This is a genomic window from Actinomadura sp. 6K520 (genome assembly GCF_004349245.1).
Taxonomy (GTDB): Bacteria; Actinomycetota; Actinomycetes; order Streptosporangiales; family Streptosporangiaceae; genus Spirillospora.
Genome location: NZ_SMLC01000022.1, coordinates 1 through 53,241, shown reverse-complemented (window position 1 = coordinate 53,241; position 53,241 = coordinate 1). Strand labels below are relative to the sequence as shown.

The window sequence follows — 53,241 nt, the reverse complement described above, 5'->3', positions numbered from 1 at the left end:
CCGCCACCGGCGCCCGCGGGCGGGAGACTGGGCGCATGCGTAAGACCGCGGTAGTGACCGGAGCAAGCAGCGGAATCGGGGCCGCCACGGCGCGGCGCCTGGCGGCGGAGGGGTTCCACGTCGTGCTCGCCGCGCGGCGGCGGGACCGGCTGGAGGCCCTCGCCAAGGAGATCACCGAGGGCGAGCCGGGCGCCGGCCGGGTCGTCCCGGTCACGCTCGACGTGACCTCGCAGGAGTCGGTCGACGCGCTCGCGGCCGCGGTCGGCGGCTGCCACGTGCTGGTCAACAACGCCGGCGGCGCGCTCGGCCTCGACCCCGTGGCGAAGGCCGACCTGGACGAGTGGCAGCGGATGTACAACTCCAACGTCCTCGGGCTGGTGCGCGTGACCAGGGCCCTGCTGCCGAAACTGATCGAGAGCGGCGCCGGGCACGTCGTCAACGTCACGTCGCTGGCGGCGCACTTCCCGTACGAGGGCGGCGCCGGCTACAACGCGGCCAAGCACGCCGCGTACGCGGTGAACGAGGTGATGCGGCTGGAACTGGTCGCCGAGCCCGTCCGCGTCACCGAGATCGCGCCGGGGCTGGTGAAGACGGAGGAGTTCTCGCTGGTCCGGTTCCACGGCGACGCGGAGAAGGCCGCCAAGCCGTACGAGGGCGTCCCCGAGCCGCTGGTCGCCGAGGACGTCGCCGACTGCGTGGCCTGGGCCGTCACCCGTCCCCCGCACGTCAACATCGACCGCATCGACGTCCAGCCGCGCGTCCAGGCCGCCCCCTACAAGCTCCACCGCGAGCCGCGCGGGTAGCGGTTCACCCGGTGCGGGGCGCGACCGCCGTCCAGGGGAGGGTCACCTCGCCGAGGCGCCAGCGGTTCCGGCCGCCGTAGGGCGGACGGGTCAGCACGGGGTGGTCCGCTGACAGCAGCCGCACGGCCTCGACCCAGCGGGCGCGCGGGCCGAACGCCGAGTGCGGCGCGGCGGTCGCCCAGCAGCGGTCGAACGCGGCGAGGAACGCGTGCACGGGCTCGCCCGGGACGTTCCGGTGGATCAGCGTCTTCGGCAGCCGCTCCGCGAGGGCGGACGGGCGGTCGAGCGTCGGCAGGTGCGCCGCGAACGTGATCGTCCGCGGGCCGTCCGGGGTGAGCGTCGCCCAGACCGCGCGGCGCCCGATCTCGTCGCACGTCCCCTCCACGAGGACGCCGGACGGGTCGAGGCGCGCGCGCAGTTCGTCCCAGGCCCGCCAGGCCGCCGGCTCGCCGTACTGGCGCAGGACGTTGAACACCCTGATCAGGACGGGCGGGCGCGGCACCGGAAGCTCGAAGCCGCCGCGCCGGAAGGACAGGCCGTCGCACGAGCCGGGATCTCCTTGCGCGTGGCCGCCTTTCGCGTGGCCGCGTTTCGAGTCGCCTCCGTTGGACGCGTCCAGCGCGGCGAGGAAGGCGAGCCCGGCGGCGACGCGGTCGGGGTCGATCTCGATCCCGACGACCTCCAGGCGCGGGGACACGGCGCGGAGGCGGGTGTAGAGCTCGAACGTCGTGACGGGGGAGGCGCCGTAGCCGAGGTCGACGGCGAGGGGGCCGGGGACGGAGCGCAGCGGGCCGGCCTGGGTGGCGGCGATCCAGCGGTCGACGCGCCGCAGGCGGTTGGGGGCGGTGGTGCCGCGGGTCACCTCGCCCCGCGGCCGCCGTACGGGGGGCACCGGACAATTGTTCCTTCCCGTCCGGCGTGCCTCGGACGACGCGGACGTTCCGCCGGATCGCGGCCCCCACTGAATGTGATTCGGTAAGCGGTCGTTTACGGTACTGCCAAGCGTCCGGAGGAGTGACGCCGTCCCCTGGAGGAGTGCCGAATGCTCGACCTGGCGACCCTGCACGAGGCCATCGCCGCCGCCGTCCCCGACCGCGAGTGCCTGGTCTGGGGCGATCACCGGATGACCTGGCGCGAGATGGCCGAGCGGACCCGGCGGCTGGCGAACGTCCTGCACGGCCACGGCCTGGGCCTGCGGGACGGCGGCGGGCGGGCCGAGCCGTGGGAGTCGCCGCACGAGCACCTCGCCCTCTACCTGCACAACGGCCCGGAGTACCTGGAGGGCCTCGTCGGCGCGCACAAGGCCCGGGTCGCGCCGTTCAACGTCAACTACCGGTACGTGGACGACGAACTGGCCCACCTCTTCGGGGACGCCCGCCCGGCCGCGGTGCTCTACCACGCCCGGTTCGCGCCGGTGATCGGACGGGTCGTGGAGCGGCTCGGCCGGCGGCCGCTGCTCCTCCAGGTGGCCGACGCGTCCGGGGAGGGCCTCCTGCCGGGCGCGCTCGACTACGAGGAGGCCCTCGCGAAGGCGTCCGCCGAACCCCTCCGGGACGTCCGGCCTGAGCCCGGCGACCTGCACATCCTCTACACCGGCGGGACGACCGGGATGCCCAAGGGCGTCCTGTGGCGGATCGTCGACCTGATGACCGGGCCGCTGGGGATGCGCCGCCGCGACGGCACCCCGCTCACCGATCTCGGGGAGGCCGTCGAGAAGGCCGTCCGGAGCGAGCACCGCGTGCTCGTCGGCCCGCCGCTCATGCACGGCGCGGGCACGTGGTCGGCGCTGGGCGGCTGGTGCGGCGGCGCGTGCGTCGTCTTCCCCGACCGGGTGGACGGCCTGGACGCCGCCGACCTGATGGCCACCGCCGAGCGGGAGCGCGTCACCCGGATGCCGCTGGTCGGGGACGCGTTCGCCCGCCCGATCGTCGCGGCGCTCGAAGCCCGCCCGCACGACCTCGGCGCGATGCGGACGTTCGTGAACTCGGCCGCCGCCATCAGCCCGGACGTCAAGCGGCGGCTCCTGGACCTCCTCCCCCACGCCCGCATCGTGGACATCCTCGGGTCGTCGGAGTCCGGCTTCCAGGTCGCGCGCAGCGGGTCGTCGGCGCGGTCGTTCATGCCGACCCCGGGGACGGCCGTCCTCAGCGCCGACCGGTCGCGCCGCCTCGCACCCGGCGAGGACGAGATGGGCTGGCTGGCCAAGGGCGGCGACTCGATCCCGCTCGGCTACCTCGGCGACCCGGAGAAGACCGCGGCCACGTTCCGCACCCTGGACGGCGAGCGCCTGGTCGTCGCGGGCGACCGGGCGCGGCTGCTCGCGGACGGCACCGTCGAGGTCCACGGGCGGGAGGCCACGACGATCAACACCGGCGGGGAGAAGGTGTTCGCGGAGGAGGTCGAGGACGTCCTGCGCGGGCTGCCCGGCGTCGCGGACGCGCTGGTCCTCGGCCGGCCGAGCGAGCGCTGGGGCACCGAGATCGTCGCGGTGGTCCGCCCCGGACCGGACGGTGCCGCGCCCGGCGACGCGGAGCTGCGCGAGGGCTGCGCCGCCCACCTGGCCCGCTACAAGATCCCGAAGGCGTTCGTCCGCACGGACCGCGGTCTGCGGCTGCCCAACGGCAAGGCCGACTACGCCACCGCCCGAACGCTCCTCGACTAAACGAGCCCGGTTCGGTTTGTCGGGTGGGTACATGTACGGGCGTCGCGCTCGCACGAGATTCTGACGGCATGCCGGATCTGCACTCTTTGCTCGCCGACCTCGCCGCCGAGGGCGACTCCGTGGACGCCCTGGTCGCGCCGCTGCCCGCCGCGCGCTGGGCGGACCCGACCCCCGCCGAAGGCTGGACGATCGCGCACCAGATCTCCCACCTCGCCTGGACCGACGACCTGGCCATCCGCGCGGCCACCGACGCCGCGGGGTTCGCGAAGCTCGTCGAACGGGCACTGGCCGAACCCGCAGACTACGTCGACGGCGGGGCCGCGGAGGGCGCGGCCGAGGAGCCCGCCCGCCTCCTCGCCCGGTGGCGCGACGGACGGCGCCGCGTGGTGGACGCCCTGGCCGCCCTCCCGGCGGGGACGCGCCTCCCCTGGTTCGGCCCGCCGATGAGCGCGGCGTCCATGGCGACCGGGCGGCTCATGGAGACGTGGGCGCACGGCGAGGACGTCGCCGACGCTGTGGGCGAGCGCCGCGAGCCCACCCACCGGCTCCGGCACGTGGCCCACATCGGCGTCCGGGCCCGCGACTTCGCGTTCCGCAACCGCGGCCTGGAGCCGCCCGCCGAGGAGTTCCGCATCGTCCTCAAGGGCCCGGCGGGCGAGGAGTGGACGTGGGGTCCGCCGGACGCCGCGCAGTCGGTCACCGGCCCAGCGCTCGACTTCTGCCACGTGGCCACCCAGCGCCGCCACCGCGCCGACCTGGCCCTCACCGCCGTCGGCGCGGACGCCGACCGCTGGCTCGACATCGCCCAGGCATTCGCGGGCCCGTCCGGCCCCGGCCGCGCACCCACGGCCTGAGCACCTGGTGGAAGGTGAGGTCGGCCACTCGGCTTGGGCGTTCAAGCGGGGGGCCGGTTGGAGAGGTGTGCGGTATGACGATTCTCATTGCGTACGACGGGTCCGACGACGCGCAGGCGGCGGTCGTGTATGCGGCGCGGCACGTCAAGGCGGAGCCGGCCGTGGTCATGACGGTGTGGGAGCCGCTGCTGGCGCAGGTCAACTGGGCGTCGCTCGCGGCCGTGACGGCGGTCACCGCCTGGCAGGAGGACGGCGGCTACGAGGAGCAGAAGGAGGCCGAGCGGCTCGCGCGGCACGGGGCAGACCTCGCGCGGGACAACGGGCTGACCGAGGTGACGACGCGGGCCGAGCGCGGGGCCGGGCCGGTGTGGGCCGCGATCGTGGACACCGCGGACGAGCTGAACGCCTCGCTCATCGTCACCGGGTCGCGCGGGCTGGGGGGCGCCCGGTCGATGATCCTCGGCAGCGTCTCCACCCGTGTCCTTCATCACGCGCGGCGCCCGACGCTCGTGGTCCCGCCGCCGAAGGAGGAGGACTGAGGCCCGGCCGGGGCTAGGGCGTGCCGAGGGCGCGCTCGAAGGCGGCGTAGGCGTCCGCACTGAACAGGACGAACCGGGCGTCGGTCACCTTGGTGGGCGTGGCGCGGACGGTGCCGACGGCTATGCGCGCGGCGTCGTCCATGGGCCAGCCGTAAACGCCCGCCGACACGGCCGGAAAGGCGATCGAGCCGACGCCGAGATCGTCGGCGACCCGTAGCGATTCGCGGTAGCAGGACGCGAGCTGGGCGCTGCGGTCCTCGGCCGCGGAGTAGACGGGCCCGACGGTGTGGATCACCCATTCGGCGGGCAGCCGGCCGCCGGTCGTCGCGACCGCCTGACCGGTCGGCAACCCGCCGCCATAGTGCGATGCACGCAGTTTGCGGCATTCATCCAAGATCTCCGGGCCGCCTTTGCGGTGAATCGCGCCGTCCACCCCGCCACCGCCGAGGAGGGACGAGTTCGCCGCGTTCACCACCGCGTCGACCTCCTGCTCGGTGATGTCGCCCCGGATGAGAGTGATCTTCATCTCCGCCGTTCCCCCGCTGTGGCCGAACCCCGTCAGAAGAGAAGAATTCTCTTCGGGACCGGTCGCGAAACGCGTTCGGGCGGTTCCCGGCGGTACGCTCATGGCGGACGAGTCTCCAGGGGAGGTACGGCTCGTCCGACGTCGTCCGGCCGAAGCGGGGGCACCATGCGGAACGCCGGGCGTGACCATTGAAAGAGTGAATGCCTATCCTGCCGTCGAGACGACCACAAAGGCGTGCAAGTCGTGGAGGTACCCCCTTGAAGATTCTCCTCGCCGGAGCGACCGGAGTCGTCGGTCGCCGGCTGATCCCGCTGCTCACCCGGGCGGGCCACGAGGTCGCAGGGACGACGCGCCGCCCCGGTCGTGCCGCGCTGCTCCGCGACCTCGGCGCCGCGCCGGTCGTCGTGGACGCCCTCGACGCCTCCGCGCTGCGCAGGGCCGTGCAGGACGAGCGGCCGGACGCGGTCATCCACCAGCTCACCGATCTCAGCGACGAGGACTTCGCGGCCAACTCGCATCTCCGGATCGAGGGCACCCGCAACCTCGTCGAGGCCGCGCTGGCCGCCGGCGTCCAGACCATGGTCGCGCAGAGCATCGCGTGGCTGTACCTCCCCGGGGACGCGCCGGCCGTCGAGACCGACCCGCTCGACGCGTCGCTGCCGCCGTACGAGGGCGTCGCGGCGCTGGAGGACGCCCTCGCCCAGATGCCCCGCGGGGTCGTGCTGCGGTACGGCGCGCTCTACGGGCCGGGGACGTGGTACGCGCCGGACGGCGCGATCGCCGAGCGGGTGCGGGCGGGCAGCCTGCGCCTCACGCCCTCGTGGACCTCGTTCGTGCACGCCGACGACGCCGCGTCGGCCGCGCTGGCGGCGCTCGACTGGCCCGCGGGCGCGGTCAACATCGTCGACGACGAGCCGGCGACGACGGCCGACTGGCTGCCGGTCTACAGCGCCGCCCTGGGCGCCCCCACGCCGGGCAGCGCGGGCAAGCACGCCGCCACGACGGGCCGCCCGGTGTCGAACGCCAAGGCGCTGGACCTCGGCTGGAAGCCGCAGTTCGCCTCCTGGCGCACCGGGTTCTCCCAGATGGAGGGCTCCGCGGCGATGAACGGCGCCCGGTCGGACTGACCCTCCCCCTGGGGAGCGAGCGGGTCAGCCGAACTGGAAGGACCGCTTCGCCAGGCCGAACCAGTAGCCGTCGATGACCGACCGCCGCGCCGAGGGGTCGTCGGCGTCCGCGCCGAGCGCCATGAACAGCGGTGCGAAGTGCTCCGTCCTCGGGTGGGCGATCCGGGCCGCCGGCGCCTTCCCCCGGAAGTCGAGCAGGGCGTCGACGTCGCCGCCCTCCACGGCCCGCCGCGCCCAGTCGTCGAACTCCTCCGACCAGGCCGGCGGCTCCGCGTCCGGTCCGGGGCGCATCTCCCGCAGGTTGTGCGTCGTGAAACCGCTCCCGACGATGAGCACGCCCTTGTCGCGCAGCGGCGCGAGGCTCCGCCCGATGTCGAAGAGCCGCGTCGGCTCCAGCGTGGGCATGGACATCTGCAGCACGGGCACGTCGGCGTCCGGATACATCTCGACAAGCGGCACGTAGGCGCCGTGGTCAAGGCCCCGCTTCTCGTCCTGCTGGACGCCGGGAATGAGTCTGCGCACGTCATCGGCCAGTTCGGGCGCGCCGGGGGCGTCGTACCGGACGGTGTAGTAGTGCTCGGGGAAACCCCAGAAGTCATAGACGAGCGGCAACCGGCGGGTCGCGCCGATGCTCAGCGGCGCCTCCTCCCAGTGCGCGGACACCATCAGGATCGCCGTCGGCTTCGGCAGCTCAGCCGACCAGCGGGCCAGTTCGTCCGTCCACACGGGGTCGTCGGCGAGCGGCGGGGCGCCGTGACTGAGATAGAGAACGGGCATCCGGGTCATGTCATCCCCCTATTAGTTGATACTTCAACGTACTCAGATTTAGTTGAACTTTCAAGTCTTGAAGGTTCAATCTTCCGGGTAGGCTTGGCGGCATGACGGAACCACGGTGGCTCGACGCCGACGAGCAGGAGACCTGGCGCGCCTTCCTGTGGACGTCGCGCCTGCTCAACGAGGCCCTCGACCGGCAGCTCCAGCGCGACTCGGGGATGCCGCACGCCTACTACATGATCCTTGCGATGCTGTCGGAGTCCCCCGGCCGCGCCCTGACCATGAGCGAGCTCGCGGAGGTCGTCCACTCGTCGCCGAGCCGCCTGTCCCACGCCGTCAACCGGCTCGAGGAGGCCGGCTGGGTCCGCCGGACCAAGCACGCCACCGACCGCCGCGCCACGATCGCCCAGCTGACCGACGCGGGCTTCGCCGCGCTGGCCGAGGCCGCCCCCGGCCATGTCGCCGAGGTCAGGCGCCGGCTGTTCGACCCGCTGACCCGCGAGCGGATGCTGGAGTTCCGCGAGACCCTCCACGCCCTGCTCGAAGGGCTGGACCCCGATCACACGGCCCCCTGTGCCCCGGACCCCGGCTGATCCCGCGCGGGCGGGGTTCGGTTAACCGAACCCCCGATCGACCTGCCCGCACGATCGACCCGGACGGCCCCGGCGAAGGAGCCTGGAGACACCTGCTCGTCCCTGACCAAAGGGTGCCTCCATGACGATCACCGCTCCCCGCGCCACGCTCCGCGCCCAGCTCGGACGGACGCTCTGGCGGCGCTCCGCGTACACGCTCGCCGCCCTACCCGCGGCCCTCGCCTCGCTGGCCGGTGCACCGGTTCAGGCATCGCTCGCCCAGCGTCTCCTGGACGTCGAGCCAAAGCGCCGCGGGCGGTTCCCCACGATCCTTCACGCACTGCTGTCCATACCGCTCAACGTGCTGTCCCTGCTGCTGGTGGGCTACGGGTGGAGCATCGTCGTCCTCAACCTCCTCTACCCGGGACGGTGGCTCATCGGGATAGGCGGCACACTGGACGACGCCTGGGGCGGCCCCACACTCGCCGGCGCCTGGGCCGTCCACGCCTTGGGCGGGCTCGTGATGCTCGCGCTGATGCCGGTCATCCTGAAGGCGCTCACCGCGCTCCACGCACGGCTGCTTCTCCGCGTTCTGGGCGGGACGATGGGTAGATGAGACCCGTGCTGCGCAGAGCTTGGGCGGACACCCTCTACCTCTTGGCGAAGGCCCCACTCGCCCTCGTCGGTTTCGCTTTCGCGCTGCTCTCGGCCGTGCTCGGCGGGGTCCTGTCGGTGACCAGGCTCGGCGGCCCGGCGACGGCGGCGGTGCTGCGCGGTGCCCGCAGGTTCGGAGCGCTGCACCGGCGCCTCGCGGCCGTCCTGCTGGAGGAGCACGTGCCCGCGCCGGAACGGCCCCGGTCGCGGGCGGGGCTGCGCGCCTGGGTGCGCGACGCGCACGACGGCACCGGCTACCGGGCGTTCCTGCACCTGCTGACCGGGCTGCCGCTGGCGCTCCTCGGCCTCGTCGCGGTCCTGGTGACCTGGGTGTACGGGTTCCTCCTGCTGACGTATCCGGTCCAGCGGTCCCTCGGCCTCAACGAGTCGCGCGGCCGGGACTCCAGCGGCGAGCCGAGGTACGGGCTGTCGATCGACGGCTTCTACTTCGACACCTGGCAGCGCAGCCTCCTGGTCGCGCTGGCGGGCGCCGTGCTGCTGCTGCTCGCGCCGCGCGCGGTCCGGCTCGCCGCCGGGCTGGACGTGGCGGTGCTGCGCGCGCTGCTCGGTCCCCGTCCCCGCGACGCCCGCATCCGCGACCTGGAGGAAAGCCGGTCGTACGCGGTGGAGGACGCCGCCGCGACGCTCCGCCGGATCGAGCGCGACCTGCACGACGGCGCCCAGGTGCGGCTCGTCTCGCTGACCATGACGCTCGCCGCGCTGAAGGAGACGCTCCCGCCCGACACACCCGACGGCGCCCGCAGGCTCGTCGACGACGCGCACACCGGTGCCCGCGCGGCGATCTCCGAGCTGCGCGAGCTGGTGCGGGGCATCCACCCGCCCGTCCTGGACAAGGGCCTGGACGCGGCGCTGGCGACGCTGGCCGCCCGCAGCCCCGTCCCGGTGGAGCTGGACACGGACCTGCCGGAACGTCCGTCGGCCGCCATCGAGTCGATCGCGTACTTCTGCGCGTCCGAACTGCTCGCCAACGCCGCCCGGCACGCGGCGGCCGGCCGGGTGACCGTCGCGGCCGCCGAACCGGGCGGCGGCACGCTTCGGCTCACCGTCGCCGACGACGGGAGCGGCGGCGCGTGGGCGCGTCCGGGCGGCGGCCTCGCGGGGCTCGCCGAGCGGGTGCGTACGGTGGACGGCGAGCTGCGCCTGGACAGCCCCCCGGGAGGACCGACCACCGTGACCGTCACGCTCCCCCTCCGCACGCCATGAGCCCGCTGCGGGTGGTGATCGCCGAGGACGCGGTGATCCTGCGGGAGGGGCTGGCGCACCTGCTCGGCCTGCGCGGGCACGAGGTCGTCGCGGGGGTCGGCGACGCGGCGGCCCTGCACGCGGCCGTGGCCGAGCACCGGCCGGACGTCGCGGTGATCGACATCCGGATGCCGCCGACGCACACCGACGAGGGCCTGCACGCGGCGATCGAGCTGCGCCGGGAGCGTCCGGAACTCGGTGTCCTGCTGTTCTCGCAGTACGTGGAGACGCGGTACGCGGCCGAGCTGCTCGCCTCGTCCCCGGCCGGGGTGGGCTACCTGCTGAAGGAGCGGGTGTCCGACCTGGACGACTTCGTGGACGCGCTGACCCGCGTCGCCGCCGGCGGGACCGCCCTCGACCCGGAGGTCGTCGGGCAGCTGCTCGCCGCGTCCCGTCCGGGCCGCGGGCTGACCGCGCTGACGCCCCGGGAGCGGGAGGTGCTGACCCTGATGGCGGAGGGGCGGACGAACGCCGCGATCGCCGCGTCCCTGGTGGTGACCGAGCGGGCCGTCGAGAAGCACGTCGCCAACATCTTCACCAAGCTCGGGCTTACGGCCACGGGGAGCGACCACCGCCGCGTGCTGGCCGTCCTGCGCTACCTGGACGCCTCCTGAGGGGTGCGGAACTCGATGCCGTGCGACGCCGCGTCGGGGTGGGCGGCGGCGAGGAGGCGTTTTCCCTCTTCCTCCAGGGCGGCCCGGTCCGGGTCGGGGATCGGGGCGAACGGGTCGATGCGCAGCGTCGCCGCGCCCCGCTTGCCGCCCTTCTTCTCGATCTTCCACATGCCGTGGACGAAGCCGTCCACGAGGAACGTCGCCCGGATGATCCCGTTGACGGTGAAGACCCGCTTGCGATGCTCCTCCCCGATGATCCGGGCCCGGTCGGCGTGCGACAGCAGCAGGTTGTCGAAGTCGGGCACGAACCGCACGGGAGCCGCCGTGCCGGGATCGGGGCGCGGCGCCTCCGGGACGTCGTACAGCTTCCGCCCCCGCTCGTCCCGGAACTCCAGGAGACCGGGCCGGAGCCGCTCGACCACCTCGCCGAGCCGCCGCAGGCCGGACCAGTGCTGGACGTCCTGCACACTCGCCGGGCCGAACGCCGCGAGGTAGCGCAGGACCACCTCGTCCAGGGACGCCTCGGGCGCCGCGGGCCCGCCCAGCCACGCTTCGAGCGTCGTGTGCCGGGCCATGCCCGAGGCGCCCCAGATGCCGCGCGGCGGGACCTGGACGAGCGGCACGCCGCAGCGGGCGGCCCAGCCGAGGAGCGCCGGGTCCTCGTCCGGCCACCGTCCGGCCAGCAGGTCCCGCAGCTCCTTGTCGGTGCGCGGCTCGTCCTCCAGGTGGGTCCGCGCCGCGGCGAAGACGGCTCCGAGGTCGATGCCGTCGAGGTCGCGGGCCCTGGCCTTCAGGTGGTCGTCCAGGATGACCTGGGTGAGCGGGCGCAGCGCGCGGGCGTCGCGGGCGCTGACCAGGTGCAGCGTCCCGCGCATCAGCACGATCCGGGCCGCCCGGCGGCCGGTCATCAGCTCGCCGACCTCGCCGAAGGAGAAGCCGTCGAGACGGCTCCACAGCCCGATGTACGGCGGGTTCGGCGCCTGGGACTGCATGCCGACCAGATGCTCGATCGCGTCCAGCGCGGGCATCGCGTGCCGCTCCAGGAGCATCTGCCGCGCCAGCAGCGCCCGGTTCAGTGCCCGCCGCCCCAGGACGGGCACGTCCGCGTCAGCCGTCATAGCGTCCCCGCAGTTCCTGCCAGGTCGGAGCCGGGCCCGGGAGCCGGCCCGCGTCCGTGCGGCGCAGCGCGTCCAGGATCAGGGCGAGGTACCGGTGCTGGAGCCGGTTCATGCGTTCGTCGTCGCCGATCCGGATGCCGTGCAGGTGCTCCAGGATCACCGAGACGTCCCCCACCTCGATCTCGGGACGCAGCACCCCCGCCTCCTTGGTGCGCTCCAGCAGCCGCGTGGTCGCGAGGTGGATCTCCCGGCCCTTGCGGCTCATCTCCTCGGTGACCTCGAAGCCGCCCGCGAGCCGCATCGTCAGGGAGCCGGCGCCGATGTCCAGGCAGCGGCGCATGAACCCGGCGAACGCCTCCCAGGCGTCGCCCTCGTCCGCGAGCGCGGCCTCCACCTGGGCGAGGTAGCGGTCCATGCCCTCGTCGGCGAGCTTCTGCAGCAGGTCCTCCTTGCTCTTGTAGCGGCGGTACAGCGCGCTGATGCCCACGCCGGCCTGCTCGGCGACCGCCGAGATCGGCGCGCCCGGGTCGGCGGTGAACACCGCCCGCGCCGCTTCCCGGATGAGCTCGTCGTTGCGCGCCGCCTGCGCCTTGCGCCCGCTCATGGGCGCCCGTGCCGTGGTCTCCATGCCCCCATGTTAGGGGAACGAAGAATTCCGTTCTAGATGGGTGGGGTTGCCGGGTTTCGCGACCGCCACCCCCTTGACGCCGCACGGGCTCCGCCCTCAGTATGAACATACGTTCATGAACAGTCGTTCATAGGAGGGGACATGGGATCCGGTACTCCGGAGATCGTCAACGTGGCGCAGTACGAGGCGTGGAACGGATACGAGGGGCGGCACTGGGCCGACCACCACGACCGGTACGACGCGGGGAACGGGCCGTTCAACAAGTTCCTGCTGGAGGCGGCCGCGATCGGGCCGCGCGACCGCGTCCTCGACATCGGCTGCGGAAGCGGGCAGGTCACCCGGCTGGCCGCGGGCCAGGCCCGGCTCGGGAGCGCGACGGGCGTGGACCTCTCCACGCCGATGCTCGCCCGTGCGCGGTCCCTCGCCGAAGAGGAGGGCGTCACGAACGTGACGTTCGAGCAGGGCGACGCGCAGGTCCACCCGTTCCCCGACGGCGCGTTCGACGTCGCGGTCAGCCGGTTCGGGGTGATGTTCTTCGCCGACCCGATCGCCGCGTTCGGCAACATCCGGCGGGCGCTGCGCGAGGGCGGGCGCCTGGCGTTCCTGTCGATGGCGCCGATCGAGGAGAACGACCTCGGCAAGGTCCTTGCGGCGCTCCCGCCGCTCGACCACGCCCCGGTCGGGCACCACGGGCCGCTGTCCCTGTCGGAACCCGGCCGGGTCCGCGAGGTGCTGGAGGGCGCCGGGTTCCGCGCGGTGGCCTGCCGCAAGGTGGCGGCCGAGCAGATCGAGGGACGGGACGCCCGCGACGCCGGCGAGTTCTTCGCCGGCTGGGGCCCGATCCGCTACAACTACGGCGAGAGCGCGGAGCTGGTCGACATCATCACGGAGGCGATGCGGCCGTTCGAGCGCGACGGGGCCGTCCGGCTGCGGGGCACGGCCTGGCTCGTGACCGCGCGGGCATAGGGGGCGGCATGGAACGCGTCGTGGTGCTCGGCGGGTACGGGGCGGTCGGCCGCGAGGTCGCCGCCGGGCTGCTCGGGCACGTGCCGGAGGTGGTCGTCGCGGGCCGGGACCCCGCGAAGGCCCGAACGGTGGACGGCACGACCCCGATGCGCATCGACCTGCGGCACGACGACCTGGACCTGGACGCCGACGCCGTGGTCATGTGCGCCGAGCGGGAGAACGCGCGCGTCGCGGAGGCGTGCCTGCGGCGGGGCGTCCACTACGTGGACGTGTCCGCCTCGTACGAGGTGCTGTCCCGCATCGAGAAGCTCGACGGGCTCGCGGTCGAGCGGAACGCCACGGCGGTGCTGAGCGTGGGCCTCGCCCCCGGTGTCACGAACCTGCTGGCACGGGAGTTCGGCGGCGCGGACGTCGAGATCGGCGTCCTCGTGGGCTCCGGCGAGCACGGGCCGTCCGCCGTGGAGTGGACGCTCGACTCCCTCGGCGACATCGGCGAGTCGTGGCGGATGCGCTTCCCGGAGCCCTACGGCGTCCGGACCGTCCACCGCTTCCCGTTCTCGGACCAGTACACCCTGCCCGGCCGCGTCCGGACGGGCCTGTGCCTGGACTCACGCGCCCTCACGGCCCTGCTGCCGCGCCTCGCCCGGTTCCGCGACGCCCGCGCGGTCCGGGCCGCGTTCCGCCGGGTGCACGTCGGCGGTGACGGGTTCGCGGTGGCGGTCGCGTCCGGCGGGTCGGTGCGGTCGTTCGCGGGACGCAGGCAGAGCCGGGCGACGGGGCTGGCCGCCGCGCTGGTCGTCCGGCGGCTGGCCGGGACGGCCCCGGGCGTCCGGCACATCGAGGACGCCGTGGGCCCGGACTTCCTGCCGGAACTCGCCGAGCACGGCTTCACGCTCGCTCACTACGATGCGGGGTGATGTCACCTCGAAAAGCGGCCGCCCTGCGCGCCGGCGACCGGTCACTGCGCGAGCACCTGATCGTCACGGCCGAGCGGATGATCTCCGAGCGCGGAACGGCGGGCCTGACCGTGCGGGCGATCGCGCGGGAGGCCGGCGTCGCCGACGGCGTCCTCTACAACCACTTCGCCGACAAGGAGGAGCTGCTCGCCCACGCGCTGTGGGCGCGCGTCGAGGCCGTCGGGCGCACGCTGCCGCCGCTGCCCGAGCCCGGCGACGCGACGGTCGAGGCGAACCTGCGCGTCTACGTCGAGCACGGGCTGATCCTGCACAACGGGTTCCTGCCCGCGCTGGCCGGCCTGCTCGCACACCCCGAGGTCCTCGCCCGGTTCGCGGCGCTGAGCGGCGGGGGCGAGGACTGGCGCGACCGGCTCGCCCGCTACCTGCGGGCCGAGCGCGACCTCGGCCGCCTCGCCCCCGGCGCGCGGGTCGAGGCGGCGACCTCCATGATCGTCGGGGTGTGCCACGAGGCCGTGCTGTCGGTGCTGCTGCAGGGCGAGGGGCTCGCCCGGCGCACCTCCCCGGAGGCGGTGGACGACCTCGTCGCCACCGTCCTCGACGGGATCGCGCCGCGCTAGGCGTACCGCCCTGAGACCGCCCTGAGAGCCTGCCGTCACATCGCCATGGCCGCCCTGACCTCGTCCAGGGTGCGCTCCGCGACGGCGTTGGCGCGCTCGTTGCCCTCGGCCAGGACGCTCCGCAGGTACGCCCGGTCGGCGGCGAGCTCGGCGCGGCGGGCGCGGATCGGACGCAGGAACTCGTTGACGGAGTCGGTCACGACCTTCTTGAGCGCGGCGGCGCCGCCGTCGCCGATCTCGGCCGCCACCTCGTCCGGTTCGCGGCCCTGGCAGAGCGCGGCGAGCAGCACCAGGTTGGAGACCTCGGGGCGGGTGTCCGGCGCGTAGGCGATGTGCCGGTCGCCGTCCGTCACCGCGCGCCGGATCAGCCGGGCGGTCTCGTCCGGTCCGGCCGACAGCGCGATGGCGTTGCCGCGGCTCTTGCTCATCTTCCGGCCGTCGGTCCCGAGGAGGCTCGGCGCGGCCGACAGCAGCGCGTCCGGGACGGGGAACACCGGGCCGTAGCGCTCGTTGAAGCGGCGCGCGATCGTCCGGGTGATCTCCTGGTGCGGGAGCTGGTCCCGGCCGACCGGGACCAGGTTCGCCTTGCAGAACAGGATGTCGGCGGCCTGGTGGACGGGATAGGTGAACATCAGGCCGCTGACCGACGCCCGCCGCGCCGCCGCGATCTCGTCCTTGACGGTGGGGTTGCGCTGCAGCTCGCCGACCGACACCAGCGACAGGAACGGGAGCATGAGCTGGTTCAGGGCCGGGACGGCGCTGTGCCGGAAGATCGTCGCGGTGGACGGGTCGATGCCGGCGGCGAGGTGGTCGGCGACGAGCCCCTCGACGTGCTCCGGCAGGCGGTCGGCGACGTCCCGGTCGGTGAGGACCTGGTAGTCGGCGACCAGCACGAGCAGTTCGACGCCCGCGCGCTGGAGCCGTACCCGGTTCGCGAGGGTGCCGAAGTAGTGGCCGAGGTGGAGCGGGCCGGTGGGGCGGTCACCGGTCAGGATCCGGAACGAGCCGGGCTCGGCGGCGATGCGGTCCGCGAGGGCGGTTTGCATGGGTCTCTCCTCGAATCGGTGCGGTGCCGGTCCCGCCGGACGGGCCGCGTCACCGAGGAAGAGAGAAGGGCCGTCCAGCGGACGGCCCCGGGGCGTGTGCGAGTCGGCCGTCCTAGGACGGCCACCAGCTCGGACACGCGGTGCGGTTCATGCCGTCGAGCATAGCCGACCGATGCGGCCGCTCCTAGATAATCCGGAACGGAACCATTTGGGTACGCTGGCCGCATGACCGCGATGACCCCGCGCAGGTCCCCGGAGCGCGCCAGCCCGGACCTGTCCTTCCTGCTCGACCACACCGGCCATGTGCTGCGGAGCCAGATGACGGCGGCGCTCGCCGAGATCGGGCTGACGCCGCGCATGCACTGCGTCCTGGTGCACGCCCTGGAGGAGGAGCGCACCCAGATCCAGCTCGCCGAGATCGGCGACATGGACAAGACGACCATGGTCGTGACGGTGGACGCCCTGGAGAAGGCCGGCCTCGCCGAGCGCCGCCCGTCGTCCAGGGACCGGCGCGCCCGGATCATCGCCGTGACCGAGGAGGGCGCCCGGGTCGCCGCGCGCAGCCAGCAGATCGCGGACGGCGTGCACGAGGCCGCCCTCGGCTCCCTGCCCGCGGAGGAGCGCGAAGTCTTCCTGCGGGCCTTGAACACCCTGGTCACCGGGCATCTGGCCACCCCCGCTGAGAGCCCCCAGCCGGTGCGGCGGGCACGCGAGCGGACAAAATAGTTCCGACAAGGATCGTCTCCAACAAAACCATCTGTTACGGTCTCTCTTGTGTCGACGAACCAGGAGAAGACCGTGCCCTCCACTCCCCGCCCCTCGTGGCTCCGATCCCGCTGGGCGGCGCTCGCCGTGCTGTCCACGACGATGCTCATGGCGATCCTCGACGGCAGCATCGTGACCGTCGCGGCCCCCGCCATCCAGCGCGACCTCGGCTTCTCCCCCGCCGGGCTCAGCTGGATCATGAACGCCTACCTGATCCCCCTCGGCGGCCTGCTGCTCCTCGCCGGGCGGCTCGGCGACCTCGTCGGCCGCCGGACGCTGTTCCTGGCCGGGAACGCGCTGTTCACCGCGGCGTCCGTGCTCGCGGGCGCCGCCGGCACGGCTGGGCTCCTGATCGCGGCCCGGTTCCTGCAGGGCGTCGGCGGCGCGCTCGCCACCGCGGTCGTCCTCGGCATCCTCGTGACGCTGTTCCCCGACGCCCGCGAACGCGCCAGGGCGATCGGGATCTTCAGCTTCACCGGCGCCGCCGGCGCGTCCATCGGGCAGGTGCTCGGCGGGGTGCTCACCGACGCGCTGGGCTGGCACTGGATCTTCTTCATCAACCTGCCGATCGGCCTCGCCACGATCCTGCTGGCCCTCCCGGCGCTGCCGCGCGACCGCGGGATCGGCCTGTCCGCGGGCGCCGACCTGGCGGGGGCGCTCCTCGTCACGTCCGGGCTGATGCTCGGGATCTTCACGGTCGTCAAGGTCGAGCAGCACGGCTGGGTGTCCGCGCACACCCTCGGCCTCGGCGCGGTGTCGCTCGTCCTGCTCGCCGGATTCGTCGCCCGCCAGGCCACCGCCGCGACCCCGCTGATGCCGCTGCGCATCCTGCGTTCCCGGAACGTGTCGGGCGCCTACGTCGTCCAGTTGCTCACGCTGTCGGCGATGTTCTCGTTCCAGGTCATCGTGGCCCTCTACATGCAGCGGGTCCTCGGGTACGGCGCGCTCGACACCGGCCTGGCCATGCTCCCGGCGGCCGTGTCCATCGGGGCGGTGTCGCTGTTCGTCTCGGCGCGGCTGTCGAACCGGTTCGGTGAGCGGCTCGTGCTGATCGCCGGGCTCGTCCTGCTGGCCGGAGCGATGCTGCTGCTCACGACCGTCCCGGTGGACGCGGACTACGTCACCGACCTGCTCCCGGTGTTCCTCCTGATCGCGGGCGCGGGCTTCGTCCTGCCGTCGCTCACCGGGCTCGGCATGTCCAGCGCCCGCCCGGACGATGCGGGTCTCGCCTCGGGGCTGTTCAACACCGTCCAGCAGGTCGGGATGGCCCTCGGCGTCGCGGTGCTGACCACCCTCGCGGCCTCCCGCGTCGAGACCCTGCGGGCGGGCGGGCACGGCGAGGCCGCCGCGCTCACCGGCGGATACCACCTGGCGTTCGGCGTCTCGGCGGGCCTGCTCGTCGCGGCCCTCGCCGTCTCGCTCCTCGTCCTGCGCAACCCGCGCCCCCCGGCGGACACCGAGGCGGCGCCCGCCGAAGCCGTCCCGACGACCGCCTGACTAATGCGGCAGGACCAAGAGGAGCAGGGGTAGGCCGGCGATGATCGGGACGGCGGCGGTGGCGGCGAGGCGGGCCGGGCGGGACAGCGGCTCCGGCTTCAGCAGCCGGTTCACCCGCGCCATCACCGGGATCTTGCCGTGCGAGGCCACCCCGAGCGTCCCGGACGGGGCGGCGGCCGGGCGGGCGGCGGCGAACCGCAGCAGCGCGGTCGCCAGGTCGCGCGGCGGCCGCCCCGTGCGGGCCCGGTCGTCGGCGGCCATCTCGATCAGCAGCTCCACCGCGTCCAGGCACCGGGCGACCAGCCGGAACTGCGGGAACACCTGCCGCAGCGACGTGAACGGCAGCAGCACCAGGTCGTGGCGCTCGCGGGCGTGGGCGCGCTCGTGCGCGAGCACCGCGGCCAGCTCCCCGCGGTCGAGCAGCGCGAGCGTCCCGGCGCTGACGACGACCTTGGACGAGCGGACCCCCGGCACGCAGTACGCCGCGGCGCCGGGGTGGTCGAGGACGAGCGTCCCGGGCACCGCCGAGTCGCGGCGCGACACCAGCGCGAGCAGCGCCCGGTGCCGCCGCCGGTCCCGCACGACCTGCACCACCGCGTACATCAGCATGACCAGCAGAACGCCGGCGAGGCTGACGGCGCCGAGCAGCGCGGCCACCTCGACGGCGCCGAGCCGGGCGGCCTGGTCGTCGTACAGGCCGGGCAGCCCGCCGAGGACGCCGCTCTGGTAGGGCAGCAGGGCGAGGCCGAGCAGCGCGCCGATCGTGGCGACGCCCCAGCACAGTCCGAGGGCCTGCCAGAGCGCGATCCCGGTGCGCGGTGTCCGCCACGTCCACCGCGCCCGGGCCAGCAGGTGCGCCCCGCCGACGGTCCCCAGGGAGATCAATGCGAGCAGGGCGGTGCCGGTCATGCCGGTGGTTCCTTGCTCATGAGGCCGGCGAGGGTCTCGCGGATGACGTCGATCTCGTCCTCCGACACGGACCGGACGAAGTGGGCGAGCGCCGCGTCCCGGTCGCCCGTCTCGTTCAGCGCGCCGAGCATCAGCTCGGTGACGTAGCCCTCCCGGCTGGCCACCGGCCGGTACCGCCAGGCGCGGCCGTCGCGCTCGCGGGCGAGGAAGCCCTTCTTGGCGAGCCTGTCCAGCACCGTCATGACGGTGGTGTGCGCGAGGTCGCGGTCGTTCGCGAGGGCGCGGCTGACGTCACGGGCGGTCGCGGCCTGGCCACCGGCGTCCTCCCGCGCCCAGAGAACCTCCATGACCGTGCGTTCAAGCTCTCCCAGACCCTTCACGCCCTCCAGGTTAGCCGACCCCCGCGGGGGTCACCACGTCAGGTAGTACTACCGCCGGTAGAAGGCCGCACGAGCCCCATCTCGTAGGCGAGGATCACGAGCTGGACGCGGTCGCGGGCGTCCAGCTTGGCCAGCAGCCGCGCCACGTGCGCCTTGGCCGTCGCCACGCTGATGAACAGCTCCTCCGCGATCTCGTGGTTCGTCCTGCCGCACCCCACCAGCGTCAGCACCTCCCGCTCCCGCTCGGTGATCGCGCCCGACGGGCCGCCGGCCGGCGGGCGCGGGGCGTTCCCGGGCTCGGGCCGGGCGGCGAACTCCTCGATCAGCCTCCGGGTGACGCGCGGCGCGATCAGCGCCTCCCCGCCCGCGACGACCCGGATCGCCGCCAGGATCTCCTCCAGCGCCATGTCCTTCACCAGGAACCCGCTGGCACCGGCGCGCAGCGACCCGTACACGTAGTCGTCGTCGTCGAACGTGGTCAGCATCAGCACGCGGGCCGTCGTGATCCGCCGGGTGGCCTCGATGCCGTCCATGTCGGGCATGCGGATGTCCATCACGACCACGTCGGGCCGGACGTCCTCGGCCAGCCGCACGGCCTCCGCGCCCGTCCCGGCCTCCCCGACGATCTCCAGGTCCGGGGTGTCGGCGACGAGCACGCGCAGCCCGGCACGGATCAGCGGCTGATCGTCCGCCAGGACGACCCGGATCGTCATCGGACGGCCGCCGGCAGCGGAATCCGCGCCGTCACCCGGAACCCGCCCTCCGGACGCGGCCCGGCGGTGAAGTCGCCGCGCAGCAGGCCCACCCGCTCCCGCATGCCCACGAGGCCGTATCCGGTGCCCAGGACACCGCCGCGCCCGTCGTCCTCGATCTCTATCGCCAGTTCCTCGTCCCCGTAGTCGACGGTGACGCGGCATTGGTCCGTGCCCGCGTGCCGCACGACGTTCGTCACCGCCTCCTGGACGATCCGGTACGCGGACAGGTCGACGTCCGGCGGCAACGGCCGCCGCTGGCCCCGCCTGTGGACGTCGACCTTCACCCCGGCGTCCTTCGTCGCCTCGGCCAGCGGGTCGAGATCGTCCAGCCCGGGGGCCGGGCCGAGTGGCACCGAGCCGGGGTCGTCCCTGCGCAGCGCCGTGAGCATCCTCCTCAGCCCCGCAAGCGTTTCGCGGCTGGTGGCCTCGATGGCGTTCAGCGCGTTGCGCGCCTCCGCCGGCTGCGTGTCGATGACCCGCCCGCCGACGCCCGCCTGGATCGCGATGATGCCGATGCTGTGCGCCACCATGTCGTGCAGCTCACGGGCGATCCGGAGCCGCTCCTCGGCGACCGCCTGCGCCGTGGCCTGCTCCTGCAGCGTCTCGGCGTGCGCCCGCCGCCCCCGGACCGAGTGCCCCACCATCCAGGCGACGGCGGCCGCCAGGATCACGGTCATCAGCAGGATGTCTTGCGCGGACACGAAGGCGAGGACGGAAAGGACCTGCACGGCGAGCGTCACGACGGCCACCGGCACCGACACCCGGCGCCGACGAGCCGCCGCGATGTATCCGACCCCCAGATCGGTGATCAGGATATGCAGGCCCACGATCACCCCGTTCTGCATCTGCACCAGGGCGGCGGTCCAGGCGAGCAGCAGGATCGCCTGCACGGGCAGCGGGTTCCGCAGCAGCAGGACCCCGGCCAGCACCGTGAGCACGGCCGACACGAGGACTTCCGCACCGGCGAACCCACTCCCCCCGTTCCCCACCGTCACGAAGAGGACGAGGGGGTACAGGACGACCGCAACCCACAACACGGCAGTCCAGGCGACACGGCGCACTCGACTCAGCGGCAGGGCGGTCATGGCGCGATCGTAACCGCGACCACTCACCGGCACATTGGCCCGCAGGCGTAAGCCCGCGGGCCACAAGCGCCATGACAAATGGGGCCGACGGCCCGACGCCCACCCGCCTTGCTCGAAGCCAGCGTTGTCCGCATGAAGCGCTGGCCCACATTCGTCCTCATTATCGAAGTTTTCGTCGTCGTGGTCTTCTCACTCACCTACGACTCGCTGGACTTCCGTATCTACTGGCTGGGCGGGCACGCCGTGACGGATGGCACGCGCCTCTACGACGAGCAGCTCGCCGCCCACTGGTTCACGAACACGCCGTTCATGGCCGCACTGTTCACACCCATGGCCGCCCTGCCTCTCACTCCCGCCCGCCTGATGTGGCAACTCACCTCACTGGCCGCTTTCACATGGGCTTGCGCGACGACCATGAAGCTGGCCGGGCACCGCGTTTCCCTGAAGGTCGCGGTGGCCGGTGGACTGCTGCTGGGGCCGGTGTGGCATTCGTTCTTCCAGGGCCAGGTCAACCTGTTCCTGCTCGCCCTCGTCCTCGCCGACCTGCACCGGGTCGCCCAAGGCCGCCCCGCGGGCATCGCCATCGGCATCGCGACGGCGATCAAGCTGACCCCGGGCATCTTCATCGTCCTTCTCCTCGTGACGAGACGGACGAGGGACGCCTTCACGGCCGCGGTCTCCTTCGCCGTCTGCACCCTCCTCGCGTACGCCGTCGCACCGGACGCGTCCCGTCATTACTGGCTCCACACCTTTTACGACACTTCCCGCGTCGGCGTCCCGTACATCAGCAACCAATCCCCTCTTGGCGCACTCACGCGAACCCTTAGAGGAACGGCCGATGTCGGTGACTGGTACACCGCCATCCCCTTGACCATCGGAATCACCGGGCTCCTGATAGCGGCCGCCTGGGCGAGGCGCGGCGACTGGCTGACCGCCGTAGCGGTGACCGGTGTGACCGGCCTCCTGGTCTCCCCCATCTCCTGGGCGCATCACTGGGTGTGGATAGTCCCGGCCCTGGCCGTGCTCATACGCGACAAGAACCGAACCATCGCGATCTGCGGCTACACCCTGTTCGCCCTGGCCCCCATGTGGTGGACGCCGTACATCCCCGAACCACTCAGCTTCGGCTGGCACCTGCTACTGCTGCCCGTCGCCAACTGCTACCTGTTGGCCGGCCTGTTCTTTCTGGGGCACATGGTCGTCCGGCTTCATCAGGGGGTCTCCACGATCACGAAGGAGGCGAGCATGCGGCGGAGCCAGCCACCGCGGGGGCGCCTTTCGATGCGTCTCGCCCGTACCGGCGGGCGGGAGGGCGGCCTGGAGTGCACGGCCGGACGGGGTGCCCTGGGGGGCGAGGGCGCGGCCCGTCCGGCCGTGCGGTTCTGGAGGGACGCCCGCGAGTACCGGCCGTAGTGGTCGCGTCCGGTCGACTCCTCCAGCAGGCGTCCGAGCGTCGCCGGGTCCGGAGCTTCGACCAGCCGGTCACGCCCCGTCCGGTCGCGGGTGAGGGCCCACCAGCGGCCGGTGTACTCCCCCAGCCAGACAGAGCAGCCCGGGAAGCGGCGTGCCAGCTCGGCCGCGACGCGTTCGGGGTCCAGGTCGGCCGTCGCCCACGGGGTCACCGCTCCTCCCTCACGGCCAGGGAGCCGAGGACGAACACGGCCGCGTCGGTGAGGCGGTCGGCGGGCGCGATCGGCTCGCCCCATGACGTGAAGAACCAGAGTGCGGCGCCGTCCTCATCCCGGGGACGGCACGAGATCGTGTCGGCGGCGTTCTTCGTGCAGCAGCCCTTGACCTGTGGGTTCGTGACCCGCAGCCCGGCAGCGGACAGGTCGACGTCGAGTTTCCTCGCGGCCAGATGCGCGGCAAGTGCCGCGAGCCGCACCTCGGGGGTCATAGGCTGGTCCACAGCCAGGACCTCGTTTCCTGGTCAGGCCCCGGCCCACATGGTGTTCCAGCACCGGGTCGGGGCTGCTTCGTCTTCGGAGGCAGGACGCTTCTCAACTCGTCCCGCGACTGTGAGTAAACCGCCGTCACAGAGCGCGAGAAAAGATGAGAATGCGGAGACAGACCCGGAGACTCGAAAGTCTCCGGGTCCACAAAAGGGGGCACACACGAATGACTGCCCAAAATCCCCCAATATGGGCAGCCCGGCTCCGCGTCGAACGTGACAGGCGAGGCTGGAGCAAACACGAGATGGCCAGGCAACTCCTGCACGCGGACGGCCTGGAGCGAGGCAACGTGGCCAACCTCGCACGTCAGATCTACGACTGGGAGAAGGGGCGGAATTTTCCGCGCGACTGGGCACCTGCCTATGCAAAAGCGTTCAAATTGGACCCCTCGGAACTCTTCTCAACCGGGGTGGTCATGGAGGCATCCTCTCCGTATGAGCCCGACCACGACCATGAGGAGGACGAAGTGAAGCGCCGCGCCCTCCTCGGCCTCCTCGCCACCACCGCCGTCGCCGCCCCGCTCGGCCGCGACGCCGAACACCTGCGCGCCACCCTCACCGGCACCCTCACGACCGAGGCAACCGAACGCGACGCCGACACCTGGGAGCGCGTCGCCTTCGACTACGCGCACGAGGTCGACCAACTGCCCCCGGCCGTGGTCCTCCGGGACCTGCTAGCGGACGTGGCCGAACTCGATGTGCTCATCTCCCGCGCCAACGACCCCGTCAGGGGCCGTCTCGTCAACACGGCCGCGCACCTGGCCGCGCTCACCGCGTACCAGCTGACCGGCCTCGGCGATCCACGCGCCGCCCGGCGCTGGTGGCGCACCGCGGCACACGCCGCGGACGCATCGGGCGACAACGCCACCGCCTCGCACATCCGTGGCAAGGAGGCGGTGCTATCGCTCTACACGGGCCGCTCGGAGCTTTCCAGCCTCGACGCTGCCGAAAAGGCGATCGAGCTCAATCACGGTCGGCCGTCCGCCGGAGTGGCCAGCGCCAACTCGGCAAGAGCCCAGGCATACGCCCAACTCGGTCGCCACAACGAAGCCGAACAGGCCCTTGCCGACCTCACGCGAGTGTTCGAGCACCTCCCCGCCAAGACCAAACAGGACAGCATCACGATGTGGGGCTGGTCGGAGCAGCGGCTACACCATGTCGCCAGCTACGTCCACATGCACTCGGGCGATGTCGACCGTGCCCAGCAGGCCCAGGACGCCGCCATGGCGCGATATCCGGCCGAGAGCTTCTTGCCCCGTGCCCAGATCGAGTTGCATCGAGCAGGGGGCCTCATCAAGGCAGGCGACACCGACTCCGGCGCCCAGCATGTGATGCGGATCTTGGAGGAACTTCCAGCCGCCCACCGCCTGGACGCCATGATCCGCCGCACAGCCTTCACGTCTCTCGGCCTCGCATCGTCGAAAGACGCGAAAAGACCCGCCCTGCGGGACGCCTACGCGATGCTCGCCGGGGCCAGGTAGCCGGACCGAGGGTGCATCAGGGCCAACCCGCTCCCGGCACGGTGACCTCGACGGTGAGGACCTGGCCGGAGCCGGGGGTCACCATGTCCGGGTCGGTCATGCCGCGCCATTCGGCGGCGGTGATGAACAGGGTGGTCCGGTCGGGGCCGCCCAGGGTGCAGGAGAAGGCGCCGCGATCCAGGTCGACGGTCTGGAGTACCGCCCCTCCCTCGGCGACGCGCACGCAGCGGCGGTTGGGGACGTCGGCGTACCAGACGGCGTTCTCCGCGTCCACGCAGATGCCGTCCGGAGCGGCCTCGCCCAGGTCGGCCCAAACGCGGCGCCCCGACAGCCCGCCGTCCGGGCCAATGTCGAAGGCCAGCAGGACGTTCGCGTAGGAGTCCGCGACAATGAGCGTGGCGTTGTCGGGCGTCACCGCCATCCCGTTCGGGAACGTGATTTCGTCGGCCACCTGGCGTACCGGGCCGTCCGCCGGAGCCAGGAAGACCGACCCGGGCCCGAAGTCCTCCCCGGAGATCGACTCGAAGCCGTTGACGTACACGTTGCCGCGCCCGTCGGCGACGACGTCGTTCCAGCCGGGCCGGCCGAGGTCGGCGTGCGTGACCAGTGAGCCGTCGGGCTCCCGGCGCAGCAGCAGGCCGTCCCACGCCGAGACGATCAGCAGCGGGCCGCCCGGGAGCCAGGCCGTGCAGAGCGGCAGCGACTTCACCTGCGCGACGACCTCGCTGGAGCCGTCGAGCCCCACCGCGACGACCTCGCCCGCGGACCAGTCGGAGAAGTACAGCCGGTCCCCATGCCAGCGCGGCGACTCGACCAGTCCCCGCCCGTCCACCAGCGTCCGAATCTCGCTCATCCTCATCACGTCCTTCTCCGGTGCGGGTTTCTCACCTCCTACACGAACGGGGAACGGCCGGATCGACACGACTTCACCGGGGAGTGGATCCGGCCGCCATGAACATCGGCATCGCCATGAAGAGCCGGTCGGCTTCGGCCCGCGCACGCTGCTCGGCCTTCCAGCCGTCCGCCTGCTCGCGGGTGATCGCCCCGGCGGAGAGGACCTTGTCGGCCAGTTCGGTGAGCACGGGCAGCATCGCCGGCCCGGTGAACACCGCGGTGTGCGCCTCCACCGTGACGTCGCCGAACCCGGTGTCGAGCAGCAGGTTGCGGTACCGGCGGGCGGCCCGCGGCTCGGCGACCAGGTCGGCGCGGGCGTGCACGATGGTGCGGGTGAGGGCCGGGTCGGCGGAGTCGATGGCGAAGGAGTCCCAGTCCTGGCCGACGAGCACGATCCGCCCTCCCGGCACGAGGACGCGGCGGGCCTCGACCAGCGCCCGTTCCGGCTCGGCGAGGATGTGGAACACCTTGTCTGCCCGGTAGCCGTGCACCGAGGCGTCCGCGAGCGGCAGTTCGTACGCTCCCGCGAGACGGAAGTCCGCCTCCGGCCACCGGTCACGGGCAATCGTGATCATCGTCTCGTTCGGGTCCGCGCCGACCGCCCGCACTCCCCGCTCGGTCAGTTCGGCCACGGCCCGTCCGGCGCCGCAGCCCACGTCCACCACGGACGTCCCGGGCTCGGCGGCGAGCAGCTCGTAGGAGCGGACCCGCAGTTCCGCAGCGCCCGGCAGGCGATCGGCCGCATCGAGCAGCGCGATGAGGTCCTTCGTCGCCTGGCGCGCCTTCTCCGTTTCAGTGGTCATGCGCGCCAGGATGGGAGTTAATGTCGACATGAAGTCAAGCGAGCCCGGGGCGATGAGCATCGGCGCCCTGGCCGGTCACTTCGGCTTGGCCGCGCACGTCCTGCGCCACTGGGAGTCGATGGGGCTGCTCACTCCGGCGCGCGACGCCGCCGGACGCCGCCGCTACGGCCCCGCCGACCTCACGCGGGTCGCTCTCATCCTGAGCGCAAAGGAGGCGGGGCTCTCCCTGGAGAGCATCGCCACCCTGATGACGGCCGCCGACCCGGCGAAGCGCCGGGACGTCCTCTGCGAGGAGGCCGCGGCGCTCCGCTCCCGCATCGCGGCCGCGCAGGCGTCCCTGGACCTCATCGAAGGCGCCCTCCAGTGCGACCACGAGGACTTCACCCGATGCCCCAACTTCGCCCGGATGCTGGCGGATCGCATCGGTGCGGGCGCGAGGAGCCGGGGCGATGTCGGCCCTGCACAGACCGACATCGCCGTTGTAAGCGGGAGCAAACGCCCGGCGCCTCCACATCCGAGTACACACTGAGGGACGCGAGAGTGTGTATCGTGACCCCCATGGCGAGACTCAACATCACGCTCCCTGATGAGCTTGCCGCCACGTTGCAGGGGCTTGCCGAGGAGAAGAAGATCGCCTCGGTGTCCGGGTTCCTCGCGGACGGGGCGCGGCTCAAACTGGCCCTCCTGCGGGACGCGTCCACCATCGACGACCTGTTCGGGCCGCCGAGCCCGGACGAGCAGGCCATGGTGGACCGGCTCGTCGAACGCGGCACCCCGGAGAACCGGGACGTCGCGTGATCACCGGTCACGTCTTCGACGCGACCGCTCTCCTGGACCTTGCCACCGGCAAGACGATCTATGTCCGCGCCCGGCTGCGCGCCTCGATCGCCCAGCACGCCACGATCGTCATCCCGGCCACGGCCCTGGCCCGCGCCTGGCAGATCGTCCCCGACCACGGGCGGGCCGTCCTGGAACGCCTGCCCGGCATGCAGGTCGTGCACGTCGACGACCTCGACGACGTGATCGCCCAGCAGACCGGCCTGCTCGTCACCACGAACCCGAACCTGGGCATGGACGCGGCGCAGGCCGCCTGGTCCGCCCGCTGGCGCCGCTGGCCCCTGATCACCGCCGAACCCAAGGTGTACGAGAGCGTCCCGGGCGTCCGCGTCGAGCAGATCCCGTAGCCGACCCACCAGCCCGCTGCCACGAACGTTCACGACGGCCAGTACCGCGTTAGGCCGGTGAGGCGGTGGTCAGCCAGACCGAGCCCGGGATGCGGACGCCCGCCGGGGTTTCGAACTCCGTCAGGGCCTCCTGCACTTCGGCGCGTATGCGGGTGATGGTCGCCGCGTCCACGTCGCGCAGATTGTGGCGGGTCGGGCCCATGGAGAAGAGGAAGTCGGCGGCGGCCGACGCGTCGGCGCCGAACGTCATGGGGGCGTCGACGGCGGTCACGTCGATGCCGGTGAATCCCGCGGCGGCGAGGACCTCCCGGATACGGGCGGGGTCGAGCAGCGACCCCATGCCCGTCGCGGCGGGGGACGCCTCGCGCAGGAAGGGCGAGAGCGCGGCGGTCGCGCGGGCGTAGGCGTTGTCCGGGCCGCCCGGCCGCGGACCGAGGAACGCGAGCCGGCCGTCCGGTGCGAGTGCCCGCCTCAGGTTCGCGAAGGCCGCGACATGGTCGGCGAAGAACATGACGCCGCCGCGGCTGAGGACGACGTCGAACCCGCCCGCGGGGAACGGATGCACCTGCGCATCGCCCTGCTCGAAGGCGACGTTCCCGATGCCTTCGGCGTCGGCGTCCCGGCGGGCCCGCTCCAGCATCGGGGCCGACAGGTCGATTCCCACGGCGTGGCCGTCGCGGGCGCGGCGCGCGGCGAGGATCGTCGTCCGGCCGGTTCCGCACCCGACGTCGAGGACCCGGTCGCGGGACGTGACGCCCGCCGCCCTGAACAGGGGTGCGTCGAAGTCGCCCATCATCCCGTTGTAGAGCTCGGGATTCTCGGCCCAGTGCGCGCCCTCCCAGCCGTTCCATGCCTCCGCCTGCTGACGGTTGACGATGCCGTCCATGCCCCACCTCTTCATCTCACTAGAGTTCATCTCTAGAGTTGTACTCTAGATATAGGCTCCAATCATGGGTGAGGTCAAGCGGCGGCGCCGGGACGAGAAGTCCCGGGAGACACGGCGGCGGATCATCGACGCGGCCGGCGCGCTGTTCGTCGAGCAGGGGTACGGGGCGACGAAACTGCAGGAGATCGCCGACCGGGCGGGCGTGGCGGTGCAGACGATCTACTTCGTCTTCCGGAACAAGCCCGCGCTGCTCAAGGCGCTGGTCGATGTCGCGATCGCGGGCGACGACGAACCCGTCCCGACGCTGGGCCGGGCGTGGTTCGCGGAGGTCACGGAGGCGGCCACCGCCGAGGCGGCGCTGGCCGCGCTGGTCGCCGGCACCCGGGGGACGCTCGAACGCGTCGCGGCCGTCAACGAGATGGTCAGGGCCGCGGCGGCGACCAACCCGGAGATCAAGGAGCTGTGGCCGGAACGGGACGACCCCCGGTACACGGTGATCTCCACGGCCGCGAAAAGCCTGACCGGGAAGCCGGGCGCCCGCCCGGCCGTCTCCGCGGAGGAGGCGGCGGACGTCCTCTACGGTCTGCTCAGCCCGGAACTCTTCCTCGTCCTGACCCGGGACCGCGCGTGGCCGCCGGACCGGTGGGAGCGGTGGGTGCACACCGCTCTCCGCGCCCAGCTGCTGGACGACGCCCCCGCCTCCGACGGCGCGTCAGCGCGTTAGCTCCAGTTCCAGTTGCTCGGCGTCCGGTTCCGGCTCCGGGGCCGGTGGCGGCGGCGGGGTGGGGCGGCCCCGGCCGGGCCACCACCAGTTGGCGTGGCCGAGCAGGCTCATCAGCGCCGGAACGAGGACGAGCCGGACGATCGTGGCGTCCACCGCGACGGCGACCGCGAGGCCGAGCGCCATCATCTTGATCGTGGGGTCGGGCTGCGGGACGAAGCTGGCGAACACGAAGATCATGATGAGCGCGGCGCAGCTGATCAGCCGCGCGGTGGCCCCGATGCCGATCGTGACGGACTCGTGCGGGTCGCCCGTCCGGTCGTACTCCTCCTTGATCCTCGACAGCAGGAACACCTCGTAGTCCATGGACAGCCCGAAGACCAGGGCGAACATGAACAGCGGCACGAACGACATGATCGGGATGGCCTGGTCCACGCCCAGCAGCCCGATCCCCCAGCCCCACTGGAAGACGGCCGTGACGACGCCGAAGGACGCCCCGATCGACAGCAGGTTCATCAGCGCGGCCTTCAGCGGGACGATGATCGACCGGAAGGCGATGACGAGGAGCAGCAGCGCGACGCTCACGACCGCGACGACGACGGTGAGCATGCGGTCCCCGACGGTCTCGGCGATGTCGATGATCGCGGGGTTCTCGCCGCCGAGGTAGATCTCCGCCCCGGGGTTGTCCGCCCGCACCTGCGCCAGCTCCACGTTCCGCAGCCGGTGGACGAGGTCGGTGGTCGTCTCGGCGTGCGGCGCGTCCCGCGGGGTGACCCGCACGATCGCGGTCGTCCCGGTCACCACGGGCTCGCCGGCGAGCACGACGCCGGGCGCCTCGGACAGGACGCGCTGCAGCTCCTGCCCGAGCAGGACCGCCCGCTCGTCGGGCTTCTTGTCCGGGTCCGGGGCACCCTTGGGGCGGGCTTCCCCGGCCGGTGGCGACGGGGTCGCCTGCGGAGCCGCGGGTCCCGTCAGGCCGGCCAGTCCCTGCATGCCGTCGACCGTGGGGACCGCCCTTTCGGGCTTCTCCCGCTCCTGCTCATCCGGCACCTTCGCGACGACCACGAACGGGCTGTAGTGCCCGGCGCCGAACTCCTCGGCGACGATGTCGAACGCCTGCCGGGTCTCCATCTCGGGGGACGCCATGCTGTCGGCCATCACCCCGAACCGCAGGCTGAGCGTCGGCACGGACAGGGCCAGCAGGACGAGCGTCGCGACGATCGCGTAGGGCCAGGCGTTGCGGTCCACGTGGCGTCCCCACGTCGTCCACCGCTGCGAGCTGCGGTCCGGCCGGGCGCGGGGCAGTTTGTACCGGTCGATGCGCTCCCCCAGCGACCCCAGGATGGCGGGCAGCAGGGTCAGCGCGGCGACGACCATGATGGCGACGGCCAGGGCCGTGGTGATCCCGATCCGCCCGACGAACGCGATCCCGGAGAGGAACAGCCCGCAGATCGCGAACACGACGGTGCCGCCGGCGAAGACCACGGCGTGCCCCGCGTGCGCCATCGCGCGCCCGACCGCGGTCTCGACGTCGTCGCCCTCGGCGAGCTGCTGCCGGTAGCGGGTGACGATGAACAGCGCGTAGTCGATCCCGGCGCCGATGCCCAGCATCGCGGCGACCATCGGCGCGGTCGGCGCGAGCTCGAACATCGACGCCAGGAAGTGGATCAGCGAGTACGAGACGGCCAGCGCGCAGAGCGACACCAGGATCGGGATGCCCGCCGCGAGGTACGACCCGAACGCGAGCAGCAGCACGACCATGGCCAGGACGATCCCGGCGCCCTCCTGCGGGCCGCCCTTCGGCTGGTTCAGGATCATCGAGACGATCCCGCCGAACTTGACGTCGGCCCCGGCCATCCGCGCCGGTTCGACGGCCTCGTTCAGCTCGTCGAGGTCGGCGGCGCTGACGTCGCTCATCGTCCCGGTGTAGTTGAGCCGGACGACGACCGCGTCGTCCGACTTCAGCCCGCCCATGCCCTGGACGTAGGGGTTCTCGACGAACGCGACCCGGTCGAGCCTGGAGATGTTGTCGATCGACTCGCCGATGGCGAGGGCCACGCGCCAGTCCGCGGGGCCGGTCCGGGACGTCTCGTGGAAGACGACGGTCGAGGTCGGCCCGGTCATCGCCGGGAAGTCCTCGGCGAGCGCGTCGATGGCGAGCTGGGTCTCGGTGCCGGGCAGGGAGCTCTGCTGGACGAACATGCCGCCGTGCATGAGGCCGAGCACACCGGCGCCGAGGATCGCGACGACCCACAGCTCGAAGACCGCGCGCCGTCTCCGCACGCAGAGCCGGCCGAGCCCGCCCAGGAACCGCGCGATCCTGCCGGACTCGTCCGGCCGCCCCGCCGCCCCGCCCTCCGCGAATCGCGCCATACCCGCAGAGAACACCTATCGCTGCACTTTTGCAACCGATGCAACTTTGCAGTCATGGTAATGTCCGTCACATGCACGGCACGGCCGATGATCACGACTCCGCGCCGCCGGGCCTGCGCGAGCGCAAGAAGCGGCGCACCCGGCAGGCCATCGCGACCGCCGCGCTGCGGCTGTTCGCCGAGCGCGGCTACGAGGAGACCACGATCGCGGAGATCGCCGCCGCGGCCGACGTGTCGCCCCGCACGTTCTTCAGCTACTTCCCGTCCAAGGAGGACGTGGTCTTCGCCGAGATCGACGACCGGCTCGCCGAAGTGTCCGAGCAGCTGCGCCGTACCCCGGGCGAGACGCCGATGGAGACGATCCGGCGCAGCGTCATCGACGTCCTGGCGGCGCTCGTCGCCGAGCACGGCGAGTACGGGGCCGTGCAGATCGCCCTGATCCAGGAGCGTCCCGGCCTGCGGGCGCAGGCGCTCCAGCGGATGCTGAACACCCAGGAGCAGATCGAGGCCCTGCTGCGCGACCTGTGCCCCGACCTCGCGGAGATCGACGCCGTGGCCGCGTCCGGCGTGGCGATCGGCGGGATGCAGGCGGTCGTCGCGCACTGCCGCCGCGAGGGCTACGACCCGCTGTCGATGCGCAGGGCCCTCGACCGGGCCGTCGACATCGTGGAGCGCGGCCTCGCCTCGGTCGACGCCCTCACCCGCCCGTCGCGCTAGTCCTCGATCTTGAGGCGGATGCGGCGGAAGCCGCGGCCCTTGTTCTCCACCTTCGCGACCCGGATGCGGCCGATCTGCTTGGTGGAGCCGACGTGGGTGCCGCCGTCCGCCTGCGTGTCGAGGCCGACGATGTCGACGATGCGGACGTCCTGCACCTCGGGCGGCACCAGGTTCGTGGCCGTCCGGATGATGTCGGGGATCTCGAACGCCTCGGCGCGCGGGAGCGTCTTGACGTCGATGCGCCGGTCGGCCTCGACCTCGGCGTTGCACGCGTCCTCGACGGCCTGCTTGAAACCGGGCGGGACCTCCCGCAGGTCGAAGTCCATCCTCGCGGTCAGCGGTTCCATGTTCCCGCCGGTCACGAGGCAGCCGTAGTCGCGGAAGACCACCCCGCACAGCAGGTGCAGCCCCGAGTGGGTGCGCATCAGGGCGGTGCGGCGGTCGTCCTCGACGGCGCCCCGCACGACCGTGCCTACCGGCGGGACCGGGTCGCCCTCCACCGGGATCAGCTCCAGGTCGTCGCCCTTGCGCACCCCGGCGACGCGGGTCTGCACGCCCTGCCACAGCAGGACCCCGTGGTCCGGCGGCTGGCCCCCGCCGCCCGGATAGAACGCCGACCTGTCGAGGACGATCCCCTCGGGGCCCGCGTCGAGGACGACGGCCTCCCATTCGCGCAGTGCCTGGTCGTCCAGTTCCAGCCGGGTCGTGCGCCCATGAACCTCGCTCATGCGCCCACCTTAGAGATCACCAGGGGCCGTAGGGACCCGATCGGCGGTCGCCGCGGCCGTTCTTCTTGTAGGGCGCCACCGCCGGGCGGACGTCGGCGAGGTAGATGGCGGCGGCGATGAACGCCGCGACCGGGAGGATGCCGATCAGCAGGCCGATCGGGCGGATGCCGAGCGCGGCGGGCGCGATCGCGTGGGCGCCGCCCAGCACCACCGCGACGACCAGGACGATCATCCACATCTTCTTGCGCCACTTGCCCGCGGCGGAGTACGCGTTCTCCGGGACGGACAGCGAGTCGACCAGCGCCCACGCCTCCATCACGAACGCGATGATCAGCAGCAGCCAGAAGAAGTAGTCCAGGACATTGAAGCCCGACATCGGCGATCAGCGCTCCTGCTCGTTTCGGGACGGCGGCTCCACGCCGCGCACACGGGGTCTGACTACCCCAACCCTATGCGCGTCGTCCAGCGTTGACCGGCGTCCCGCCTTCACCGGCGAAAACGGAGCCGCCTGTGGGGGAAGACGAAGGAGCCCGGCCGGGTGTTCCCGGCCGGGCCCCGAATCGCAGCGCGCTCAGGCGCCGTTCTTCTTCGCGGTGGAGCGGCCCTGCGTCCTCCCCTGCGCGGGCTTGCGCGCCTGGGAGGTGCGGGCCTTCGTGCCCGCGGCCGGCTTCGCCTCGGCCGACTCGGCCTCGGTCAGCTCGGCCACCTCGACGGCCTCGCGGTGCACGACCTTCTTGCCGCGCTCGGCGAGCTCGTCGATGAACCCGGCCGCCCGGGTGCCGAAGTGCGTCGCGTAGGCGACGGCCGCGCCGGGCAGGTCCTTGGCGTCGACGCGCTCCTGGTAGCGGGAGACCTCGCCGCGGTAGCGCTCGACGGTGTCGCGCACCTGGTAGCGGTAGCGGTCGACCGTCTCGCGGACCTCGCCCTGGTACTTCGTCGCGGTCTCACGGGCACGGCCCTGGTACTTGGTCACCTGCTCCGGGACCTCGCGGATCTTCTCCACCGCGAAGTCACCGGCGCCGGCCACGGCGTACACGGCCTTGCTCTCACGGAAATTGCTGGCCAGCGTCATCCGACCTCATCCTTTCCATCCTGTTCGGTGTGCTCTGGAATGGCTCGTTCGGGGACATCCGGTTCGTACGCCACTCGCCCGGCGCGGCCGCGCTCGGAAGCGCGTGCGGCCGCGTCGCCGCCGGCCAGGTAGCCGTCGGCCGCGCCGCCGCCTGCCGCGTCCTGTTCGGACTCGGCGTGCCCTCCCGGGAAGATGCCCGCCGCCTCGTTCTCCTTGAGGAACGAGGCGTAGATGTCGAGCATGACCTGCTTCTGGCGTTCGGTGAGGAGCAGGTCGTCCCGGACGGCCGCCTGGACGTCCGTGTCGGCCTCGCGGTCTTCGAGGATTCCGGCCTGCACGTAGAGCGCCTCGGCCGAGATGCGCAGCCCCTTGGCGATCTGCTGCAGGATCTCGGCGCTCGGCTTGCGCAGCCCGCGCTCGATCTGGCTCAGGTACGGGTTGGATATCCCGGACACGTCCGCGAGCTGACGCAGCGAGATCTTCGCCCGCGTCCGCTGCTCGCGTATGTACTCCCCGATGGAGCCGACCTTCGAACTTGCCATGTCTCCACCCTGCGTCATGGTGCTTGCAATTGCAAGCAGCCTAGCTAGCACTCGGCGGTGAGTCCGCTCACATGCCGCCGCGCAGGGTGGGCGAAATGGGGGAAAAGCTAGCTGACCTTGGCGGACGGCACCGTCCAGGTGTTGCAGACGGCGAGCCGGCGCCCCTCGTAGCCGGTGACGACCCAGCCCGCGTAGTGGCGTCCCGAGCCGTGGTCGCGCTTCTCGGGCGGCAGGCGCTCGTCGCCGCGCCCGCGCACGTCCCTGATCATGGCGTTGAACTGGTCCTGCGTCATCGGGAGCGTGACCCGCTCGGTGCCGAGGAACGCGCCCGCGAAGCACTGCGCCTGCAGCTCGATGCGGCGGCTCGCCTCGTTGCGCCGCCGGATGTCGCCGGTGTCCATCAGCCGGTTCCCGTAGAGCAGGATCCCGGCCCGGTTCTGGACGTGGTGACCGTACTCGTGCGCGATGACCCGCGCGAACACCGACCAGTTGGAGAGCGGCTCACCGCCCGAGGTCTCCACGACGTGCCGGACGCCCACGTACATCGTGTCGTTGGCCGGGCAGTAGAACGCGGACGCGCCCGGCGCCGGGTAGGTGCCGCAGGGGCTGCGCCCGGGCTGGTCCCAGAACACGCGGTCGGGCTCGTCGAACCGCATTCCCGCCTTGCGGAACTGCCGGGACCACGAGCTGTCCAGGCAGTCGCCGAGCATGTTCATGAACCGGCGCATCGACGCGCTGCTCGGCTGGATCGAAGGCACCCGGCAGTTCACCGGCGAGAGCGGGCCGGTCTCGTAGAGCTTGTTGCCGAGGGCCTGCTCACGGGCGGACCCTCCGCCGCCGGACGTGATCGGGGGCCGGGTGGTGGTGGCGGCACCGCTCTGCCCGACGAGGAACGTCGCCCCGAGGATCGCGATGACGGCCACCGACGTGAGGGCGCCCAGGATGCCGGCGATCGTCCCGCCCGCGCTGCGGCGCGGCGGCGGGCGCATCGGGACGTAGCGGTACTGGTGCGCGTACGGCGGCCGCATGGGCGGGCGGCCCGGCGGCCCGTACGGAGGCGGGCCGTATCCCGGCGGACCGTATCCCGGCGGACCGGGCACGGGGCGGCCGTACGGGTGCGCCGGGGGCCGCCCCGGAGGGGGCGGTGGGGGGTACTGACCAGCCATAGCAGAGAATCATCGCACGCATTCCCGCTACCATTTGCGGCCATGTCAGCTCTTGCGCCGTTCTTCCGGGTACGGCCGGTCATCCTGGCCTGTTCGGCCCTCGCCCTCCTGCCCGTGATGGCCTGCACCGCCGCGGCCGCGTCCGCGTCCGAGCCCGCCGCGCGAGCAGCCGCGGGCCAGGCGGGGCAGGCGGCGCAGGGCCGGGTGCTGAAGGAGGACGCCGTCCTCACCACCGGCCAGGGCGGCGTGGTCCGGGTCAGGGAGACGATCGTCTACCGGTTCGCCGGGGAGAAGGGCTTCGAGCGGACGTTCCCGACGCGCGAGCACGAGAGCCTGACCGAGGACCGCGTCCACCGGCTGTCGAACCTGCGGGCGAGCAGCCCCGACGGCGGCCCGGCGGAGGTCACCTCGTCCAGCGAGGACACTCGGACCACCGTCCGGGTGACCGGCGGGCGGGAGCTGACCGGCGACCACACGGTCGTCCTGGAGTACGACCTGCGCGGCGCGATCACCCGGATGGGGCAGGCGGAGGAGTTGCGCTGGCCGGTCATCGGCGGCTGGAAGGTCCCGGTGGACGAGGCGCGCGCCACCGTGGACGCCGGCGCGGCGATCCGCAACGTCAACTGCTTCACCGGGCCGATCGGCAGCACGATCGGCTGCACGCAGTACTACATGAACCACACGCACACGCAGGGCGTCTACGCCCAGCAGGGGATGCTGCCCGGCGAGTACGTCACGGTCGTCGCGGGCCTGCCGGCGGGCACGACCGGCGGGCAGGCCCTCTACGAGCGGCGGCACACGATCGCGACCGCGTTCGCCGTCAACACCGTCACCGCCTCCGCGCTCGTGGGCCTGCTGGTGCTGCTCGTCGGCGGCGTCGCGGCCCTGTACCTGCTGCGCGGGCGCGATGCGCGCGTCGTGGTGAAGAAGGCGGCGGAGGGCGACCACGCGCCGGTCGCCGGGTCGGAGTTCGAGCCGCCGGACGGGGTGCGCCCCGGCCAGATCGGCACGCTGATCGACGAGCAGGCCGACGTCATCGACGTGACCGCGACGATCGTCGACCTCGCCGTCCGCGGCTACCTGCTGATCGAAGAAGAGGACAGGGCGGTGACCGGCCGGCTCGACTGGACGCTGCGCAGGCTGGAGCGGCCCGTCGCCGACCTGCTGCCCTACGAGCGGATCCTGCTGGACGCGCTGCTGACCGCCCCGGACGGCACCGCCCGCGAGTCGGTGCAGCTGTCGGAACTCGGCGGGACGTTCGCCACGAAGCTCGCCCAGGTCAGGTCCGCCATGTACGACGACGTGGTGAAGCAGGGCTGGTTCGCGCGCCGGCCCGACACCGTCCGGTCGCGGTGGACGCTCGCGGGCATCCTCGTGACGGTCCTCGGCATCGGCGGGACCGTCGCGCTGGCGCTCACCACCGAGTGGGCCCTCGCGGGACTCGCGGTCATCATCGCGGGCGCGGCGCTGGCGTACGGCGGCCAGTACATGCCCGCGAAGACGGCGCGCGGCTCCACCGTCCTCGCGCACACGATCGGTTTCCGCGCGTTCCTCGAACGCGGCGTCATCCCGGACGAGGACGAGACGGCGTCCCGGCAGCGGATCGCGCTGTTCTCCCGGTTCCTGCCGTACGCGGTCGTGTTCGACACCGTCGCGACGTGGGCCGAGACGGTCAAGGACGCGGGCGAGCGGGCCGAGGGCGCGGACAACCTCTACTGGTACGAGGGCCCCGCCGAATGGGACCTGTCGAAGTTCGCCGAGTCGATGCGGACGTTCGCCCTCGCCACCTCGGGCTCCATCTCGCAGTCCCGCGGCATGTGACGCGGCACCTGAACAGGCGGGGCGGGGCGGACCCGCGGTGACCGCCGGGAGGGGTCTCGACGATCACCGCGGGCTCGGACAGCGCCCGCCGGGCGGGGTGCGGGGCATGGGTGCCGATACCGGCGGGCGCCGCGTTCCTGGGGGATGTTCCTGGTCAACGGCATGGTCAACGGCGTCTGCGAAAACGTTTCCCGCGCTTGGCGCCGGTTGGCGGCTCCGTCTCGCGGACCTGCTGGGCCTCCCGTTGGATCACCGGAGGCGGGACGGGGTCGCGGCGCGTCCGCTGGGCGGGGCTGCCCCGGATCACGCCGCCCTGGACGGGACCCCGGTGCGGCATCCCGGCGGGCCCGCCGGGGGTCCGCCGGCTCCAGCGGTGCCGCGAGGTCAGCAGCGTCATCGCGATCCAGACGACGAGGGCGGAGAAGATCACGATGGGCGCGATGACGTAGAGGTAGCCGTCACCGAGCCGGGTCGAGCTGGCGAGCATGGCGGCACCTCCTCGCCCACGCCCTTACCCGACGGCACGCGGCTAATCATGCTGACCGCCGGAGTGCTCGCCGGGAGTGCCGTGACCCGCCCGTAAGATGTCTGGCGTCTTTCTTGAGGGGGTTTCTGGTGGGAGCGGGCGGGGCGTCGTGACCGCGCGGCGGCCCGGGCCGGCCGGTTCGCTGCTGATGATCGTCCTCGTGGCGGTCAGCCTGCGGCCGGCGATCGCGGCGGTCGGGCCGGTGCTGACCGAGATCAGCGACGAGTTCCGGCTGTCCGGCACGGCGGCGGGCGCGCTGACGACGCTGCCGCTGCTGTTCTTCGGCGCCTACGGGCTCGTCGCGCCGTTCCTGCGCAGGGCACCGCGCGCCGAGACGCTCCTGGTCAGCGCGATGGCGCTGCTCGTCGCGGGGCTGCTCCTGCGGCTGCTGGACGCCCCGTTCCCGCTGTTCGCCGGGTCGCTGGTCGCCGGAATCGCGATCAGCATCGGCAACATCGCGGTGCCCTCGATCATCAAGCGGGACCATCCGACGCGGATCACCACGGTCACGGCCGTCTACACGGTGGCCGTGACGAGCGGCGCGTCCCTCTCGTCCGGGCTGGTCGTGCCGGTCGAGAACCTCTTCGACTCGTCGTGGCGGCTGCCGCTGGGCCTGCTGGCGATACCGGCGGCGCTCGCCGGGCTGCTCTGGGTGCCGCGGGCGCGCAGGGCGGCGCACGCGGCGCGGTCGGCTCCCCGCCCGGCGTCGTCGCGGGGCGTGGCGGCCATGGTCTGGCGCTCCGGCCTGGCCTGGAACGTCACCGTGTTCATGGGCGTGCAGTCATTGCTGGCGTACGTCGTGCTCGGCTGGCTTCCGACGATCTGCCAGAGCCGCGGGATGGACGAGACGTCCGCCGGGTTCGTCCTGGCCGTGTCGGCGGCGGTACAGGCGGTGGGGTCGCTCGCCGTCCCGCTGCTGGCCCGGCGGACGCGCGATCAGCGTCCGCTGGTGCTCACCACGGCGACGCTGTCGCTCCTCGGCTTCATCGGGGTCACCTGGGCGCCGATCGGGACGGTGTGGGTGTGGGCGGTGGTGCTCGGTCTGGGCCAGGGCATCGGGTTCGCCACCGCGCTGTCGTTCATCGGGCTGCGCGCCCACGATGCCCAGGTCGCGGCGCAACTGTCGGGGATGGCGCAGGGCGTCGGCTACGTCATCGCGGCGCTCGGGCCGCTCGCCGTCGGCGCCCTGCACGACGCCACCGGCGGATGGAGCGTTCCGATCGCCTGCGTGCTCGGGGTCGTCCTCGTCATGGCGGTGCCCGGACTGGCGGCGGGACGCAACCGCACGGTCGGCGACCCCGCCGAGCCGCCCCCGGATGCGGTTAACACGGGATTTAGCGGACACATCCCTGAATGAACCCGTGCGAGGCCCGTAACACCCCCGGGAGGTGGACCGAATGCTCGCCACGATCCTGGCGGACCCGGCCCTGGCCGAGACCGCCCCGCGCGGCCCCTGGGTATGGGCGTGGATCATTCCCGTGGTCGCCGTGGTGGCGCTGCTCGCCCGCTTCTACATGATGCTGACGGCGTCTTCCCGGCCGATCCACCCGGACCGCAGGAACGACCAGGACAACCACCGCGGCATGGAGCAGGGCGGCACGTACACCTACCGGCCCGGGATGTTCTCCCACAGCTACCCGCCCTCGCGGGCGTCGCAGGCCGAGGAGTTCCGCCACGACAACCCGCAGCCGGGCCGGGAACCGAAGAACCCGTGGCCGGACGGCCTCCTCTACGAGCAGACCGTCTTCAAGGAGGAGTTCGAGGAGCTGAAGGCCAGAAACCCCGACAACGCCTAGAAGCCGGTGAAGAGGCCCGAGGTGGGGCGGACGGCGCCGACGACGGTGCCGCCGCCGCGGACCTGGACGATCGACAGTTCGTCCAGCACGGCCTTGTCCGTCCGCTCGGCGGCCGGGCCCTCCTCGACGCCGAGTGCGCGCAGGAGGGCGACGGTGACGGGTGTCCGGGCCCGCATCGCACCGTCGTCGATCTTGACGGCGCCGGAGCGTCCGTCGGCGAACGCGAACGCGTCCACCCCCTCGGCGCCGCACTTGACCAGCAGCCCCGGGACGGCCTCCATGAGCCGCCGCTCCTCGCGCCGCGTGCCCGACGTCCACTGCGGGTGGGTGCGCATCGCGTCCGCGACGCGCCGTTCCGGCATGCCGGGCCCGGCGAGGACGAGCGCGCGTAACGCCCGCGCGACCCCCACCGGGGACAGGGCGAAGAGCGGCGCGCCGCAGCCGTCGACGCCGACCGCCGTGACCGGCTCCCCCGCGAGTTCCTCGACCGTCTCCCGCACGGCCGCCTGCAGCGGGTGGCCGGGGTCGAGGTAGGTCTCCGTCGGCCAGCCGGCGGCGACACAGGTGGCGAGCATCGCGGCGTGCTTGCCGGAGCAGTTCATGCGGATGCGCGAGGCCCCGCCGCCCCCCCGCGCGACGTCCTGCTGCTTGGCGGGGTCGAGCGGCCAGCTCTCGGGGCAGCGCAGGTCGGCGGCCCCCAGCCCGGCCCCGGCGAGAATCTTCTCCACCCCCTCGACGTGGAACTCCTCGCCCGAGTGGCTGCCGGCGGCCAGCGCCAGCAGCTCCCCGTCCAGGCGGAGCCCGGACCGCAGCATCGCGACCGCCTGCAGCGGCTTGTTCGCCGAGCGCGGGAAGATCGGCACACCGGGGTCCCCGGCGCGGACCGCGACCGACCCGTCGGCGGCGAGGCCGACCGCCGCGCCGCGATGGCGGGACTCCACGAACCCGGACCGTTCCACCTCGACGAGCACAGGATTGATCATGCCTGCGTTTTGCCCGGTCACCGGGCCTTGATGCCTAGCAGCGCACGTGCGTCCGACGGCCGCATCGGCGGGCGCTGGGCCAGCTGGGCGGCCTGCGCCGCCCGCTCCACGAGCTGGACGTTCGCCGTCACCGGCCGTCCCTTGGCGAAGGTGACCGTGTCCTCCATGCCGACCCGCAGGTGCCCGCCCGCCGACAGCGCCGCGAACAGCACGGGCAGGGACGTCCGCCCGATGCCGGTCGCCGACCATGTCGCGCCGTCCGGCAGTGCCTCGACGGCCGCGACGAGCGTCCGCGCGTCCCCGGGCATACCACCGGGGACGCCCATCACCAGGTCGCAGTGGACGTGCCCCCCATACGGGAGGCCGTGCTTGTCCAGGAGGCGGTTCAGCGCCGCGATCTGCCCCAGGTCGAACAACTCGAACTCTGGGACGACCTCCCGCTCCTGGGTGCGTTGATAAAGCTCCACCATGAACGGCCAAGGGTTCATGAAGACGTCGTCGCCGAAGTTCACCGTCCCGCAGGTGAGCGAGCACATGTCGGGCTCGGCGTCCAGCACGCGCAGCCTGTCCTCATACGGGTCGGTGACGGCGCCGCCCGTGGACAGCTGGACGATCAGCCCCGTGCTCTCCCGCAGCGCCCGCACCGTGTCCCGCAGCCGGGACAGGTCGAGCGTGGGCCGCGCGTCGTCGTCGCGGATGTGCACGTGGATCACGGCCGCGCCGGCCGCCTCGCACTCCTTGGCCGTCTGGACCAGTTCCTCCAGGGTGACGGGCAGGGCGGGGACGTCCGACTTCGCGGACTCCGCGCCCGTGGGCGCCACCGTGATGAGCGTCGTTGCTCCCATACGCGGCAGAATACGCGGCAGAATGCACGTCCATGCGTGCGGTAGTCCAGAGGGTGAGCCAGGCCAGCGTGTCCGTCGAGGGACGCGTCGTGGGCGCGATCGACGGGCCGGGGCTGATGGTCCTCGTCGGCGTGACCCACGACGACGACCCGGGGAAGGCCCGCAGGCTGGCCGCCAAGCTGTGGGGCCTGCGGATCCTCCAGGACGAGAAGTCGTGCTCGGACGTCAACGCGCCCCTGCTCGTCGTCAGCCAGTTCACCCTTTACGGCGACGCGCGGAAGGGCCGCCGCCCCACCTGGACGGCCGCGGCCCCCGGCCCGGTGGCCGAACCCCTGGTGGACGCGGTCGTCCGCGAGCTGAGGGCCCTCGGCGCGAAGGTCGAGACCGGCGAGTTCGGCGCCGAGATGAAGGTGTCCCTCGTCAACGACGGCCCCATCACCCTGATCGTGGAGATCTGACGGTCCCGCCGAGGAGGCGTCAGCGGAAGCCGTAGACCGTGCCTACGAGGGTTGCGATGGTGCCGAGGGCGGCGAGGACGACCAGGGAGCGGTCGGCCGGGGTGAGGCGGCCGCGGACGTCCGGCGAGTGGACGACGACGCCGGTCTCCGGGTCGGTGTCCTCGGCCCGCTTCTGGAACGGGTTGCGGAGCCCGGCGAGCCGCCAGAGCGCGTCGTTCTTCATATCCTGGTGGTTCGGGCCGCAGGCGAACAGCCGCCCCCGGACGCGCTTCGTGCAGGGGTGCCCCTGCCGCTTCAGCACCCGGCACAGCGTCGGCACGAGCAGGAACTCGTACAGGCACCACGTCAGCAGCCCGAGCAGCGCGACCCGCCACGACTGGAACCACCAGGCGGCCCCGGCGAACGCGGCGAACAGGGCCCACCACAGCAGCGCGGACTCCCTGCGCGGAAGGCGCCGGGCACCCTTCCGCGCCGCCGACGGCTCCGGTCTCCCCAGGTTCGGGACCATCGGTAGGAATCCACCTTTCCCGGGCGGCATCAGGTGAGAAATCGTCTGTATCAGACGATATTGCCCCGGGGGTCGGTGAGCTACCCGTGTTTCGCGGGCCGGCGGCGAAGAGCGATCTGCGCGTTCGCCCCGGTGTCCGGCGACACCACGACCTCCTGCGCCGCCGCGACCCCGCCCGCCAGCAGCTCGGTGTCCACCGGGACGTTCCGCTTCACCATCGCCAGCGCGACCGGGCCCAGCTCGTGGTGCCGGGCCGCCGACCCGACGAACCCGACGTTCCGCCCGCCGGGGATCTCCACCGGGTCGCCGTGCGCGGGCAGCCGGTCGACGCTGCCGTCCAGGTGCAGGAACACCAGGCGGCGCGGCGGCCGCCCGAGGTTGTGGACGCGGGCGACGGTCTCCTGCCCCCGGTAGCAGCCCTTGGCCAGGTGGACGGCGGTCTCCACGTACCCGGCCTCGTGCGGGATCGTCCGGTGGTCGGTGTCGACGCCGAAGCGGGGCCGGTGCTCGGCGATCCGCAGCGCCTCGTACGCCCACATCCCCGCCGGGCGCAGCCCCTCGGGGAACTCGCCCCGCGGCACGACGCGGGTGACGGTCCCGGCGGCGTCCGGCCAGGCGAGCGTCCCGGGTTCGGCGGGACCGGGGCCGGTGACCACGGCGTGGGACGCGGAGACGTCCGCCACCTCCACGCGCAGCATGAACCGCATGCGGTCGAGGAACTCCGCCAGCGGCGCCGCCGACCCGGGCTCCACGTGCGCCCACACGGCCTCGCCGTCGTCGATCAGGAAGAGGTGGTTCTCGATGTGGCCCTTGGCGCTGAGCAGCAGCGCCTCGGTCGGCTCGAACGGCTTCAGCGCGTCCACGTGCTGGCTCAGCAGGCTGTGCAGCCAGCTCAGCCGGTCGGGACCGGAGATCCGGACGACGCCCCGGTTGCTCCGGTCGACGAACGCGGCCCCGTCCTCCAGGGCGCGTTGTTCCTGCGAAGGCTCCCCGTAGTGCGCGGCGACCTCCCGGTCGGGCGCGTCCGCGGGAACTGCTCCGGGCGTCTGCAACAGCGGGCTCTCCATGGCACCAGGCTACGTGGCGCGGCAGTCCTTGCAGCGCCCGTACACCGTGAGGTGGTGCACGTCCGTCGCGAAGCCGAAGTCGCGCCGCAGGACGTCGGCCAGCCCCGTCGCCGCCCGCGGATCGACGTCCTGGACGGTGTGGCAGCCCCGGCACACCAGGTGGATGTGCTCCGCATCGGCCGCCAGGTGGTAGTTCGGCGGGCCGTGCCCAAGGTGCGCGTGCTTGACCAGGCCGAGCTCTTCGAGCAGCTCGAGCGTCCGGTAGACGGTGGATATGTTCACGCCGCGGGCCGTGCGCTGGACCTCGGTGCAGATCTCCTCCGGGGTCGCGTGCTCCAGGTTGGTGACCGCCTCAAGCACCAGCTGGCGCTGCGGCGTGACCCGGTACCCCTTCGCCCGCAGCTCCTCCTGCCACGACTCGACCATGCCCCAAGTCTAGAACCCGGTTCCGGGTGCGGCTCCCCGCCGCGGGTTCCGCCGTGGGAAAACCGGCTTGCCCCTGCGCGCGGCGCTCGCATAGCGTGCTTGGTACGCGCGAAAGGAGGTGGTCCAAGAAATGATTGACTCTAGGACTCGCGAGGTGGCTGTCCGCTAGTCGCCGTCCCGCCTCGGCGCCGCCGCCCCGGCGGTGGCAACCGGTCGCGACGGCGACCGGCGAATACCAGGCAGACACCCGGTCCCCGGACCGATGGACCCGTCCTGTCCATCACCCGCCCGAGCGGGAAGGTCCGGGGATCGTTCATGTCCGGGGGCGTTCGTCTCCGGGGGCGTTCAGGACCGGGCGCTCGCGTCAGCCGACCCGCTTGAGCTGGGCGGACAGGTGCGACTGGAGGTTGTGCCCCATCGCCGCCATGTCGTAGGCCCAGCCGAGGTCCTCGCCGATCAACCCGTACAGGCGGTGCCCGCCCGTCACCTCCTTCGCCGACTCCGTGCGGGCGACGACGTCCGTCTGCAGCTCGACCCGCGTGAACGCCACGTTCCCGACGTAGATCTCGACGATGCCCGTGGGGTGCGCCAGCGTGACCTCGACCTTGTGGTCGGGGCGCGGCCTCCAGTAGCCCGTCTCCATGCCCAGCGGCCGCCCGAGCGTGCCGTCCTCCTCGATCAGCCACGTCCGGCTGGCGTAGACGAGGAACGGCTTCCCGGTGTGGGTGAAGGACATCTCCTGACCGAAGTTGAACGACTCGATCGTGGGATAGCCGCCGACGCCGGCTCCCTCCCAGGTGCCGAGGAGGAACTTCAGCGGCTCGAGGTCCGGGTGCAGCTCAGGATCCATGGGCACCGAGCGTAGCGGCGACACCGCCGGGTCGGCGCCCGTCCGCCCCCGATCCGCTACTTGAGCCGTCCGAGCCGGATCACCAGCAGGACGGCCGCGACCGCCATGAGCCCGAGGACGAGGACGAGGATCCCCGCGTTCACCATCCCACCCATAGCGCGATGCTACGCGGGGACCGCGGCTAGAGTGCGGCTATGGCGAGACCACTGGTGATCAAGGTCACGGCGGGGGCCGACGCACCCGAGCGCTGCAACCAGGCGTTCACGGTGGCCGCCGCCGCCGCGGCGAGCGACGTGCCCGTCTCCCTCTGGCTGACCGGCGAGTCCGCGTGGTTCGCACTGCCGGAGCGGGCGGGGGGGTTCTCACTGCCGCACGCCACTCCCCTGGACGACCTGCTCGCCGTGATCCTCTCCGCCGGGCGCGTCACCCTCTGCACCCAGTGCGCGGCCCGCCGCGGCATCGGCCCGGACGACGTCCTCCCGGGCATCCGCATCGCCGGGGCGCCGACCTTCGTCGAGGAGATCACGACCGACGGCGTCCAGGCTCTCGTCTACTGACGCGGCGCGGGCCGCCGCGAAGGCGAGGACGAGACCGGCCGCGGCGGCACCGGCGAGACCGAGCATGAGGTCGCCGATGGTGTCGCGGTAGATGGACACGCTCTCGGGGGTGTCCAGGATGAAGACGCCGTACTCGAAGAACTCCCAGAGGATCGCCGCCGCGGCACCCATGCCGGTGCAGCACAGCGCGAGCGCCCAGGACGGGAGGCGGCCCCACCGCCGCAGGCCCAAGCCGCCCGCGGCGCAGAGCAGCGCCCAGTTCCCGAAGTGGCACGCGTCGTCGAACCATGTCACGGTGTCGTACAGGTCGGCGGCGTTCCCCGCGACGTCGATGAGGAACGGGGCCGTCACGAGAAGGTCGATGTCCCACGGAAACGCCCTGCCCCGGCCCCGGAGCGCCCAGACCAGCGTCACGAGCATGACGGCGGCGGGATAGGCGGCCACGCGGACGCCCATCGCCTTGTCCGCGAACCGGTCCCACTCGGGGAAGGCCACGGCGAGCGCGAGGAGGACGGCCAGGGCCGCCTTGGCGAGGAGGGCGAGGGGACGCCAGCGCGAAGTATCCATGCCCGCAGCCTGCCGTCCGCGCGCGGGCGGCCACATCGGCGCAAGTACTCATCCTGTACCTGGGTCGAACTCACCCGGCTCCGGGGGCGGCCGGGGGGCTTCACACCTCGGTGTGCCGTCGTACACCGGCCGGTATCGTCGGCGTCACCGCGCGTTCGACGGTAGAAGCGCCGCAGAACGGATATACGACAGCCGTCGCCTCGCACCGAGTGGAGCCGCCGCATGGTCGAAATATCCGCATGGGCCTGGACCGCGACGATCGCGTTGGTCGTCGGGCTCTTCGTGCTGGATCTCCTGGTCGCCGTCCGGCGGCCGCACGCGGTCGGCATGCGCGAGGCGACCTTCTGGTCGGTGTTCTACATCGCCGTCGCGCTGCTGTTCGGCCTCGCCGTGTGGATGCTCGTCGGCTCGACGGCGGGCACCGAGTACTTCTCCGGCTACGTGGTCGAGAAGAGCCTGTCGGTCGACAACCTCTTCGTGTTCGTGATCATCATGGCGCGGTTCGAGGTGCCGGCCGAGTTCCAGCAGAAGACCCTGCTGTTCGGCATCGCCGCCGCGCTCCTCCTGCGGGCCGTCCTGATCGCGGTCGGCGCCGCGGCGATCAGCCTGTTCTCCTTCACCTTCCTGATCTTCGGCCTGGTGCTGATCTGGACGGCGGTCCAGCTCATCCGGCACCGCAACGAGGAGCCGGACGTCGAGGAGAACTTCCTGGTGCGCCGCGCCCGCAAGCTGTTCCCGGTCAGCGACGACTACCACGGCGGCCGGATGATCGCCCGGGAGAACGGCCGGCGCGTCGCGACACCGCTGCTGATCGTGTTCGTCGCCATCGGGAGCACGGACCTGCTGTTCGCCCTCGACTCCATCCCGGCCGTGTTCGGCGTGACGAGCGAGCCGTTCATCGTCTTCACCGCCAACGCGTTCGCCCTCCTCGGGCTGCGCGCCCTGTACTTCCTCGTCGAGGGCCTGCTGGACCGCCTGGTCTACCTGACGATCGGCCTGTCGTCGATCCTCATCTTCATCGGTATCAAGCTGATCCTTCATTTCCTGCACGAGGACGTCTCCAAGTCCGTGCCGGAGATGCCGACGCCGCTGTCGCTGGGAGTGATCCTCCTGATCCTGGTCGTGACGACCGTCGCCAGCCTGCTCCGCGTCCGGACCCACCCGGAGGAGAAGGCCAAGCCCGGCTCGCTCCGCGCGGTCACGAAGAAGCAGCCCCACGAGCAGGAGGACTCGGCCGGCTCCTGACAGCGGGACGCCACCGGCCTGGCTAGAGGATGAGGCCGCCCGTCACGCGGATGTTCTGCCCGGTGATCCAGCGGGCGCCGGGCCCGGCCAGGAACGCGACCACGTCCGCGATGTCGTCGGGCGTGCCCAGCCGGCCCAGCGCGGTGAACGCCGTGGTCTGCTCAAGCGCCTCCGGCGAGTTGGTCTCCCGCAGCAGGCCGGTGTCGGTCGCACCGGGAGACACCGTGTTGACCGTGATGCCCCGTGCCCCGAACTCGCGCGCCGCGACCGCCGTGCACTGCTCCAGCGCGGCCTTGCTCGCCGAGTACAGCGCCAGGCCCGGGACGGGCAGTCCGGTGTTGAGCGTCGAGATGTTGACGATGCGGCCGCCATCGCGCAGCAGCGGCTCCGCACGGCGCATGGCGAGCAGCGGGAACTTCGCGTTCACCGTCATCACGCGGTCGAACAGTTCGCCGGTGATGTCGCGGAGCGGGGTGGGCGGATTGACGGCGGCGTTGTTGACGAGGATGTCCAGCCCGTCCGCGACCGGTTCGAACAGCGCGTCGAGGCTGCCGACGTCCTCCTGGTCGGCCTGGACCGCGACCGTGCCCGCGACCTCCCGTGCGAGCGCGTCCGCCGCGCCCTTGTCCGCCCGGTAGCTGAACACCACCCGGGCGCCCTCCCGCGCGAGCCGCCGGACGATCGCCCGCCCGATTCCCCGTGAGCCACCCGTCACGAGGGCCGTCCTGCCGTTGAGCGTCATGGCCCCGGACGCTAGCCGGTGGGCCGCCCGGTGTATTGAAGCAATGCGCACAGTTCGGTGGGCGTGACCCCGGTCATCGCCCGCACCTCGCGGTTGAAATGCGGCTGGTCGGCGTACCCGCAGGCGACGGCGGCCCGGAACGCGCCGGACGTGCCGAGCACCTGCGCGGCCCGCTGGAACCGCGCGACCCTCGCGACCGTCTTCGGGCTGAGCCCGATCTCCCGCCGGAACCCGGTCTCCAGCCGGCGCCGGCTCACGCCGATCTCCGCGGCGAGGTCCCCGACGGAGATCCCGCCCGCCGCCTCCTGCAACCGCCACCACCCCAGCATGGCCGGCCCGTCCGGTCCCTTCCCGGGGCACAGCCACCTGGTGAGCAGGTCGTCCAGGACGGCGAACCGCGCCGGCGGGTCCGGCGCGGCGGCCAGCCGCTCCGCGAGCTCCCCGGCCCGGCGCCCGAGCACGTCCGCGAGCTCGACGGCCGTGCCGGTCAGGAGGCACATCGGCGTCCCCAGCAGGGCCCGCGCCCCGGCGACCGTCAACCCGACCGTGACGCCGCGCCGCCAGCCCGCCTCCCCGTAGACCATCGGCGCGCCCCGGGCACCGAAGGCCAGCGGGCCCGGCCCGTCGAGGTCGACCAGCAGCGTGACCAGGTTCAGCGGCAGGACCCGGCGCCGCACGACTCCCGGCGTCCCGGTGCGGAAGTCCCCGTATCCGGCGACATACGGCCGCAGCGCCGCGGCGGGCGGCCGGGCGGCCGTCGCGCACCGCTCCTCCCCGGCCCGCAGCAGCACCGAATGCACCTGGGTCACAGCACGATCCTCACGTCCGCCGTCCCGCACGGACCCACCCTCCACCACGATCTTCATGGCGTCGAGCCGGCGCGGGACGGGGACGCGCTTTCACGCTTTGGGTCAGCCCATGGTCTTGGAGCCGTCCAGGGACTCCCGGATGATGTCGGCGTGCCCTGCGTGCTGGGCCGTCTCGGCGATGATGTGCATGAGCACCCGCCTGGCCGACCAGTGCGCGTCCTGGAACCACGGCGCCTTGGGGAGCGCCTGGGTCGCGTCCAGGTCGGGGAGGGTGGCGACCAGCTCGTCGGTGCGGCGGGCGACCTCGGCGTACGCGTCGAGCACACCGGCCAGCGTCTCGCCCGGAAGCATCCGGAACTCGTTGTCCCGCTGCGCGAAGTCCTCTTCGGTCATGTCGTCGAAGTCGCCCATCGCGGACGAGCCGTGCAGGATGAAGTCCACCCATGCTCGCTCGCCGTTGGCGACGTGCTTGATGAGGCCGCCGAGGCACAGCTCACTCGCCGTCGTCCGCATCCCGACCTGCTCGTCGCTGAGGCCGCGGGTGGTGAAGCGCAGGAAGTGCCGGTGCTTGGCCAGCATCGCCAGCAGGTCGGCGCGCTCACCGGTGGGCTCCGCGGCCAGGTCACGGGTGCCCGGGTTCTCCGTCGTCGCGTTCACAGTCATGGCCTCCGCCTTCGATCGCTCTTGCTCCGTCGAACGAACACCACGTTAGGAGCCATAGCGGCCACTTTCTGACCGGAAGTGCCGGAGAATGGGAGACATGGCGAACACCAGCGACCGGACGCTCCGCCTGCTGTCCCTGCTGCAGACCCACCGCTACTGGCCCGGAGGCGAGCTGGCCGACCGGCTGGGCGTCTCCGCCCGCACCCTGCGCCGGGACATCGACCGGCTGCGCGAGCTGGGCTACCCGGTCCACGCCCAGCGCGGCATCGACGGCGGCTACCAGCTGGCCGCGGGCGCGACGCTGCCGCCGCTGGTGATCGACGACGAGGAGGCGGTCGCGCTCGCGGTCGGGCTCCAGGCCGCGGCGCAGGGCGCGGTGGCGGGCATCGCCGAGTCCTCGGTGCGCGTGCTGGCCAAGGTCGTGCAGGTCATGCCGGCCCGGCTGCGCCACCGGGTGGAGGCGCTGCGCGCGATGACGGTGCCCGCGGAGTGGGGCCGCCCGGCCGGGACGGACATCGACTCCGCCGTCCTCACCACCATCGCGCTGGCCTGCCGCGACAGCGAACGGCTCCGCTTCGCCTACACCGACGCCCAGGGCCGGGCCACCGACCGGCACGTCGAGCCGCACCGGCTGGTGCCGGTCGGGCGCCGCTGGTACCTGGTCGCCTACGACCTCGTCCGGCACGACTGGCGCAGCTTCCGCGTCGACCGGCTCAGCGCCCCGGACGGCACCGGCGCCCGGTTCCGTCCCCGCGAGCTGCCCGCCGCGGACGCCGCCGAGTACGTCCGCGGCAGCCTGCGGGAGCCGCCGCCGCACTCGTACCGGGTGGAGGTGCTGGTCGACGCGCCGGCGGCGGCCGTCCGGGCGCGGATCGGCCGCTGGTGCACCGTCGAGGAGATCGGCGCCGAGCGCTGCCGGGTGCGGATGATGTCCGACACCCTGGACTGGCCCGCCATGGCGATGGGCATGGCCGGCGCCGACTTCCGGGTCGTGGAGCCGCCGGAGCTGCTCGACCGGCTCAACGACTGGGGAGAGCGCTTCACGCGCGCCGCGGCCCCACCGCCCGGCGGAGCGATGAACACGGCGTGAGTCGGCGGGCGGGTCAGTTGCGCGCCATCGCCCGGGTCCGGCCGTTCGGGGGCGGTGCCTGGGGGACGAGCAGGCGGTCCATCAGCACGTGCAGGTGCCGCCGGAACGACTCGACGGCGGCCGGGTCGTCGGCCTTCCTCATGCCCCGCGGGCGGTCGAAGAGGCCCGAGCCGAGGAAGCCGTGCACGCACCAGACCATGGTGCCGAGCAGGTAGTAGGTGTCGACGTCCGGCGGCACCAGGCCCCCGATCCTCTCGGCGACCAGCTCGAAGAGGGGCCGGGCGTAGCGGTCCTCCAGTTCGGAGAGGTCGGCGGCGTCGGCGACCCAGCGGTGCGCCCACAGCGCGCGGTTCTGCGGGTTCGCGACGTGGAAGTCCAGGTAGGCGTCCATGATCTCGTGGACGGCCGCCGGGCCGCTGCCGGCCTCCGCCACGGCCGCCTCCAGCACCGTCCGTTCCGCCTCGAACGCCTGCCGCATGACCTCGATGTAGAGCGTGCGCTTGTCCCCGACGACCTCCGTGATCGCCGAGGTGCGCACGCCCAGGGCGTCGGCGATGAGCTGGAGTGGCGTGCCGTCGTAACCGAGCTCTCCGAACAATCGGGCGGCGCCCTCGATGATGCGTTGACGTGGGATGACATTGGACATTCCGCCACATTAGGCGCCCAACGCCCTGATCCGGCGCCCCGCCAAGTCAATGGCGTTCCAAATCATCGAAAAACTTCATAGTGCCGACGTTTAACAGGACTCGACCGCCGCTTGCCAGGGTGCGTGCTGCCCGCCCGATGTCACATCCCACCGGGCCGCCCCGTCGAAGGGGTGGAACAGTCGACACCCTAAGGAGAGCACCATGGACGCCCGCCTCGACTACTTCGGAAACGCCGTCCTGCCCCGCCTGCTGAAGCACCTGCAGTCGGCCGACAAGGTCCTGCGGAGCTCCGGGCTGCCGGCCGCGACGCAGGAACTGGTGAAGATCCGCGCCAGCCAGATCAACGGGTGCGGTTACTGCCTGGACATGCACACCAAGGACGCCACCGAGGCCGGGGAGACCCCGGCGCGCCTCAACCTGGTCGCGGCCTGGCGGGAGGCCACGGTCTTCACCGAGGCCGAGCGGGCGGCCCTGGAACTCGCCGAGGAGGGCACGCGCATCGCCGACACGGCCGGCGGGGTCAGCGACGAGACCTGGGCCAACGCCGCCAAGCACTACGACGAGGACCAGCTCGCCGCCCTGGTGTCCCTCGTCGCCCTCATCAACACCTGGAACCGCATGAACGTCATCACCCGGCAGCCCGCCGGCGGCTACGTGCCGGGCCAGTGGGGATGACGACCGGGTAGCCCCGACGGTTACGAGGAGGAACCGCCGTGGCGGGACGACCGTCCCGCCGCGGCCGGCGTCCTCGTGGACGCACCGGCCGACATGCCGCACGTGGTCGGCGTCCGCGCGCCGACGTGGTTCGAGGGTGCCGGGGGCGGGGTGCGGCGCCGGAAAAGCCATTCCGCCCTGGGTTCGACCAGGCAGCGGGTGGCCCGGACGACCGGCGGGGTGCACAGCAGGGCGGCCACCGCCGCGGCGGCGATGGCGCTGATCAGCACCCCGGGGACGGTCTGCACGAAGGCGGTCCGGTGAAGACCGAAGTAGACCACGGTCATGATGCCGAGGCCGTGCAGCAGATAGGCGTACAGGGTCTTGGTGCCGAACGGGGTGAACCAGGTCCGCCGGCCGGGGACCAGCGACAGGACGGCGGCGGCGAGAACCGTGGCGAGGCACAGCACGCCCAGGTGGATGAACACTCCGGGGAACGCCTTGACGCCGAGCCACTGGTAGCCCCGGTCCCAGTAGGTCCAGTACTCGGGGACGTAGCGTCCGCCGGTGTAGAAGAAGGTGACCCCCGCGGCCAGGACGAGGACGCCGACGGCGGACATCCCGGGCTTCTTCAGGAACTTGATGTGCTCGCGCCGCAGGCACACCCCCAGGACGAAGAACGGGAGCAGCGCGAAGAGGCGCCGGAGCGTGAGTTCGTGCGGCATCTCGTGGGTGTAGGAGATGAGGGTGAGCGCCACGGCGATCGCCAGCGGCCAGCGGACGTTCCGCCAGAACGGGACGGTCAGCCGCCAGATGATCACCGACATCAGGAACCACATGAGGTAGGTCGGCAGCAGGATCTGCAGGGTGAAGGCGGCCGCACCGGTGGCCCAGGCGTAGGTCGCGTAGCACAACTCGAAGATCAGGTAGGGCAGGGCGAGCCCGGTGACGAGACCGCGCACCTTGGAGTCGGTGAAGGCGAAGTTGCGCGCCAGATGACCGGTGATGACGATCAGCAGCGGCATCCGGAAGGTCTGGAGCAGCAGCACCGCCGGATGCGTCGCGTCATTCGGCGGGAACAGGGTCACCGTGTGTCCGACGACGACCAGGACCACCGCCAGGAAACGGGCGTTGTCGAAGAAGGGGTCCCGATCCTGCCGGCTCTCCGCAACCTCGGCTGACTTGACAATTTTGACGTCGTACCCCATGAAACTCCGGGTCTCGATCCGCCTACCGGGGGATATTTCGCGTTGGTTCGGCTACGTTACCGGCTGACCACGGTGCCGTACTCCGCCCCCCGCGCCACCGACCGCCCCGCGAGCCACCGAGGCATCGCCCGCGTGCCCGCCCGTCCTGTGGGTGTTCGCGTTCAGCCCGGCCGACACGTTCAGGGCTTGGG

61 protein-coding genes are annotated in these 53,241 nt (G+C 72.4%); 29 read left to right on the top strand and 32 right to left on the bottom strand.

All coding sequences use genetic code 11. The features are described from left to right. Positions 1-35: 35 nt before the first annotated feature. Entirely contained in the window at positions 36-803 is a 768-nt protein-coding gene (locus E1289_RS08835) for an SDR family NAD(P)-dependent oxidoreductase (protein ID WP_131977211.1), read from the top strand. A 4-nt stretch (positions 804-807) separates the two neighbouring features. Here E1289_RS08835 and E1289_RS08830 read toward each other — a convergent pair whose 3' ends face one another. Continuing rightward, positions 808-1,695 carry a class I SAM-dependent methyltransferase gene (locus E1289_RS08830; protein WP_131977209.1) on the bottom strand — a complete coding sequence of 296 codons (888 nt, stop codon included), beginning with the start codon at positions 1,693-1,695 and terminating at the stop codon, positions 808-810. 150 nt (positions 1,696-1,845) lie between these two features. On the opposite strand from E1289_RS08830, the gene E1289_RS08825 reads away from it, so the two are divergent. From E1289_RS08825 to E1289_RS08815, 3 genes are all read left to right on the top strand, one after another. Next, on the top strand, positions 1,846-3,465 hold the full coding sequence (locus tag E1289_RS08825) for an AMP-binding protein (RefSeq protein ID WP_131977207.1): 1,620 nt from the start codon (positions 1,846-1,848) through the stop codon (positions 3,463-3,465). Between the two features lie 68 nt (positions 3,466-3,533). After that, positions 3,534-4,319 carry a TIGR03084 family metal-binding protein gene (locus E1289_RS08820; protein ID WP_131977205.1) on the top strand — a complete coding sequence of 262 codons (786 nt, stop codon included), beginning with the start codon at positions 3,534-3,536 and terminating at the stop codon, positions 4,317-4,319. Between the two features lie 74 nt (positions 4,320-4,393). Further along, the gene (locus E1289_RS08815; RefSeq protein ID WP_131977203.1) at positions 4,394-4,858 is read left to right on the top strand and encodes a universal stress protein; all 465 of its coding nucleotides are present in this window, start codon (positions 4,394-4,396) and stop codon (positions 4,856-4,858) included. Between the two features lie 13 nt (positions 4,859-4,871). Here the strand turns inward: E1289_RS08815 and E1289_RS08810 are convergent, their stop codons facing one another. Further along, positions 4,872-5,384: an O-acetyl-ADP-ribose deacetylase gene (locus E1289_RS08810; RefSeq protein WP_131977201.1), complete on the bottom strand. Its 513-nt coding sequence runs from the start codon at positions 5,382-5,384 to the stop codon at positions 4,872-4,874. A 257-nt stretch (positions 5,385-5,641) separates the two neighbouring features. Between E1289_RS08810 and E1289_RS08805 the strand changes: the two genes are divergently transcribed. After that, positions 5,642-6,511: an NAD(P)-dependent oxidoreductase gene (locus tag E1289_RS08805; RefSeq protein WP_131977199.1), complete on the top strand. Its 870-nt coding sequence runs from the start codon at positions 5,642-5,644 to the stop codon at positions 6,509-6,511. Positions 6,512-6,535: 24 nt separating this feature from the next. Here the strand turns inward: E1289_RS08805 and E1289_RS08800 are convergent, their stop codons facing one another. Next, entirely contained in the window at positions 6,536-7,288 is a 753-nt protein-coding gene (locus E1289_RS08800) for a class III extradiol ring-cleavage dioxygenase (protein ID WP_131977197.1), read from the bottom strand. A 101-nt stretch (positions 7,289-7,389) separates the two neighbouring features. On the opposite strand from E1289_RS08800, the gene E1289_RS08795 reads away from it, so the two are divergent. The 4 genes from E1289_RS08795 to E1289_RS08780 all read left to right on the top strand — a co-directional run bounded on the left by E1289_RS08795 (position 7,390) and on the right by E1289_RS08780 (position 10,388). Then, positions 7,390-7,878: a MarR family transcriptional regulator gene (locus tag E1289_RS08795; RefSeq protein WP_131977195.1), complete on the top strand. Its 489-nt coding sequence runs from the start codon at positions 7,390-7,392 to the stop codon at positions 7,876-7,878. Positions 7,879-7,999: 121 nt separating this feature from the next. Continuing rightward, positions 8,000-8,473, top strand: a complete 474-nt coding sequence (locus tag E1289_RS08790) for a hypothetical protein (protein WP_131977193.1) — start codon at positions 8,000-8,002, stop codon at positions 8,471-8,473. Further along, positions 8,470-9,735: a sensor histidine kinase gene (locus E1289_RS08785; protein ID WP_131977191.1), complete on the top strand. Its 1,266-nt coding sequence runs from the start codon at positions 8,470-8,472 to the stop codon at positions 9,733-9,735. The genes E1289_RS08790 and E1289_RS08785 overlap by 4 nt, the downstream gene beginning before the upstream one ends. 5 nt (positions 9,736-9,740) lie before the next feature. Next, positions 9,741-10,388: a response regulator transcription factor gene (locus E1289_RS08780; RefSeq protein WP_131977257.1), complete on the top strand. Its 648-nt coding sequence runs from the start codon at positions 9,741-9,743 to the stop codon at positions 10,386-10,388. Here the strand turns inward: E1289_RS08780 and E1289_RS08775 are convergent. Continuing rightward, a complete protein-coding gene (locus E1289_RS08775) occupies positions 10,370-11,506 on the bottom strand; it encodes a winged helix DNA-binding domain-containing protein (RefSeq protein ID WP_131977189.1) in 1,137 nt (378 codons plus the stop codon). The two genes, E1289_RS08780 and E1289_RS08775, sit on opposite strands and share 19 nt — an antisense overlap. Continuing rightward, complete coding sequence (locus E1289_RS08770) at positions 11,496-12,134, bottom strand: TetR/AcrR family transcriptional regulator (RefSeq protein WP_243712709.1); 639 nt, start codon at positions 12,132-12,134, stop codon at positions 11,496-11,498. The genes E1289_RS08775 and E1289_RS08770 overlap by 11 nt, the downstream gene beginning before the upstream one ends. 141 nt (positions 12,135-12,275) lie before the next feature. Here E1289_RS08770 and E1289_RS08765 point away from each other — a divergent pair, with 141 nt between their 5' ends. From E1289_RS08765 to E1289_RS08755, 3 genes are read left to right on the top strand one after another with little or no spacing between them, the layout of a single operon-like run. After that, positions 12,276-13,100, top strand: a complete 825-nt coding sequence (locus E1289_RS08765) for a class I SAM-dependent methyltransferase (protein ID WP_131977187.1) — start codon at positions 12,276-12,278, stop codon at positions 13,098-13,100. A gap of 8 nt (positions 13,101-13,108) precedes the next feature. Then, positions 13,109-14,017 carry a saccharopine dehydrogenase NADP-binding domain-containing protein gene (locus E1289_RS08760; protein WP_131977185.1) on the top strand — a complete coding sequence of 303 codons (909 nt, stop codon included), beginning with the start codon at positions 13,109-13,111 and terminating at the stop codon, positions 14,015-14,017. Then, positions 14,017-14,634 carry a TetR/AcrR family transcriptional regulator gene (locus E1289_RS08755; protein ID WP_131977183.1) on the top strand — a complete coding sequence of 206 codons (618 nt, stop codon included), beginning with the start codon at positions 14,017-14,019 and terminating at the stop codon, positions 14,632-14,634. Before E1289_RS08760 ends, E1289_RS08755 begins: the two co-directional genes overlap by 1 nt. Positions 14,635-14,669: 35 nt before the next feature. On the opposite strand, the gene trpS is transcribed toward E1289_RS08755, so the two are convergent. Then, entirely contained in the window at positions 14,670-15,680 is a 1,011-nt protein-coding gene (gene trpS / locus E1289_RS08750; protein ID WP_131977181.1) for a tryptophan--tRNA ligase, read from the bottom strand. Positions 15,681-15,905: 225 nt separating this feature from the next. Here trpS and E1289_RS08745 point away from each other — a divergent pair, with 225 nt between their 5' ends. Then, positions 15,906-16,406 carry a MarR family winged helix-turn-helix transcriptional regulator gene (locus E1289_RS08745; RefSeq protein ID WP_131977179.1) on the top strand — a complete coding sequence of 167 codons (501 nt, stop codon included), beginning with the start codon at positions 15,906-15,908 and terminating at the stop codon, positions 16,404-16,406. Between the two features lie 48 nt (positions 16,407-16,454). Continuing rightward, the gene (locus E1289_RS08740) at positions 16,455-17,942 is read left to right on the top strand and encodes a DHA2 family efflux MFS transporter permease subunit (protein ID WP_243712708.1); all 1,488 of its coding nucleotides are present in this window, start codon (positions 16,455-16,457) and stop codon (positions 17,940-17,942) included. Here the strand turns inward: E1289_RS08740 and E1289_RS08735 are convergent, their stop codons facing one another. Genes E1289_RS08735 through E1289_RS08720 form a run of 4 tightly spaced genes read right to left on the bottom strand, consistent with a single transcriptional unit; the run spans position 17,943 to position 21,071 of the window. Continuing rightward, complete coding sequence (locus E1289_RS08735; RefSeq protein WP_131977177.1) at positions 17,943-18,851, bottom strand: M56 family metallopeptidase; 909 nt, start codon at positions 18,849-18,851, stop codon at positions 17,943-17,945. Beyond that, the gene (locus E1289_RS08730; RefSeq protein WP_131977175.1) at positions 18,848-19,231 is read right to left on the bottom strand and encodes a BlaI/MecI/CopY family transcriptional regulator; all 384 of its coding nucleotides are present in this window, start codon (positions 19,229-19,231) and stop codon (positions 18,848-18,850) included. Before E1289_RS08730 ends, E1289_RS08735 begins: the two co-directional genes overlap by 4 nt. A gap of 38 nt (positions 19,232-19,269) precedes the next feature. Next, positions 19,270-19,944, bottom strand: a complete 675-nt coding sequence (locus tag E1289_RS08725; RefSeq protein ID WP_131977173.1) for a response regulator transcription factor — start codon at positions 19,942-19,944, stop codon at positions 19,270-19,272. Further along, a complete protein-coding gene (locus tag E1289_RS08720) occupies positions 19,941-21,071 on the bottom strand; it encodes a sensor histidine kinase (RefSeq protein ID WP_131977171.1) in 1,131 nt (376 codons plus the stop codon). Before E1289_RS08720 ends, E1289_RS08725 begins: the two co-directional genes overlap by 4 nt. A gap of 132 nt (positions 21,072-21,203) precedes the next feature. Between E1289_RS08720 and E1289_RS08715 the strand changes: the two genes are divergently transcribed. After that, the gene (locus E1289_RS08715) at positions 21,204-22,484 is read left to right on the top strand and encodes a glycosyltransferase 87 family protein (RefSeq protein ID WP_165970394.1); all 1,281 of its coding nucleotides are present in this window, start codon (positions 21,204-21,206) and stop codon (positions 22,482-22,484) included. Between the two features lie 205 nt (positions 22,485-22,689). Here the strand turns inward: E1289_RS08715 and E1289_RS08705 are convergent, their stop codons facing one another. After that, positions 22,690-22,968, bottom strand: coding sequence for a hypothetical protein (locus E1289_RS08705; RefSeq protein ID WP_131977167.1), 279 nt, complete (start codon positions 22,966-22,968; stop codon positions 22,690-22,692). A gap of 299 nt (positions 22,969-23,267) precedes the next feature. Between E1289_RS08705 and E1289_RS08700 the strand changes: the two genes are divergently transcribed. After that, positions 23,268-24,503 carry an XRE family transcriptional regulator gene (locus E1289_RS08700; protein ID WP_131977165.1) on the top strand — a complete coding sequence of 412 codons (1,236 nt, stop codon included), beginning with the start codon at positions 23,268-23,270 and terminating at the stop codon, positions 24,501-24,503. A 16-nt stretch (positions 24,504-24,519) separates the two neighbouring features. On the opposite strand, the gene E1289_RS08695 is transcribed toward E1289_RS08700, so the two are convergent. Together E1289_RS08695 and E1289_RS08690 are read right to left on the bottom strand one after the other, a co-directional pair. Further along, positions 24,520-25,356: an SMP-30/gluconolactonase/LRE family protein gene (locus E1289_RS08695; protein ID WP_131977163.1), complete on the bottom strand. Its 837-nt coding sequence runs from the start codon at positions 25,354-25,356 to the stop codon at positions 24,520-24,522. A gap of 73 nt (positions 25,357-25,429) precedes the next feature. Next, complete coding sequence (locus E1289_RS08690; RefSeq protein ID WP_131977161.1) at positions 25,430-26,200, bottom strand: methyltransferase domain-containing protein; 771 nt, start codon at positions 26,198-26,200, stop codon at positions 25,430-25,432. Positions 26,201-26,228: 28 nt separating this feature from the next. Between E1289_RS08690 and E1289_RS08685 the strand changes: the two genes are divergently transcribed. Genes E1289_RS08685 through E1289_RS08675 form a run of 3 tightly spaced genes read left to right on the top strand, consistent with a single transcriptional unit; the run spans position 26,229 to position 27,384 of the window. Then, complete coding sequence (locus tag E1289_RS08685) at positions 26,229-26,729, top strand: MerR family transcriptional regulator (protein ID WP_131977159.1); 501 nt, start codon at positions 26,229-26,231, stop codon at positions 26,727-26,729. 29 nt (positions 26,730-26,758) lie between these two features. Then, positions 26,759-26,998 (top strand): hypothetical protein, encoded by a 240-nt coding sequence (locus E1289_RS08680; protein WP_131954661.1) that lies wholly within the window; start codon positions 26,759-26,761, stop codon positions 26,996-26,998. Then, positions 26,995-27,384, top strand: a complete 390-nt coding sequence (locus E1289_RS08675) for a hypothetical protein (RefSeq protein ID WP_131977157.1) — start codon at positions 26,995-26,997, stop codon at positions 27,382-27,384. The genes E1289_RS08680 and E1289_RS08675 overlap by 4 nt, the downstream gene beginning before the upstream one ends. Positions 27,385-27,433: 49 nt before the next feature. Here E1289_RS08675 and E1289_RS08670 read toward each other — a convergent pair whose 3' ends face one another. Beyond that, complete coding sequence (locus tag E1289_RS08670) at positions 27,434-28,300, bottom strand: class I SAM-dependent methyltransferase (RefSeq protein ID WP_243712707.1); 867 nt, start codon at positions 28,298-28,300, stop codon at positions 27,434-27,436. Between the two features lie 34 nt (positions 28,301-28,334). Here E1289_RS08670 and E1289_RS08665 point away from each other — a divergent pair, with 34 nt between their 5' ends. Next, the gene (locus E1289_RS08665; protein ID WP_131977155.1) at positions 28,335-28,994 is read left to right on the top strand and encodes a TetR family transcriptional regulator; all 660 of its coding nucleotides are present in this window, start codon (positions 28,335-28,337) and stop codon (positions 28,992-28,994) included. Here the strand turns inward: E1289_RS08665 and E1289_RS08660 are convergent. Next, positions 28,983-31,364 (bottom strand): MMPL family transporter, encoded by a 2,382-nt coding sequence (locus E1289_RS08660; RefSeq protein ID WP_131977153.1) that lies wholly within the window; start codon positions 31,362-31,364, stop codon positions 28,983-28,985. The two genes, E1289_RS08665 and E1289_RS08660, sit on opposite strands and share 12 nt — an antisense overlap. 71 nt (positions 31,365-31,435) lie before the next feature. Here E1289_RS08660 and E1289_RS08655 point away from each other — a divergent pair, with 71 nt between their 5' ends. Beyond that, a complete protein-coding gene (locus E1289_RS08655) occupies positions 31,436-32,080 on the top strand; it encodes a TetR family transcriptional regulator (RefSeq protein ID WP_131977151.1) in 645 nt (214 codons plus the stop codon). Here E1289_RS08655 and E1289_RS08650 read toward each other — a convergent pair. From E1289_RS08650 to E1289_RS08630, 5 genes are all read right to left on the bottom strand, one after another. After that, positions 32,077-32,808: an alanyl-tRNA editing protein gene (locus tag E1289_RS08650; RefSeq protein WP_131977149.1), complete on the bottom strand. Its 732-nt coding sequence runs from the start codon at positions 32,806-32,808 to the stop codon at positions 32,077-32,079. The two genes, E1289_RS08655 and E1289_RS08650, sit on opposite strands and share 4 nt — an antisense overlap. Before the next feature lie 16 nt (positions 32,809-32,824). Then, on the bottom strand, positions 32,825-33,184 hold the full coding sequence (locus E1289_RS08645) for a DUF2516 family protein (protein WP_131977147.1): 360 nt from the start codon (positions 33,182-33,184) through the stop codon (positions 32,825-32,827). Between the two features lie 195 nt (positions 33,185-33,379). Then, complete coding sequence (locus E1289_RS08640) at positions 33,380-33,880, bottom strand: hypothetical protein (protein ID WP_131977145.1); 501 nt, start codon at positions 33,878-33,880, stop codon at positions 33,380-33,382. Next, complete coding sequence (locus E1289_RS40070) at positions 33,877-34,422, bottom strand: helix-turn-helix transcriptional regulator (protein ID WP_279487076.1); 546 nt, start codon at positions 34,420-34,422, stop codon at positions 33,877-33,879. The genes E1289_RS08640 and E1289_RS40070 overlap by 4 nt, the downstream gene beginning before the upstream one ends. A 107-nt stretch (positions 34,423-34,529) precedes the next feature. Beyond that, positions 34,530-35,522, bottom strand: a complete 993-nt coding sequence (locus E1289_RS08630; RefSeq protein ID WP_243712706.1) for a neutral zinc metallopeptidase — start codon at positions 35,520-35,522, stop codon at positions 34,530-34,532. Positions 35,523-35,630: 108 nt separating this feature from the next. On the opposite strand from E1289_RS08630, the gene E1289_RS08620 reads away from it, so the two are divergent. Then, positions 35,631-37,409 (top strand): DUF2207 domain-containing protein, encoded by a 1,779-nt coding sequence (locus E1289_RS08620; RefSeq protein ID WP_243712705.1) that lies wholly within the window; start codon positions 35,631-35,633, stop codon positions 37,407-37,409. A 166-nt stretch (positions 37,410-37,575) separates the two neighbouring features. Here the strand turns inward: E1289_RS08620 and E1289_RS08615 are convergent, their stop codons facing one another. After that, the gene (locus E1289_RS08615) at positions 37,576-37,896 is read right to left on the bottom strand and encodes a hypothetical protein (protein WP_131977143.1); all 321 of its coding nucleotides are present in this window, start codon (positions 37,894-37,896) and stop codon (positions 37,576-37,578) included. A 148-nt stretch (positions 37,897-38,044) separates the two neighbouring features. Here E1289_RS08615 and E1289_RS08610 point away from each other — a divergent pair, with 148 nt between their 5' ends. Together E1289_RS08610 and E1289_RS08605 are read left to right on the top strand one after the other, a co-directional pair. After that, positions 38,045-39,292 carry an MFS transporter gene (locus tag E1289_RS08610; protein ID WP_131977141.1) on the top strand — a complete coding sequence of 416 codons (1,248 nt, stop codon included), beginning with the start codon at positions 38,045-38,047 and terminating at the stop codon, positions 39,290-39,292. A 40-nt stretch (positions 39,293-39,332) separates the two neighbouring features. Next, positions 39,333-39,731 carry a hypothetical protein gene (locus E1289_RS08605; protein ID WP_131977139.1) on the top strand — a complete coding sequence of 133 codons (399 nt, stop codon included), beginning with the start codon at positions 39,333-39,335 and terminating at the stop codon, positions 39,729-39,731. Here E1289_RS08605 and E1289_RS08600 read toward each other — a convergent pair. Both E1289_RS08600 and E1289_RS08595 read right to left on the bottom strand, forming a co-directional pair. Continuing rightward, positions 39,728-40,714: an asparaginase gene (locus tag E1289_RS08600; protein ID WP_131977137.1), complete on the bottom strand. Its 987-nt coding sequence runs from the start codon at positions 40,712-40,714 to the stop codon at positions 39,728-39,730. The two genes, E1289_RS08605 and E1289_RS08600, sit on opposite strands and share 4 nt — an antisense overlap. A 17-nt stretch (positions 40,715-40,731) precedes the next feature. Next, positions 40,732-41,559 (bottom strand): 3-keto-5-aminohexanoate cleavage protein, encoded by an 828-nt coding sequence (locus tag E1289_RS08595; RefSeq protein ID WP_131977135.1) that lies wholly within the window; start codon positions 41,557-41,559, stop codon positions 40,732-40,734. 32 nt (positions 41,560-41,591) lie between these two features. Here E1289_RS08595 and dtd point away from each other — a divergent pair, with 32 nt between their 5' ends. Continuing rightward, the gene (dtd, locus tag E1289_RS08590; protein ID WP_131977134.1) at positions 41,592-42,017 is read left to right on the top strand and encodes a D-aminoacyl-tRNA deacylase; all 426 of its coding nucleotides are present in this window, start codon (positions 41,592-41,594) and stop codon (positions 42,015-42,017) included. A gap of 19 nt (positions 42,018-42,036) precedes the next feature. Here dtd and E1289_RS08585 read toward each other — a convergent pair whose 3' ends face one another. From E1289_RS08585 to E1289_RS08570, 4 genes are all read right to left on the bottom strand, one after another. Further along, positions 42,037-42,525, bottom strand: coding sequence for a hypothetical protein (locus E1289_RS08585; protein WP_131977132.1), 489 nt, complete (start codon positions 42,523-42,525; stop codon positions 42,037-42,039). Between the two features lie 80 nt (positions 42,526-42,605). Further along, entirely contained in the window at positions 42,606-43,592 is a 987-nt protein-coding gene (locus E1289_RS08580; protein WP_131977130.1) for a glycine cleavage T C-terminal barrel domain-containing protein, read from the bottom strand. A 9-nt stretch (positions 43,593-43,601) separates the two neighbouring features. Next, complete coding sequence (locus E1289_RS08575) at positions 43,602-44,018, bottom strand: transcriptional repressor (RefSeq protein WP_131977128.1); 417 nt, start codon at positions 44,016-44,018, stop codon at positions 43,602-43,604. A 364-nt stretch (positions 44,019-44,382) separates the two neighbouring features. Then, a complete protein-coding gene (locus E1289_RS08570; protein ID WP_131977126.1) occupies positions 44,383-44,868 on the bottom strand; it encodes an FABP family protein in 486 nt (161 codons plus the stop codon). A 194-nt stretch (positions 44,869-45,062) separates the two neighbouring features. Here E1289_RS08570 and E1289_RS08565 point away from each other — a divergent pair, with 194 nt between their 5' ends. Both E1289_RS08565 and E1289_RS08560 read left to right on the top strand, forming a co-directional pair. Further along, positions 45,063-45,425, top strand: coding sequence for a DsrE family protein (locus E1289_RS08565; protein ID WP_131977124.1), 363 nt, complete (start codon positions 45,063-45,065; stop codon positions 45,423-45,425). A 789-nt stretch (positions 45,426-46,214) separates the two neighbouring features. Further along, positions 46,215-47,237 (top strand): TerC family protein, encoded by a 1,023-nt coding sequence (locus tag E1289_RS08560; protein ID WP_131977122.1) that lies wholly within the window; start codon positions 46,215-46,217, stop codon positions 47,235-47,237. Positions 47,238-47,259: 22 nt separating this feature from the next. Here E1289_RS08560 and E1289_RS08555 read toward each other — a convergent pair whose 3' ends face one another. The 3 genes from E1289_RS08555 to E1289_RS08545 form a co-directional block, all read right to left on the bottom strand. Further along, positions 47,260-47,979 carry an SDR family oxidoreductase gene (locus tag E1289_RS08555; RefSeq protein ID WP_131977120.1) on the bottom strand — a complete coding sequence of 240 codons (720 nt, stop codon included), beginning with the start codon at positions 47,977-47,979 and terminating at the stop codon, positions 47,260-47,262. Positions 47,980-47,990: 11 nt separating this feature from the next. Next, a complete protein-coding gene (locus E1289_RS08550) occupies positions 47,991-48,788 on the bottom strand; it encodes a helix-turn-helix transcriptional regulator (protein WP_207928867.1) in 798 nt (265 codons plus the stop codon). A gap of 102 nt (positions 48,789-48,890) precedes the next feature. Next, a complete protein-coding gene (locus E1289_RS08545; protein WP_131977116.1) occupies positions 48,891-49,451 on the bottom strand; it encodes a DinB family protein in 561 nt (186 codons plus the stop codon). A gap of 97 nt (positions 49,452-49,548) precedes the next feature. Between E1289_RS08545 and E1289_RS08540 the strand changes: the two genes are divergently transcribed. Continuing rightward, a complete protein-coding gene (locus tag E1289_RS08540) occupies positions 49,549-50,541 on the top strand; it encodes a YafY family protein (RefSeq protein ID WP_131977115.1) in 993 nt (330 codons plus the stop codon). 13 nt (positions 50,542-50,554) lie between these two features. Here E1289_RS08540 and E1289_RS08535 read toward each other — a convergent pair whose 3' ends face one another. Beyond that, positions 50,555-51,187: a TetR/AcrR family transcriptional regulator gene (locus tag E1289_RS08535; RefSeq protein WP_131977113.1), complete on the bottom strand. Its 633-nt coding sequence runs from the start codon at positions 51,185-51,187 to the stop codon at positions 50,555-50,557. A gap of 202 nt (positions 51,188-51,389) precedes the next feature. Here E1289_RS08535 and E1289_RS08530 point away from each other — a divergent pair, with 202 nt between their 5' ends. Further along, complete coding sequence (locus E1289_RS08530; RefSeq protein ID WP_131977111.1) at positions 51,390-51,863, top strand: carboxymuconolactone decarboxylase family protein; 474 nt, start codon at positions 51,390-51,392, stop codon at positions 51,861-51,863. Between the two features lie 20 nt (positions 51,864-51,883). On the opposite strand, the gene E1289_RS08525 is transcribed toward E1289_RS08530, so the two are convergent. Beyond that, on the bottom strand, positions 51,884-53,050 hold the full coding sequence (locus tag E1289_RS08525) for an acyltransferase family protein (RefSeq protein ID WP_131977109.1): 1,167 nt from the start codon (positions 53,048-53,050) through the stop codon (positions 51,884-51,886). Between the last annotated feature and the right edge of the window lie 191 nt (positions 53,051-53,241).

Bases quoted from the DNA above. Each gene is read 5' to 3' on its own strand.
- E1289_RS08835 (WP_131977211.1), top strand. From the start codon at position 36: ATGCGTAAGACCGCGGTAGTGACCGGAGCAAGCAGCGGAATCGGGGCC.
- E1289_RS08825 (WP_131977207.1), top strand. From the start codon at position 1,846: ATGCTCGACCTGGCGACCCTGCACGAGGCCATCGCCGCCGCCGTCCCC.
- E1289_RS08820 (WP_131977205.1), top strand. From the start codon at position 3,534: ATGCCGGATCTGCACTCTTTGCTCGCCGACCTCGCCGCCGAGGGCGAC.
- E1289_RS08815 (WP_131977203.1), top strand. From the start codon at position 4,394: ATGACGATTCTCATTGCGTACGACGGGTCCGACGACGCGCAGGCGGCG.
- E1289_RS08810 (WP_131977201.1), bottom strand. From the start codon at position 5,384: ATGAAGATCACTCTCATCCGGGGCGACATCACCGAGCAGGAGGTCGAC.
- E1289_RS08800 (WP_131977197.1), bottom strand. From the start codon at position 7,288: ATGCCCGTTCTCTATCTCAGTCACGGCGCCCCGCCGCTCGCCGACGAC.
- E1289_RS08795 (WP_131977195.1), top strand. From the start codon at position 7,390: ATGACGGAACCACGGTGGCTCGACGCCGACGAGCAGGAGACCTGGCGC.
- E1289_RS08790 (WP_131977193.1), top strand. From the start codon at position 8,000: ATGACGATCACCGCTCCCCGCGCCACGCTCCGCGCCCAGCTCGGACGG.
- E1289_RS08785 (WP_131977191.1), top strand. From the start codon at position 8,470: ATGAGACCCGTGCTGCGCAGAGCTTGGGCGGACACCCTCTACCTCTTG.
- E1289_RS08775 (WP_131977189.1), bottom strand. From the start codon at position 11,506: ATGACGGCTGACGCGGACGTGCCCGTCCTGGGGCGGCGGGCACTGAAC.
- E1289_RS08770 (WP_243712709.1), bottom strand. From the start codon at position 12,134: ATGGAGACCACGGCACGGGCGCCCATGAGCGGGCGCAAGGCGCAGGCG.
- E1289_RS08765 (WP_131977187.1), top strand. From the start codon at position 12,276: ATGGGATCCGGTACTCCGGAGATCGTCAACGTGGCGCAGTACGAGGCG.
- E1289_RS08760 (WP_131977185.1), top strand. From the start codon at position 13,109: ATGGAACGCGTCGTGGTGCTCGGCGGGTACGGGGCGGTCGGCCGCGAG.
- E1289_RS08755 (WP_131977183.1), top strand. From the start codon at position 14,017: ATGTCACCTCGAAAAGCGGCCGCCCTGCGCGCCGGCGACCGGTCACTG.
- trpS (WP_131977181.1), bottom strand. From the start codon at position 15,680: ATGCAAACCGCCCTCGCGGACCGCATCGCCGCCGAGCCCGGCTCGTTC.
- E1289_RS08745 (WP_131977179.1), top strand. From the start codon at position 15,906: ATGACCGCGATGACCCCGCGCAGGTCCCCGGAGCGCGCCAGCCCGGAC.
- E1289_RS08735 (WP_131977177.1), bottom strand. From the start codon at position 18,851: ATGACCGGCACCGCCCTGCTCGCATTGATCTCCCTGGGGACCGTCGGC.
- E1289_RS08725 (WP_131977173.1), bottom strand. From the start codon at position 19,944: ATGACGATCCGGGTCGTCCTGGCGGACGATCAGCCGCTGATCCGTGCC.
- E1289_RS08720 (WP_131977171.1), bottom strand. From the start codon at position 21,071: ATGACCGCCCTGCCGCTGAGTCGAGTGCGCCGTGTCGCCTGGACTGCC.
- E1289_RS08715 (WP_165970394.1), top strand. From the start codon at position 21,204: ATGAAGCGCTGGCCCACATTCGTCCTCATTATCGAAGTTTTCGTCGTC.
- E1289_RS08705 (WP_131977167.1), bottom strand. From the start codon at position 22,968: ATGACCCCCGAGGTGCGGCTCGCGGCACTTGCCGCGCATCTGGCCGCG.
- E1289_RS08700 (WP_131977165.1), top strand. From the start codon at position 23,268: ATGGCCAGGCAACTCCTGCACGCGGACGGCCTGGAGCGAGGCAACGTG.
- E1289_RS08695 (WP_131977163.1), bottom strand. From the start codon at position 25,356: ATGAGCGAGATTCGGACGCTGGTGGACGGGCGGGGACTGGTCGAGTCG.
- E1289_RS08690 (WP_131977161.1), bottom strand. From the start codon at position 26,200: ATGACCACTGAAACGGAGAAGGCGCGCCAGGCGACGAAGGACCTCATC.
- E1289_RS08685 (WP_131977159.1), top strand. From the start codon at position 26,229: ATGAAGTCAAGCGAGCCCGGGGCGATGAGCATCGGCGCCCTGGCCGGT.
- E1289_RS08680 (WP_131954661.1), top strand. From the start codon at position 26,759: ATGGCGAGACTCAACATCACGCTCCCTGATGAGCTTGCCGCCACGTTG.
- E1289_RS08670 (WP_243712707.1), bottom strand. From the start codon at position 28,300: ATGAACTCTAGTGAGATGAAGAGGTGGGGCATGGACGGCATCGTCAAC.
- E1289_RS08665 (WP_131977155.1), top strand. From the start codon at position 28,335: ATGGGTGAGGTCAAGCGGCGGCGCCGGGACGAGAAGTCCCGGGAGACA.
- E1289_RS08660 (WP_131977153.1), bottom strand. From the start codon at position 31,364: ATGGCGCGATTCGCGGAGGGCGGGGCGGCGGGGCGGCCGGACGAGTCC.
- E1289_RS08655 (WP_131977151.1), top strand. From the start codon at position 31,436: ATGCACGGCACGGCCGATGATCACGACTCCGCGCCGCCGGGCCTGCGC.
- E1289_RS08650 (WP_131977149.1), bottom strand. From the start codon at position 32,808: ATGAGCGAGGTTCATGGGCGCACGACCCGGCTGGAACTGGACGACCAG.
- E1289_RS08645 (WP_131977147.1), bottom strand. From the start codon at position 33,184: ATGTCGGGCTTCAATGTCCTGGACTACTTCTTCTGGCTGCTGCTGATC.
- E1289_RS08640 (WP_131977145.1), bottom strand. From the start codon at position 33,880: ATGACGCTGGCCAGCAATTTCCGTGAGAGCAAGGCCGTGTACGCCGTG.
- E1289_RS40070 (WP_279487076.1), bottom strand. From the start codon at position 34,422: ATGGCAAGTTCGAAGGTCGGCTCCATCGGGGAGTACATACGCGAGCAG.
- E1289_RS08620 (WP_243712705.1), top strand. From the start codon at position 35,631: ATGTCAGCTCTTGCGCCGTTCTTCCGGGTACGGCCGGTCATCCTGGCC.
- E1289_RS08615 (WP_131977143.1), bottom strand. From the start codon at position 37,896: ATGCTCGCCAGCTCGACCCGGCTCGGTGACGGCTACCTCTACGTCATC.
- E1289_RS08605 (WP_131977139.1), top strand. From the start codon at position 39,333: ATGCTCGCCACGATCCTGGCGGACCCGGCCCTGGCCGAGACCGCCCCG.
- E1289_RS08600 (WP_131977137.1), bottom strand. From the start codon at position 40,714: ATGATCAATCCTGTGCTCGTCGAGGTGGAACGGTCCGGGTTCGTGGAG.
- E1289_RS08595 (WP_131977135.1), bottom strand. From the start codon at position 41,559: ATGGGAGCAACGACGCTCATCACGGTGGCGCCCACGGGCGCGGAGTCC.
- dtd (WP_131977134.1), top strand. From the start codon at position 41,592: ATGCGTGCGGTAGTCCAGAGGGTGAGCCAGGCCAGCGTGTCCGTCGAG.
- E1289_RS08585 (WP_131977132.1), bottom strand. From the start codon at position 42,525: ATGGTCCCGAACCTGGGGAGACCGGAGCCGTCGGCGGCGCGGAAGGGT.
- E1289_RS08580 (WP_131977130.1), bottom strand. From the start codon at position 43,592: ATGGAGAGCCCGCTGTTGCAGACGCCCGGAGCAGTTCCCGCGGACGCG.
- E1289_RS08575 (WP_131977128.1), bottom strand. From the start codon at position 44,018: ATGGTCGAGTCGTGGCAGGAGGAGCTGCGGGCGAAGGGGTACCGGGTC.
- E1289_RS08570 (WP_131977126.1), bottom strand. From the start codon at position 44,868: ATGGATCCTGAGCTGCACCCGGACCTCGAGCCGCTGAAGTTCCTCCTC.
- E1289_RS08565 (WP_131977124.1), top strand. From the start codon at position 45,063: ATGGCGAGACCACTGGTGATCAAGGTCACGGCGGGGGCCGACGCACCC.
- E1289_RS08560 (WP_131977122.1), top strand. From the start codon at position 46,215: ATGGTCGAAATATCCGCATGGGCCTGGACCGCGACGATCGCGTTGGTC.
- E1289_RS08555 (WP_131977120.1), bottom strand. From the start codon at position 47,979: ATGACGCTCAACGGCAGGACGGCCCTCGTGACGGGTGGCTCACGGGGA.
- E1289_RS08545 (WP_131977116.1), bottom strand. From the start codon at position 49,451: ATGACTGTGAACGCGACGACGGAGAACCCGGGCACCCGTGACCTGGCC.
- E1289_RS08540 (WP_131977115.1), top strand. From the start codon at position 49,549: ATGGCGAACACCAGCGACCGGACGCTCCGCCTGCTGTCCCTGCTGCAG.
- E1289_RS08535 (WP_131977113.1), bottom strand. From the start codon at position 51,187: ATGTCCAATGTCATCCCACGTCAACGCATCATCGAGGGCGCCGCCCGA.
- E1289_RS08530 (WP_131977111.1), top strand. From the start codon at position 51,390: ATGGACGCCCGCCTCGACTACTTCGGAAACGCCGTCCTGCCCCGCCTG.
- E1289_RS08525 (WP_131977109.1), bottom strand. From the start codon at position 53,050: ATGGGGTACGACGTCAAAATTGTCAAGTCAGCCGAGGTTGCGGAGAGC.